The sequence below is a fragment of the Brachyspira intermedia PWS/A genome (genome assembly GCF_000223215.1).
Lineage (GTDB): Bacteria > Spirochaetota > Brachyspiria > Brachyspirales > Brachyspiraceae > Brachyspira > Brachyspira intermedia.
The window spans coordinates 1,038,086-1,095,756 of sequence record NC_017243.1 but is presented as its reverse complement, the minus strand read 5'-3'; the positions used below and the strand labels follow the sequence as shown (position 1 = coordinate 1,095,756).

General features: G+C 26.8%; 54 protein-coding genes (2 of these 54 running past the window's edge). 19 read left to right on the top strand and 35 right to left on the bottom strand.

What is annotated here, in order from left to right; all coding sequences use genetic code 11:
• On the bottom strand, positions 1 to 363 hold the 5' portion of the coding sequence (locus tag BINT_RS04835) for a hypothetical protein (protein ID WP_014487434.1). It extends 846 nt beyond the left edge of the window; 363 of the gene's 1,209 nt are visible here — the first part of the coding sequence; its start codon is at positions 361 to 363; its stop codon lies beyond the left edge, outside the window.
• A 161-nt stretch (positions 364 to 524) separates the two neighbouring features.
• On the opposite strand from BINT_RS04835, the gene BINT_RS04830 reads away from it, so the two are divergent.
• Together BINT_RS04830 and BINT_RS04825 are read left to right on the top strand one after the other, a co-directional pair.
• Entirely contained in the window at positions 525 to 1,577 is a 1,053-nt protein-coding gene (locus BINT_RS04830) for a DegT/DnrJ/EryC1/StrS family aminotransferase (protein WP_014487433.1), read from the top strand.
• Positions 1,578 to 1,612: 35 nt separating this feature from the next.
• Positions 1,613 to 2,428 carry a metal ABC transporter permease gene (locus BINT_RS04825; protein WP_041177264.1) on the top strand — a complete coding sequence of 272 codons (816 nt, stop codon included), beginning with the start codon at positions 1,613 to 1,615 and terminating at the stop codon, positions 2,426 to 2,428.
• A 339-nt stretch (positions 2,429 to 2,767) separates the two neighbouring features.
• Here BINT_RS04825 and BINT_RS04820 read toward each other — a convergent pair whose 3' ends face one another.
• Positions 2,768 to 3,508 carry a metal ABC transporter ATP-binding protein gene (locus BINT_RS04820; protein ID WP_014487431.1) on the bottom strand — a complete coding sequence of 247 codons (741 nt, stop codon included), beginning with the start codon at positions 3,506 to 3,508 and terminating at the stop codon, positions 2,768 to 2,770.
• 9 nt (positions 3,509 to 3,517) lie between these two features.
• Positions 3,518 to 4,378, bottom strand: a complete 861-nt coding sequence (locus BINT_RS04815) for a metal ABC transporter substrate-binding protein (RefSeq protein ID WP_014487430.1) — start codon at positions 4,376 to 4,378, stop codon at positions 3,518 to 3,520.
• A 183-nt stretch (positions 4,379 to 4,561) separates the two neighbouring features.
• Between BINT_RS04815 and BINT_RS04810 the strand changes: the two genes are divergently transcribed.
• The 4 genes from BINT_RS04810 to BINT_RS04795 all read left to right on the top strand — a co-directional run bounded on the left by BINT_RS04810 (position 4,562) and on the right by BINT_RS04795 (position 6,815).
• Positions 4,562 to 4,966, top strand: a complete 405-nt coding sequence (locus tag BINT_RS04810) for an META domain-containing protein (RefSeq protein WP_014487429.1) — start codon at positions 4,562 to 4,564, stop codon at positions 4,964 to 4,966.
• Positions 4,967 to 4,998: 32 nt separating this feature from the next.
• On the top strand, positions 4,999 to 5,310 hold the full coding sequence (locus tag BINT_RS04805; protein WP_234944360.1) for an META domain-containing protein: 312 nt from the start codon (positions 4,999 to 5,001) through the stop codon (positions 5,308 to 5,310).
• A 100-nt stretch (positions 5,311 to 5,410) separates the two neighbouring features.
• Positions 5,411 to 6,139 carry an ABC transporter permease gene (locus BINT_RS04800; protein WP_014487427.1) on the top strand — a complete coding sequence of 243 codons (729 nt, stop codon included), beginning with the start codon at positions 5,411 to 5,413 and terminating at the stop codon, positions 6,137 to 6,139.
• Positions 6,129 to 6,815: an ATP-binding cassette domain-containing protein gene (locus tag BINT_RS04795; protein ID WP_014487426.1), complete on the top strand. Its 687-nt coding sequence runs from the start codon at positions 6,129 to 6,131 to the stop codon at positions 6,813 to 6,815. The genes BINT_RS04800 and BINT_RS04795 overlap by 11 nt, the downstream gene beginning before the upstream one ends.
• Here BINT_RS04795 and BINT_RS04790 read toward each other — a convergent pair whose 3' ends face one another.
• The 9 genes from BINT_RS04790 to BINT_RS04750 form a co-directional block, all read right to left on the bottom strand.
• A complete protein-coding gene (locus BINT_RS04790; protein ID WP_014487425.1) occupies positions 6,816 to 7,823 on the bottom strand; it encodes a calcium/sodium antiporter in 1,008 nt (335 codons plus the stop codon).
• 31 nt (positions 7,824 to 7,854) lie between these two features.
• On the bottom strand, positions 7,855 to 8,475 hold the full coding sequence (locus BINT_RS04785) for a membrane protein (protein WP_041177263.1): 621 nt from the start codon (positions 8,473 to 8,475) through the stop codon (positions 7,855 to 7,857).
• A 146-nt stretch (positions 8,476 to 8,621) separates the two neighbouring features.
• Positions 8,622 to 8,954: a cupin domain-containing protein gene (locus BINT_RS04780; protein ID WP_014487423.1), complete on the bottom strand. Its 333-nt coding sequence runs from the start codon at positions 8,952 to 8,954 to the stop codon at positions 8,622 to 8,624.
• A 118-nt stretch (positions 8,955 to 9,072) separates the two neighbouring features.
• Positions 9,073 to 10,689, bottom strand: a complete 1,617-nt coding sequence (locus BINT_RS04775) for a CTP synthase (RefSeq protein ID WP_014487422.1) — start codon at positions 10,687 to 10,689, stop codon at positions 9,073 to 9,075.
• Between the two features lie 103 nt (positions 10,690 to 10,792).
• Complete coding sequence (locus BINT_RS04770; protein WP_041177262.1) at positions 10,793 to 12,796, bottom strand: alpha/beta hydrolase family protein; 2,004 nt, start codon at positions 12,794 to 12,796, stop codon at positions 10,793 to 10,795.
• Positions 12,797 to 12,823: 27 nt separating this feature from the next.
• Positions 12,824 to 13,750, bottom strand: a complete 927-nt coding sequence (locus BINT_RS04765; protein ID WP_014487420.1) for a pseudouridine-5'-phosphate glycosidase — start codon at positions 13,748 to 13,750, stop codon at positions 12,824 to 12,826.
• A gap of 17 nt (positions 13,751 to 13,767) precedes the next feature.
• Positions 13,768 to 14,715, bottom strand: coding sequence for a carbohydrate kinase family protein (locus BINT_RS04760; protein ID WP_014487419.1), 948 nt, complete (start codon positions 14,713 to 14,715; stop codon positions 13,768 to 13,770).
• Between the two features lie 64 nt (positions 14,716 to 14,779).
• On the bottom strand, positions 14,780 to 15,385 hold the full coding sequence (recR, locus tag BINT_RS04755; RefSeq protein WP_014487418.1) for a recombination mediator RecR: 606 nt from the start codon (positions 15,383 to 15,385) through the stop codon (positions 14,780 to 14,782).
• 5 nt (positions 15,386 to 15,390) lie between these two features.
• On the bottom strand, positions 15,391 to 15,825 hold the full coding sequence (locus BINT_RS04750; RefSeq protein WP_014487417.1) for a YbaB/EbfC family nucleoid-associated protein: 435 nt from the start codon (positions 15,823 to 15,825) through the stop codon (positions 15,391 to 15,393).
• Between the two features lie 151 nt (positions 15,826 to 15,976).
• On the opposite strand from BINT_RS04750, the gene BINT_RS04745 reads away from it, so the two are divergent.
• Together BINT_RS04745 and BINT_RS04740 are read left to right on the top strand one after the other, a co-directional pair.
• On the top strand, positions 15,977 to 17,446 hold the full coding sequence (locus BINT_RS04745; protein WP_014487416.1) for a CsgG/HfaB family protein: 1,470 nt from the start codon (positions 15,977 to 15,979) through the stop codon (positions 17,444 to 17,446).
• Positions 17,446 to 18,048, top strand: coding sequence for a hypothetical protein (locus tag BINT_RS04740; protein ID WP_014487415.1), 603 nt, complete (start codon positions 17,446 to 17,448; stop codon positions 18,046 to 18,048). The genes BINT_RS04745 and BINT_RS04740 overlap by 1 nt, the downstream gene beginning before the upstream one ends.
• 138 nt (positions 18,049 to 18,186) lie before the next feature.
• On the opposite strand, the gene BINT_RS15395 is transcribed toward BINT_RS04740, so the two are convergent.
• The 4 genes from BINT_RS15395 to BINT_RS04725 all read right to left on the bottom strand — a co-directional run bounded on the left by BINT_RS15395 (position 18,187) and on the right by BINT_RS04725 (position 21,210).
• A complete protein-coding gene (locus BINT_RS15395) occupies positions 18,187 to 18,354 on the bottom strand; it encodes a hypothetical protein (protein ID WP_014487414.1) in 168 nt (55 codons plus the stop codon).
• Positions 18,355 to 18,515: 161 nt separating this feature from the next.
• Entirely contained in the window at positions 18,516 to 18,677 is a 162-nt protein-coding gene (locus BINT_RS15390) for a hypothetical protein (protein WP_014487413.1), read from the bottom strand.
• Positions 18,678 to 19,007: 330 nt separating this feature from the next.
• On the bottom strand, positions 19,008 to 19,811 hold the full coding sequence (gene hdhA / locus BINT_RS04730; protein WP_041177580.1) for a 7alpha-hydroxysteroid dehydrogenase: 804 nt from the start codon (positions 19,809 to 19,811) through the stop codon (positions 19,008 to 19,010).
• Positions 19,812 to 19,878: 67 nt separating this feature from the next.
• On the bottom strand, positions 19,879 to 21,210 hold the full coding sequence (locus BINT_RS04725; protein WP_014487411.1) for an MATE family efflux transporter: 1,332 nt from the start codon (positions 21,208 to 21,210) through the stop codon (positions 19,879 to 19,881).
• 287 nt (positions 21,211 to 21,497) lie between these two features.
• Between BINT_RS04725 and BINT_RS04720 the strand changes: the two genes are divergently transcribed.
• The 3 genes from BINT_RS04720 to BINT_RS04710 all read left to right on the top strand — a co-directional run bounded on the left by BINT_RS04720 (position 21,498) and on the right by BINT_RS04710 (position 24,114).
• Positions 21,498 to 22,244 carry a hypothetical protein gene (locus BINT_RS04720; RefSeq protein ID WP_014487410.1) on the top strand — a complete coding sequence of 249 codons (747 nt, stop codon included), beginning with the start codon at positions 21,498 to 21,500 and terminating at the stop codon, positions 22,242 to 22,244.
• A 287-nt stretch (positions 22,245 to 22,531) separates the two neighbouring features.
• Complete coding sequence (locus BINT_RS04715) at positions 22,532 to 23,035, top strand: BatD family protein (protein WP_200859224.1); 504 nt, start codon at positions 22,532 to 22,534, stop codon at positions 23,033 to 23,035.
• Between the two features lie 35 nt (positions 23,036 to 23,070).
• Complete coding sequence (locus BINT_RS04710) at positions 23,071 to 24,114, top strand: AAA family ATPase (protein ID WP_014487408.1); 1,044 nt, start codon at positions 23,071 to 23,073, stop codon at positions 24,112 to 24,114.
• A gap of 393 nt (positions 24,115 to 24,507) precedes the next feature.
• On the opposite strand, the gene BINT_RS04705 is transcribed toward BINT_RS04710, so the two are convergent.
• Positions 24,508 to 24,906, bottom strand: a complete 399-nt coding sequence (locus tag BINT_RS04705) for a Spy/CpxP family protein refolding chaperone (protein WP_014487407.1) — start codon at positions 24,904 to 24,906, stop codon at positions 24,508 to 24,510.
• A gap of 188 nt (positions 24,907 to 25,094) precedes the next feature.
• Between BINT_RS04705 and flgG the strand changes: the two genes are divergently transcribed.
• Positions 25,095 to 25,889, top strand: coding sequence for a flagellar basal-body rod protein FlgG (gene flgG, locus BINT_RS04700; RefSeq protein ID WP_014487406.1), 795 nt, complete (start codon positions 25,095 to 25,097; stop codon positions 25,887 to 25,889).
• 37 nt (positions 25,890 to 25,926) lie between these two features.
• Here flgG and BINT_RS04695 read toward each other — a convergent pair whose 3' ends face one another.
• The 3 genes from BINT_RS04695 to BINT_RS04685 form a co-directional block, all read right to left on the bottom strand.
• Positions 25,927 to 26,484, bottom strand: coding sequence for a lytic transglycosylase domain-containing protein (locus tag BINT_RS04695; RefSeq protein WP_041177261.1), 558 nt, complete (start codon positions 26,482 to 26,484; stop codon positions 25,927 to 25,929).
• Between the two features lie 189 nt (positions 26,485 to 26,673).
• Positions 26,674 to 27,513, bottom strand: a complete 840-nt coding sequence (dapF, locus tag BINT_RS04690; RefSeq protein ID WP_014487404.1) for a diaminopimelate epimerase — start codon at positions 27,511 to 27,513, stop codon at positions 26,674 to 26,676.
• Between the two features lie 240 nt (positions 27,514 to 27,753).
• Positions 27,754 to 29,136: a catalase gene (locus BINT_RS04685; RefSeq protein ID WP_014487403.1), complete on the bottom strand. Its 1,383-nt coding sequence runs from the start codon at positions 29,134 to 29,136 to the stop codon at positions 27,754 to 27,756.
• A 208-nt stretch (positions 29,137 to 29,344) separates the two neighbouring features.
• Between BINT_RS04685 and hemH the strand changes: the two genes are divergently transcribed.
• The 4 genes from hemH (at position 29,345) to BINT_RS04665 (ending at position 38,234) form a co-directional block, all read left to right on the top strand.
• Positions 29,345 to 30,340, top strand: a complete 996-nt coding sequence (gene hemH, locus BINT_RS04680; protein ID WP_014487402.1) for a ferrochelatase — start codon at positions 29,345 to 29,347, stop codon at positions 30,338 to 30,340.
• A gap of 175 nt (positions 30,341 to 30,515) precedes the next feature.
• Complete coding sequence (locus BINT_RS04675; protein ID WP_041177260.1) at positions 30,516 to 36,308, top strand: Ig-like domain-containing alpha-2-macroglobulin family protein; 5,793 nt, start codon at positions 30,516 to 30,518, stop codon at positions 36,306 to 36,308.
• 96 nt (positions 36,309 to 36,404) lie between these two features.
• On the top strand, positions 36,405 to 37,691 hold the full coding sequence (locus tag BINT_RS04670) for a PDDEXK-like family protein (protein WP_014487400.1): 1,287 nt from the start codon (positions 36,405 to 36,407) through the stop codon (positions 37,689 to 37,691).
• Positions 37,692 to 37,703: 12 nt separating this feature from the next.
• Complete coding sequence (locus BINT_RS04665) at positions 37,704 to 38,234, top strand: hypothetical protein (protein ID WP_014487399.1); 531 nt, start codon at positions 37,704 to 37,706, stop codon at positions 38,232 to 38,234.
• Between the two features lie 689 nt (positions 38,235 to 38,923).
• Here the strand turns inward: BINT_RS04665 and BINT_RS04660 are convergent.
• A complete protein-coding gene (locus BINT_RS04660) occupies positions 38,924 to 41,311 on the bottom strand; it encodes a BspA family leucine-rich repeat surface protein (RefSeq protein ID WP_014487398.1) in 2,388 nt (795 codons plus the stop codon).
• 484 nt (positions 41,312 to 41,795) lie between these two features.
• Between BINT_RS04660 and BINT_RS04655 the strand changes: the two genes are divergently transcribed.
• Positions 41,796 to 42,479 (top strand): DUF6198 family protein, encoded by a 684-nt coding sequence (locus BINT_RS04655; protein ID WP_014487396.1) that lies wholly within the window; start codon positions 41,796 to 41,798, stop codon positions 42,477 to 42,479.
• A gap of 3 nt (positions 42,480 to 42,482) precedes the next feature.
• Here BINT_RS04655 and murB read toward each other — a convergent pair whose 3' ends face one another.
• The 4 genes from murB to BINT_RS04635 all read right to left on the bottom strand — a co-directional run bounded on the left by murB (position 42,483) and on the right by BINT_RS04635 (position 47,631).
• Complete coding sequence (gene murB / locus BINT_RS04650; RefSeq protein WP_014487395.1) at positions 42,483 to 43,388, bottom strand: UDP-N-acetylmuramate dehydrogenase; 906 nt, start codon at positions 43,386 to 43,388, stop codon at positions 42,483 to 42,485.
• A gap of 64 nt (positions 43,389 to 43,452) precedes the next feature.
• Positions 43,453 to 43,956 carry a BspA family leucine-rich repeat surface protein gene (locus BINT_RS04645; RefSeq protein ID WP_014487394.1) on the bottom strand — a complete coding sequence of 168 codons (504 nt, stop codon included), beginning with the start codon at positions 43,954 to 43,956 and terminating at the stop codon, positions 43,453 to 43,455.
• A 17-nt stretch (positions 43,957 to 43,973) separates the two neighbouring features.
• On the bottom strand, positions 43,974 to 46,562 hold the full coding sequence (locus BINT_RS04640) for a BspA family leucine-rich repeat surface protein (protein ID WP_014487393.1): 2,589 nt from the start codon (positions 46,560 to 46,562) through the stop codon (positions 43,974 to 43,976).
• 22 nt (positions 46,563 to 46,584) lie between these two features.
• Positions 46,585 to 47,631 (bottom strand): segregation and condensation protein A, encoded by a 1,047-nt coding sequence (locus tag BINT_RS04635; RefSeq protein WP_049783520.1) that lies wholly within the window; start codon positions 47,629 to 47,631, stop codon positions 46,585 to 46,587.
• A gap of 122 nt (positions 47,632 to 47,753) precedes the next feature.
• Between BINT_RS04635 and BINT_RS04630 the strand changes: the two genes are divergently transcribed.
• On the top strand, positions 47,754 to 48,734 hold the full coding sequence (locus tag BINT_RS04630) for a Gfo/Idh/MocA family protein (protein ID WP_014487391.1): 981 nt from the start codon (positions 47,754 to 47,756) through the stop codon (positions 48,732 to 48,734).
• Positions 48,735 to 49,283: 549 nt separating this feature from the next.
• Here the strand turns inward: BINT_RS04630 and BINT_RS04625 are convergent.
• The 5 genes from BINT_RS04625 to BINT_RS04605 all read right to left on the bottom strand — a co-directional run bounded on the left by BINT_RS04625 (position 49,284) and on the right by BINT_RS04605 (position 53,213).
• Positions 49,284 to 49,790, bottom strand: a complete 507-nt coding sequence (locus BINT_RS04625; RefSeq protein ID WP_014487390.1) for a GNAT family N-acetyltransferase — start codon at positions 49,788 to 49,790, stop codon at positions 49,284 to 49,286.
• Between the two features lie 104 nt (positions 49,791 to 49,894).
• The gene (gene ruvA / locus BINT_RS04620; RefSeq protein ID WP_012670468.1) at positions 49,895 to 50,473 is read right to left on the bottom strand and encodes a Holliday junction branch migration protein RuvA; all 579 of its coding nucleotides are present in this window, start codon (positions 50,471 to 50,473) and stop codon (positions 49,895 to 49,897) included.
• The gene (locus BINT_RS04615; protein WP_014487389.1) at positions 50,473 to 50,682 is read right to left on the bottom strand and encodes a heavy-metal-associated domain-containing protein; all 210 of its coding nucleotides are present in this window, start codon (positions 50,680 to 50,682) and stop codon (positions 50,473 to 50,475) included. The genes ruvA and BINT_RS04615 overlap by 1 nt, the downstream gene beginning before the upstream one ends.
• Before the next feature lie 56 nt (positions 50,683 to 50,738).
• A complete protein-coding gene (locus tag BINT_RS04610; protein ID WP_041177257.1) occupies positions 50,739 to 52,514 on the bottom strand; it encodes a sensor histidine kinase in 1,776 nt (591 codons plus the stop codon).
• 12 nt (positions 52,515 to 52,526) lie between these two features.
• A complete protein-coding gene (locus BINT_RS04605; RefSeq protein ID WP_014487387.1) occupies positions 52,527 to 53,213 on the bottom strand; it encodes a response regulator transcription factor in 687 nt (228 codons plus the stop codon).
• A 210-nt stretch (positions 53,214 to 53,423) separates the two neighbouring features.
• On the opposite strand from BINT_RS04605, the gene BINT_RS04600 reads away from it, so the two are divergent.
• Entirely contained in the window at positions 53,424 to 53,840 is a 417-nt protein-coding gene (locus tag BINT_RS04600; protein WP_014487386.1) for a metal-dependent transcriptional regulator, read from the top strand.
• A gap of 126 nt (positions 53,841 to 53,966) precedes the next feature.
• On the opposite strand, the gene lysA is transcribed toward BINT_RS04600, so the two are convergent.
• The 5 genes in view from lysA to BINT_RS04575 are tightly spaced (at most 58 nt apart) and all read right to left on the bottom strand, a layout consistent with a single transcriptional unit that may run on beyond the window.
• Positions 53,967 to 55,205, bottom strand: a complete 1,239-nt coding sequence (gene lysA, locus BINT_RS04595; RefSeq protein ID WP_014487385.1) for a diaminopimelate decarboxylase — start codon at positions 55,203 to 55,205, stop codon at positions 53,967 to 53,969.
• Positions 55,206 to 55,247: 42 nt separating this feature from the next.
• Complete coding sequence (locus BINT_RS04590) at positions 55,248 to 56,156, bottom strand: divergent polysaccharide deacetylase family protein (protein ID WP_014487384.1); 909 nt, start codon at positions 56,154 to 56,156, stop codon at positions 55,248 to 55,250.
• A 58-nt stretch (positions 56,157 to 56,214) separates the two neighbouring features.
• Complete coding sequence (locus BINT_RS04585; RefSeq protein ID WP_014487383.1) at positions 56,215 to 56,499, bottom strand: hypothetical protein; 285 nt, start codon at positions 56,497 to 56,499, stop codon at positions 56,215 to 56,217.
• A gap of 17 nt (positions 56,500 to 56,516) precedes the next feature.
• Positions 56,517 to 57,212, bottom strand: a complete 696-nt coding sequence (locus tag BINT_RS04580) for a metallophosphoesterase (protein ID WP_014487382.1) — start codon at positions 57,210 to 57,212, stop codon at positions 56,517 to 56,519.
• Positions 57,213 to 57,671: the end of an HPr family phosphocarrier protein gene (locus BINT_RS04575; protein ID WP_014487381.1), read on the bottom strand. Its footprint extends 711 nt past the window's final position; 459 of the gene's 1,170 nt are visible here — the last part of the coding sequence; its start codon lies beyond the right edge, outside the window — the gene reads right to left on this strand; it ends in the stop codon at positions 57,213 to 57,215.

The following is a 57,671-nucleotide window of genomic DNA, read 5'->3' as shown; positions in this document are numbered from 1 at the left end:
AAGCCAAAATATAAATATAGATATTAACAAAAGACTAAAAAAATAATTGATAATTTTAGCTATGTATAGATTCTCATTTGATAATTTATAACATAGAGTGTAATATATATAATAAGCTCCGCCTGGAACTCTTGCGGTTTTAAATTCATCTTCATAAGTATCTGACAATTCAAACCTTGTACTAGTTATTGGAATTTCTCCTTTTTTATACCATGTATACATATCATAAAAATGCTGAAAATCATCATAAGTACTTCTTATTGGAATAATATTAAAAGATAATATAATATTAAGTATAAATGAAAAAATAATTAAATATAGAAGTATGATTTTCACATAATTTTTATTGATGAAACTATTCATTCTTATTATCCGTATAATTTAAGATAGCTTATTATACTAATAATATTATAAAATACAATAAACTAAAAAATCATTTTCTATAATTTATAACAAATATTGAAAATAATATATTTTATGATATTATCATTTATAATATTTTAATTTTATATGAGGAATAAAAATTGATTAGACATTCCAGACCTACTATAAGAAAAAAAGATTTAGAATCCGCTTTAAGAGTAATGATTAGCGATAATCTTGCTACAGGCGATGTTATACAGGAATTTGAAAGAAACTTTGCAAGTTATTTTGGAAAAGGTTTTACAGCAATATTTGTCAATAGCGGAACTGCTGCATTAGAGCTTATATTAAGACATTTAAAAGTCGGTGAAGGGGATGAAGTTATAATGTCATCTTTTCTTAATGCCTCCCCTCTTCAAGTAGTTACAAGTTTAAAAGCTACTCCTGTTTTAATAGACATAGACGAAGATAGCTTTCAAATATCTATGGATAATGTCATAGAAGCAATAAATGAAAAAACTAAAGCAATTATAGTTTCTCATATGTTTGGAAATTGTGCATTAATAGATGAGCTTGCTGATATAAAAGTGCCTATTATAGAGGATGCATCTCATAGTTTGGGCGGAAAATATAGAGATACTTTGCTTGGAAGCTTCGGAGATTTTGCATACTTTTCTCTTTCTGCAACTAGAATGATTACTTCAGGTGGTGCAGGTGGAATGATACTTACAAAGAAAAAAGGAATGGATGCTATAAGAGATATTATTCATTATGATAAAAAAGAAAATTTTATTAGAAGATTCAATTATTGTGCAACAGATCTTCAGGCTTCAATAGGAATAGAAGAACTTAAACATCTTGAAAGAATGGTTGAAGTAAGAGGAGATATAGCTTCATTTTATGATAATGCAATACTTGAAAGTAATTTGATGAAATTATCCACTCATGACAGTGAAAGTCCTTCATATTATAGATATGTATGCATGCTAAATGGAAGCATGAATATATATGATGCTATAAAAATGTTTGAAAGACATAATGTAGAAGCGGCAAGACCTATATTCAAGCCTTTGCATCAGTATCTCAATTTACCTAATGAAAATTATCCTAATACTGAGAATGCATATTTGAAAAGTATATCATTGCCTATATATCCTACTTTGCAAAAAAATGAGGCTGAACTTATTTGTAAACTTATAAAGCAGATAAGATAATAATATACTTTTTAGTGATTATATGGGAAAATCCTATGGAAATATTTGAATATGATTTTATGCGTAAAGCTTTCCTAGTAGGTATTATGCTTGCCGTAATAATACCTTGCATAGGAGTGGTCGTTGTATTAAAAAGGCTTTCTATGATAGGAGATGCTATATCACATACTTCACTTGCTGGGGTTACATTCGGATTAGTTTTTAATATAAATCCAATAGTAGCTTCAATCATATTCTGCATACTCTCTGCATTATCAATAGAGTTTATAAGAAAGAAAATAGCTAAATACGGTGAGATGTCTATATCTATAATAATGTCTTTGTCTATAGGAGTGGCAGGGCTTCTTTCCGGATTTGTAGCTAACAATTCAAACTTTAACAGTTTCTTATTTGGAAGTATTGTTGCTATAAGTGATTTTGAATTGAAATTAGTAATATTAATAAGCTCTATATCAATACTAATTTTCATTTTCTTATACAAAGAAATTTTTTATATAACTTTCAATGAGAGATTGGCAAAACTTTCAGGAGTACCTGTAAATAGGATTAATTTTATTTTCACAATATTAACTGCTGTTACTGTATCAATATCAGCAAGGGCTGTAGGAGCTTTAATAGTGTCATCAATGATGGTAGTACCTGTTGCATGTTCTATGCAGGTTGCTAACAGTTATAAAAAAACTATCATTTTTGCTGTGATATTCAATCTATTTTTTACAATATTAGGAATATTTATTTCTTATTATCAAGGTCTTAAACCCGGAGCTACTATAGTTTTAATAAGTATTATTACTTTTATAATTATAATATTATTAAAATCCGTATTATCATCAAGGCATAATGCTGCATAAAATTTTATTACATATGCCCACCCTCTAAATTTATAATCTAATTTTATACTATAACATTATATTTCTTTTTTGCTTTTTCTGTAATTATAACACCCACCCTAAATTTTATTTAAATTTTTAACCGTCTCAACGCACGCAAAATGAAATTTAAAACATAGATTGATTAAAAATAGAATTTAAATTATATCAAAAAACCCATACACCGTGCGTTGAATAAAATTCTAAATTTAATCAAAACTTGGGCGGGGGCTAAAAATTCTAATTGGGCAGCAAATATCATGAAGATTAAAAATCACAAAATAAAGCAATAAAGAATAAAGGGCGGGGTATATAAATAAATCAACAAGAACAAACACTATCGCTGTTAGGATGCTTATGCTTATGTGAAAGCTCATCATATATTTGTTTCTTTTCAAGCTCTACTAAAGAACCTTCTTCAAAACAAAATACCCTGTTAGATATATTAGACATCTTCTCTACATCATGCGTAACCATTATTATAGTTACTTTCTTTTCTTTATTTAAATCCTGTAATATTTTGTATATTAAATCAATAGTTTCTCTGTCCACACCATTTGTAGGCTCATCAAGTACAAGCAAATCAGGTTCAGATATCAATGTCCTTGCTAAAAAAACTCTTTGAATCTGTCCGCCTGAAAGTTTGGATATCATTCTGTTTTTATACTTTTCCATACCCAAAAGCTCTAATGCATTTATAACTTTCATACGATGAGTCTTATTCGGAAATTTAAATAAACCTATATCGGCAAAGTTATTAGACATAACTATTTCATATACAGTAGCAGGAAAATTCATAATTTTGGAATAAGCATTCTGCTCCAAATACCCTATTCTTTTCCAATCTTTGAATTTATTTATATCCTCTTCATATAGTTTTATACTTCCTCTAAATTGGCTAATCTCTCCTAAAATAAGTTTCAATATAGTACTCTTTCCTGCACCATTAGAACCTATTATAGATACGAAATCTCCTTTATTCACATCAAAACTTATACATTTAAGTATATCTTCTGAAGTATAACCAAAATGTACATTTTTAAACTCTATAATCTTACTCATAATATTATCTTAATTAAGCCCATTAGTTAAAGAAACAAGATTATCTTCCATAACAGAAAAATAATCTTCTCCTGCATTAATATATTCCTCGCTTAAAGATTCTATAGGATTTAATGTAAGTATTCTTACTCCTGTTTCTTTAGCTATAGAATCAACTAGCTTAGAACTAGAAAAATCTTCATAAAATATAGCCTTTACATCATTATCCTTAATAAAAGCTATAGTATCTGACATAGCCTTTGGATCTGCCTCATCTCTTGCAATAGCAACTTGATTTAAAGAATATTCTTCACAAAAATGTCCGAAAGCCGGATGAGTTACTACTAGATTAGTATTTTTTATATTTGATAAAACATCTTTAAAATGATTATCTAATTCATCTAATCTGTCAGCATAGTAATTATAATTAGAATTATAATAATCAGCATTAACAGCATCTATCTCTGACAATGTATTTTTTATATTCTCCATTTGTTTTTTAGCCTTTATAGGAGAAAGCCAAAAATGCGGATCTAATCCTTTATCATCAATATTGGAAGAAGTTTCTACATATTTCAATTCTTTTATACTATCTTTAACCGTATCAACCCAATGCTCCATTCCGCCGCCATTATAAATAAATAAATTAGCCTTTGTTAAATTAGCCATATCTTTTGAAGTTATTTCAAAATCATGAGGTTCTGATCCTGCAGAAGTCATATTATATACATCTGCTTTATCTCCGCATATCTTTTTAGCAAAATCATACATTGGATAAATACTAGCATAAACTTTTAGCTTATTATTTGAAACATCTTTATTATCTTTTGATACATTACTGCATCCTATTAATATTGATAATATAAAAATGATTGTTAAAATATTTTTCATTAGTTATCATATCCTTATTTCTAAATTATTATATATAATATTTTTATTATATATAATAATTATCAAATTTCAATATGTTTTATCATACTAACATTATAAAATATTATATAAAATTACATTATTAAATATAAGAAGTTTTTACCGAAAATATTTATAATATTATATATTAAATTTAGGATAATTATGAAATATATTGTACATGTTTTAATAGCAGCATTATTTATATTTTCATGCTCAACAGCAAAAGTTGCTCATATAGAAGAACCAAAAAATAACTCTCTTTTTGGAAGAAGGTTCAAATTGGTAAGTTTATATCCTGATATGAATATTACCATAGAGTTTACACCAGATACAATACATGGTTTTTCTGCTGTTAATAATTATTCATCTTCATATACTGTTGATGGGGATATATTTAACATACTATCTATTTCAATGACAAAAAAATCAGGAGCAAGTGATAAAATTGCCGCTGAAATAGAATATCTTAATATGCTGCAAAATGCTACTTCCTATACAATTAATGGAAAGCAGTTAATAATATATACTTTATTATCCAATGAGAATTTAGTCTTTGAAGAATTTTAAGTAATATGTTACAATGCATATAGGATATTTTAATGATAAGAAATTTTATTTTAATACTAAGTTTTACTATTATAATGTTTATAAGCTCCTGTGCTACAACTTCGCAGTCAATAAATGTATCTACAAGTACTTTAAATGGAAAAACTTTTCAGCTTACAAATATGTTTGAAGGACGCGGGATTACAATATCATTCTATAACGAAGAATTTTACGGATATAGCGGATTCAATACATATTTAGGAAAATATGAAATGCGCAGAGGTAATATGATTATATTTACAGATATGGTTGTTACTAAAATGGGCGGTGCATCAGAAGCAGTAGAAGAAGAAAAAAATATATAGAATTATTAAGTAAAGCATCTTCAATAGAACTTACAAGTAATAATCTTACAATTACTACTTTGGATAATGAAGTACTTATATTCAAAAGAATAAAATAATAATGAAAAATAAAAAACTTATATGTTTAATATTAGGTATTATTATATTCATTAGTTTATGGTATTTTACAGCTTTGAAAATAAATTCTGAAATAGTATTTCCAAATATACCAAATATATTAAAAAAATTTGCAGAAATATTATCTGAAAAATCATTCTATAAGGATTTATCATCAAGTTTAATTAGAGTATTAATAACATTCGCACTATCTTTTCTATTAGCATTTATAATAGGTATATCAGCAGGAATATTTACTCCTATTAGATATATATTAATACCAATAATAAATTTTATAAGGACAATACCTACTATACCATTAATATTAGTTGCCATAATATGGTTCGATAATAATACAGTGCCAATATTCGTTTCTATGCTTATTATTTTCCCAATAATGTATGATTCTATAACAAACGGCATAATAAACGTAGATGAAAAACTAATAGAAATGTCAATATCATATAATGTATCTTTAAAGACTCAGATAATTAATCTTTATATACCATATATTAAAGCATATATATTTACTGGAATATCTCAATCCATGGGAATAACTTGGAAAAGCATATTAGCAGCTGAAATATTAGCTTTGCCATCTTCTGGAATAGGTACTAAACTTTATGAATCTCATCTATATTTAGATAGTGTAAGTTTATTTGCATACTGTCTTATTGCAATAATATTTAATGGTATATTTGAAATCATTATAAGGATTAATCATGACAGATAAAATAAATGATTATATATTCAGATTAGAAAATATAAATCTTTCTTATAATGATTTGATAATATTCAAAAATTTTAATATAGATTTTCATTTGGATAGAATAAATATAATATTAGGTGCTTCAGGTTCAGGAAAAACCTCCCTATTAAATATAATATCATCAAAAATAAATAAAGATGATAAAGCATTCGTATATCAAGAGCCTAGACTTTTAGATTTTTTAACTTCATACAAAAATATAGAATATGTATTAAAAGACAAAATAAAAAATAAAAATGAAATGGATAAAAAAATAAAGAATGCATTAGAAATTACAGGACTAATAAATAATATAAACTCAAAACCTAATGAACTAAGCGGAGGAATGAGGCAGAGATTATCTTTAGCAAGGGCTTTGGCTTATGATTCAAACTTTATATTTATGGACGAGCCTTTACAAGGACAAGATATAAAAAGAAAAAAAGAACTTATTGATATAATAAAAAATATAAAATCAAAAACAAATAAAACTATTTTTTATGTTACCCATGATGTATATGAAGCAGTTATGCTTGGGGACTATGTATATATATTATCAAATAAAAATAATTTCACTCAATTAATATTTCAAACATATATTGATAATAACGATATAGAAAATCACCAAGCAAAACTTACTGATATATTAATAAATAATTAATTATGATACAGATGTAGTTTTAAGAAGATAAACAACATAAGCAATATATATAATCAAAAAGAAGCAGCCTTTTACTTTGCCTAAACTTTTTCCTTTTACAGTAAAAGCTAATAATAATAAGCCTACAAATACCATAATAGAAAAGTCCATCAAATAATCTTGTGCTTCGCTTAAAACAATACCGCCGAATTTAAATGAAGCCATAGATGATATACCTAAAACTCCTCCAACATTGAATATATTACTTCCTACTATGTTTCCTATAGATATATCAGCCTCTTTTTTAATGGCAGCTATTACACTTGTAACAAGTTCAGGTATGCTTGTACCTACAGCAACAACTATAAAACCTATTATATGTTCGCTTAAGAAATTTCTGAATATTCCTGTAACACCTTTAATAAATATGTCAGAACCAAATGCCAATGCCAACACAGCAACTATTATTTTGAATATTGCTCTTGCTATAGAATTAGTTTTAGTAGATGATGAAACTTCCTTCTCAAATACAGCTAATTCATCTTTATCTTTGGATATTACACTATATAAATAATAAACATATATACATAATAAAACTATAAGTATTACACCTTCAATTATAGATATTTTATCTCCGCTTAATCTTTTTGTACTAAAATTAAGAAGCATAATACCTAAAGCGGCATACATTATAAACATAGATATCATAGAAACATAATATGACTTTTTGCCGGCAGACATAGTCATAAATAAAGCAGATACGCCAAGAACAAATACAACATTAAATATATTACTTCCTATAACATTACCTACAGCAATGGCACTCTCTCCTCTCAAAGCTCCGAATAAACTTACAAAAAGCTCCGGCATAGATGTACCCATAGCAACAACAGTAAGCCCTATAACTATAGATGGTATTTTAAGCCTGTTAGCTACCATAACACTTCCATCTACAATATATGTTCCGCCCAAATATAATAGCAATATTCCTGCTACCGTAAAAACTACATTCAACAACATATTTTCCATTAAATTATCTTCCTTTATTTTTATTATTTAATTATTCTGTTTTATCTGTTTTATCTGTATTATTTGTATTTTCTATTTTTTCTATATTCTCTGTTTTTTCTGATGAAGATTGTTCAGTACTATTGTCTTCTTCTTTTGTTTTATCTTTTTTATTTAATGTTGATGCTATAAATACTATTATAAATATTAATAATATAACAAGCACTAATGCAGTGGAAAGCCATAAAGGAGAAAGAACCCATACCCAACTCCAAGCAACAGCTTTGAATAATTTCAATATAACAAATATTATTCCCAAAAATGCAAAAAATATAACGGCTATATTCAATACTGAAAATTTATTAGCAGCTATTACTTCAGATGTACTGGAATTTTCTTGTTTAATATCATCTGATGAACTGCTTGAAGCATTATCAGAAGCTTTTTTATTTTTGAAAAACATAGAATCAAAAGCCAATGCAAATATTACAAGTATAACTTCTATTAATAACATTACTAGAACAAAATACCAGCTTAAATCAATCAATACTTTTGATATTTTTAGTAAAGATACTATAATTATAAATACTGGCAGTAATCTTGAAGAAAAATTTAGTAAATTCTTAATAAGATATAAAGTTGCCATAGTAAAAACATTTTTCACTTTTCCCATAATATAAATCCTATAAAAAATATATATCTAATAATATATATTATTTTCATTAAATTTTAAATAAGTATTTATAATATTTTTACATTATATAAAGATGGTATGGGACAAGAAATAATCCCATACCATAATTATGAATTTATTTAGGGTTACTCGGATTTCACTTGTATAACTAATATCTTGAATGCTTCTATAGCCTTCAATGAATGAGGAACATTAGCAGGAATTAATATAGATTCTCCAGATGACGTTTCATATGAAGTTCCATCAACTATTATTTCCGCCTTTCCTTCAATTACTGTAACTAAAACATCTCCTGTGCTTGTATGTGTAGAAATTTCTTTGCTTTTATCAGCTGATATTATATTCATAGCTAAACTTTTTCTATCAACTAATGAAAGCATAGATATATCTTTAATTGTTACTAAATCTTTTAAAGCAACTACTTTTTTATAATCTATATTATTAATATAATTCCCCATATATAAAACCTTGATTGTTTTGTTACTATTATCTAACTTATATATATAAAAATCTGTTGCTGCAGCAACAAAAAAGATTTTTTTGTAAAAATATTCGATATTAAGCAACAATAAATAATCATGCTTTTAATTTTTTAGCAGCCTCTACAAATCCTACAAATAAAGGATGAGGATTAGTGATTCTTGATTTTAATTCTGGGTGGAATTGAACTCCTATCATAAAAGGATGATCTTTCAATTCTACAATCTCAACCAAATCCGCATTTTTCATGCGTCCTGTTACAACAAATCCAGCTTTCTCCATTACATCTATATATTCATTATTAAATTCATATCTATGTCTATGTCTTTCACTAATTTCAGTTTTACCATATAATTTGTTAGCTAAACTTCCATCTTTTATATCGCAGGCAAAAGCACCTAATCTCATAGTACCGCCTTTTAATATACTTTTTTTCTGTTCTTCCATAAGTGTGATTATAGGATTCTTAGCGTTTTCTTTAACTTCTATAGTATTAGCATCTTCCAATTTAAGTACATTTCTAGCAAATTCTACGCTCATAAGCTGCATACCCAAACATATTCCTAAATAAGGTATATTGTTTTCTCTAGCATATTTTATAGCCTGTATTTTGCCTTCTACTCCTCTCTCTCCGAATCCTCCTGGTATTATAAGACCTTGAATATCTTTGAAATATTCTGATATATTATCTTTATTTTCTAATTCTTCAGCTGAAATCCATTCTATATCAACATTAATATCATTGTATATGCCGCCATGATTTAATGCCTCTATTAAAGATATATAAGCATCTTTCATAGAAATATACTTGCCCACTATAGCTATTCTTACTCTTTCATTTGTTATAGAAATATTTTTCTGCCTGATTATTAATTCTGTCCATTCTGTTAAATCTATTTTTGCAGTCTGCAACTTAAAATGTTTGCATACAACATCTGAAAGTCCCTGTGATTCAAGCATTATAGGTACATTATAAATATTAGGCTCATCAAAGTTTTCAAATACATTTTCTTTTGGAAGATTGCAGAATAATGCTATTTTTGATTTATGAGAGTCCTGTAAATGCTTACTAGTTCTGCATACCAAAATATCTGGTATAATACCGCTTTGCATAAGCTCTTTTACACTATGCTGAGTAGGTTTTGTCTTTATTTCTTCAGATGAACTTATAAAAGGAATCAATGTTACATGTATATATAAAACATTATCCTGACCTAATTCTGTTTTTATCTGTCTTATAGCTTCAATATAAGGCAAAGATTCTATATCACCTATAGTTCCGCCTATCTCTGTTATAACTATATCAGTTCTTTTTGTATCATTTTCTCTGTATATTCTTCTTTTTATTTCATTGGTAATATGAGGTATAACCTGAACAGTTTCACCTAAATATTTACCTTCACGCTCCATATTTATAACATGCTGATAAATTTTTCCTGTTGTAACATTACTAAATTTATTTAAGTTTTCATCTATAAATCTTTCATAATGCCCAATATCCAAATCCGTTTCTGCACCATCATCAGTAACAAAAACCTCACCATGCTGAAATGGACTCATAGTACCGGGATCTAGATTGATATAAGGATCAAATTTCTGTATAGTTACGCTTAATCCTCTAGCCTTTAAAAGTCTTCCTAATGAAGACGCTGTTATCCCTTTTCCTAAACCAGATACAACTCCGCCTGTTACAAATATGTATTTAGTATTCATATAATCCTCAATTAATTTTTTTATTTTTATTTATTATTATCAAACCTATTAACATTATCATAAATTAGTATTAAATCAAGTAATTATTAATTTTTAATTCAATCTATTTTAAATATTTTTCAAACCAATCTGTAATTTCTTTTAGCCTTCTAAGTCTGTGCTTAGGTTTTCCGCTTCTTGAAAGTTCATGATTCTCGCCCTTAAATAAACATATCCTAGATTCAACACCATAATATTTTAAAGCAGTAAACATTTGAAAAGCCTGACTCTGATAGCATCTGTAATCTTCTTCGCTATGTATGAATAATGTTGGAGTCTTTGCATTATTAGCATATTTTAACGGTGACTGTTCCCATAATTTATCAAAACCGCTGCATACATCTCCGCCTAATTCATCAGGATTAAAATAATAACCTATATCAGTAGTTCCGAAATCATCTATCCAATTTGATATAGAACGCTGAGAAGCTGCACATTTGAATCTGTCAGTATGTCCTATTATCCAGTTAACCATAAATCCGCCGTAAGAACCGCCTGTTACTCCTACTCTGCTTTTATCTATATTAGTGTATTTTGCAAGAACAATATCTGTAAACTTCATTATATCTTCATAATCTATAGTTCCGTATATTCCTCTTATATCAGCAAATGCATTTCCTTTTCCTTCGCTTCCTCTGGGATTGCAGAAAAATACAAAATAACCCATATTAGCCCAAACCTGCATTTCATTAAAAAATATTTCTCCGTAAGCAGTTTTCGGCCCTCCATGTATATCAAGTATTGCAGGATATTTTTTATTTTCATCATAATTTATTGGCTTTAATACCCAGCCGTCTATTTCAAAATTATTAGGAGTCTTGAATAAAACTTTCTCTGGTATTGATAAACTTTTTTCTTTTAATATATCTTCATTAAAATGAGTTAATTGTTTTTCTATTTCTTTATTAATACAATATATCTCTTCTAGCTTCAAATCTCTGAAAGCTATAAAATATATATAATCATCATTAGAAACATCAAAATAATTAACTGCTCCTTGTTTATTAGTGATATTTTTTATATTTCCTTTTAAATCTAAGCATTTAATATGGGCATTTTCATTTTCTGTGCCTACAAAATATATTTGATTTTTATAAACTCTTATATCCTTGCCGCCTCCAAAAGAACAATCAGTTCCTATCATATTTCCAAGTCCATTATCATAATGATATACAAGATTAATATTATTACTTTCATCTATTAAATAGAAACTGCTATTTTCATTGAGTCCGTATTTTTTCATGTCAGTCATAACAGATATGATTTTTTCTTTATTATCATCATCAATTATAAAATCAGCAAAGTATATTGCATATTTATTAGAATCTATAATAATTTTTTCTTTTATATTATTAATATCATTTATATCATACAAACGAAGTTCTGAAGTGGTAGGAGCTTTGTCTTTGAAAGAGTTTATAATACATAATACTTTACCGTCTTTATATTTAAAAGAATTAACATTACTGTATTCATCTGTAATGGCAGTCAATTTATTTTCTTTTTTATTATAATGATAGAGTCTATCCCTTTTCTTATTTGTTACACCAACATTATTAATCCAAAAAGGAATTTCATCAAATACTTCATAATCGATTTCTTCTTTAGCCCATTCTAAATAATTATCTTCTTTTCTTTTTTTATCTCTGTTAATATCGTAAACTGCTTTTATTAAAAAATTATTTTCATCTATAGAATATAAATCTATTACTTCAAGTTCAATATTAAATAAACTCTCAGCCTCTCCTCCGTTTATATTGATAGAATAAAGCAAAGAATAATCAATAAACTCCTCATATTTTTTGATTTTCAATTCTTCATCTCTTAATGATGATTTAAATATTACAGTATCATTATCAAGCCAAGAAACTAGAGAAGCATCTTTTACAGAAGTGAGCTTATAAATTTTATTTTTTTCAATATTATAAATAAAAGCATCTGAAACATAATTATTATTCTCATAATCCTGATTGCTTTTAACAAACAGTAAATTTTTATTATCTTTTGAAAGCTCTATATTTGATAAAAAATTGAATTTTAAAAAGTCTTTTATGTTTAAATTTTCCATACATAAATCCATTATTAAATAATTATGTTACCTAATCAAATTTGAATAATCATAAGCAATGTTAGCAGCAACACGGCAATTATTATAAACTAGTTCTTTATTAGCTTTAAGACTCTTATTTTCTGTTACGCTATGAAGCTTAGCCAATATATAAGGAGTGACATCTTTTCCTGATATGTTTTTATCTCTAGCCTCTTTTACTGTTTCGTCTATTATTTTATTGATGTAATTTTTATCCATTTCATATTCTTCCGGTATAGGATTACAAACCAAAACTCCGCCGTTTAAACCTAATTTCCATTTTGTATTAAGTATATTAGCTATATCTTTTGTAGTATCTATTTTATAATCAACTTTGTATCCGCTCTCTCTTGTATAGAATGCAGGGAAATTTTCTGTTTTATAACCAAGAACAGGTATACCGAAAGTTTCAAGATATTCTATAGTAAGTCCTATATCAAGTATTGATTTTGCCCCTGCACATACAACGGCAACATTTGTTTTGCTTAATTCCTGCAAATCGGCTGATATATCAAAAGTTTCCTGAGCATATCTGTGAACTCCTCCGATTCCTCCTGTAGCAAATACTTTTATTCCTGCTAAAGAAGCACCTATCATAGTAGTTGTTACTGTAGTAGCACCATCTTTTTTTAATGCCAGCATAACAGGTAAATCTCTTCTGCTTGATTTTGCTATATTTTTATTAGAGCCCATATATTCAAGTTCTTCTCTATTTAAACCTACTTTTATTCTCCCTTTTATTATTGCAATAGTTGCTGGTACTGCATTATTTTCACGTATATTTTTTTCAGAGTTTAAAGCACTTTCAACATTTTCAGGATAAGGCATACCATGTGATATTATTGTACTTTCTAATGCCACAACAGCTTTCTTCTCATGTAAAGCCTCTTTAACTTCTTCGCTTATATCTAAAAATTCTTCTAAATTATTCATATTTATTCTCCAATAATTTAATTAATTTTTATTCCAAAAATATCTTCTATTCTTTTTGTTACTTTATCAAAATTAGTATTATCATTAACTGTTTCCTCACTCTCCAAAGCAAACATAGCCATAACAGCCGCAAATTTCACTTTATAATCTAAATCATAATCGTGAAATATAGAATATACAATGCCAGCCATAAAAGCATCGCCTGCCCCTGTAGCATTTACAATATTAACCTTTGGAGCTTTAAGATAATATGCTTCATTGATATCATTATAAGTACCATAACATATACCTAAAGCCCCAAATGTTATATAGATTTCTTTGACGCCTTTTTCTAAAAATATTTTTACAGCCTCTTTTCCTTCTTCTATAGTATTTATATCTCTGTCAAGAAGAAAAGATGCTTCATTAGAATTAAGCTTCAAAGCATAAATATGTTTTTCTAATCCTTTTATATGTTCTGATTTTTTTATTGAAACGGCATCGGTAAGAAGTTTTTTATTTGGAAAGTTTTTTATAATGTATTCAAATATATATCTATTCATAACGGCATCCATAGTTATGAACTCAGCATTTTCTATAATATCTCTTATACTATCTAAATATTCGATATTTATATTCTCATCTAAAGTATCCATATCAGACATAGCTATTTCCATATCTCTGTCATTATTCATAATAGCTATATATGAAGTGCTGCTTCCATTCCTTACTATATAAGAAACATCAACACCTAATGATTTTATATTATTGAAAAGTATATCACCGAAAATATCATTTCCTATAGAAGTAATAAATTTTATATTTTTTAATCCTATATTCGATAAGTTATTAATGATATTTCTTTCTACTCCGCCTGTACATACTTTTATTTTTCCCGGATTGGATTCTTTTAAAAGTATTCTGCTTTTTGAAAATCCTTGTATATCTATATTTGAGCCGCCGATAGATACTATATAATTTTTCATTTAATGCCTTTTATATAATAATTATAATAACTATAAACAAAAAAACTAAAAAAAAATTAAAAAATTAATTCATTTCGACTCTGTCTAAAATACTTCTTGCTAAAGATCTGGAATCTGCATTTTCTATATCGCTTGCTAAAGATATTCCGTAAGTGATGCGTGTTACTCTGCCGTTAAAATTATTTTCTTTTAACGTTTTATAAATATATGATGCAGTTGTATCAGCTTCTAAAGATGCACTGAATGCTATCATTATTTCTTCTATATTATTTTTATTAACTCTTTCTATAAGTTCTCTTATTCTTATGTCGCTTATACCAATGCCTCTAAGAGGAGATATAAGCCCTCCCAATATATGATAAACTCCATTATACTCTTCTGTTTTTTCTATAGCAAGCATATCCGGATATGATTCTACAATACATATTTTATTATGCTCTCTTTTATCATTACTGCATATATCGCAAATATCATTATCACTCAAACTATAGCATATATTGCATAACTTAATATTTTCATGCAAAGAAGATAAAACCTCTGAAAATTCTTTTAAATATTCATCATCACAGTCAAATAAATACAAGGCAAGCCTCATAGCTGTCCTTGTACCTATTCCAGGAAGTCTTGATATAATCTGTGTAAGTTTATCCAAAGATTGTATATTATTCAAAATGATTATTCCTTTTTATTATCATCATCATTTTTATTATTCATATTATTCATCATATCATTCATCTTTGATATCATATCTGGAGTTATGGAATCCAAAGAAATATTTATTTTGCCATCTTTATACTCTACAGAAGTCATTTTACTTATATCATTAAACATTTGATTCATATCTTTGAAATTCATATTAAATAAATTAGGCTGCGGTTTAGCTTGTTCTCTTTCATTGTCAGAATCTTCTTCTTCTAATTTTTTTCTTAATTCATTTACTTTTGAAACAGCTTCATTGATACTTGAGCTTATCATTTCCTCCAATAATTCTTTCTGATCCTTTGCTAAAAGGCTCTCATCTATATTAAAACTAGTTATATTATATGATTTGTTCATAGTTAAAGATACTAAATTACCTGCTGAACTGTATTTTATACTATTTTCACTCATAATTTTATACTCCTTTTTATTAATATGATATAATATATATTCTTTTTAATAATTTATCAACAATAATAAAACAATATAAATTTGACTTTTTTATTCTAAGAATATAACATATACTAGGATAATTAAAATTGAAATAAAACTATATATAAGAATGTTTATAAGAAAAATTGTATTTTTAATATTGATATTTCCATCTATATTGCTATCTCAGCAAATAAAAAAAGAAATAGGTGAAACATACGAAAAGGAAAATATAGCTGTATTCGAAATACAAGGTACTTCATCTGGATATGGTGAAGATGTAGGTACTAAAATGACAGCATTAATAGAAAATTCATTAACAAGAATGAATAGATTTAATATAGTAGATAGGAAAAATTTAGATAAATATTTAAAAGAAATGGAACTTCAATTAACTGGTATTACAGAAAAACAAGTAATTGAAGTTGGTAAAATATATGGATATTCAAAAGCAGTAACAGGTAAAATAGTATCTGCTAATGTTGCAGTAGAACATAATGATGACGGCAGTTTCAGTTTATATTCTACAGTTGATATGGTACTTCAAATAGTTGATGTGGAAACTACTAAAATACTTTACTCTTCAAAATTACAAGGTTCTGCTTATTACAGCACTAGTACCTATCCTTCTTATTCTTTAAGAGAAAACCTTATAGATAATGCCTGTAATAATTTAGCATACAAAGTAGAAAATAAAATGAAAAGCATATTTAAAATAACATTAACTATAGCTGATGTGGATGGCGGAAATGTTATATTACTTGCTGGTAAAAATCATGGGGTTAGTTCAAAAACTAGATTTAAAGTTTATTCAAAGAAAGAAGACATTATACTTCCTTCTGGAAACGTAATAAGTGGGGGATATAATTATAAAGGTACTTTAAGAGTAAAAGAACTTAATAATGAATATTTAATAGCAAAAATCTCAAGAGGAAATAACATATTACCAGGTGATATTGCAAGAGAAACAGTTATAGGAGATTTTGGATTAGGTATATTTTTAAATTATGCTTCTTATAATATACAGGCTACAGAAAAAATATATCAAAGCAGTTATAACCCAAATGCCGGAAAAATAAAAATATCATTAAATAAAAACGAATATGCTTTGGGACTGCATTTAAAAATGGGGTATAATGGGGTATTATTTTCACCAAATTTAAGTATAGGTATACTATTCGGCGACTTTTTAAAATCAAGTTATGCTGTAGATACTAGATTTAATTTTGATATTAATATAAATTTATATCAGGAAGTTTTAAGATTTGTAATTTCACCTTATATAGGTATGGGAATATCCTTTACAACTATAGGAGAAGTAATAGGAGGAAATTACTATACTGATAATTACAGCTATTTAAAAAGTGGATCTAAAATAGATTCAAGAGATATTATGTTTGGTATAGGAGCTATAGCTTCTTTACAATATAATGTTACAGATACTATAGGATTAAATTTAGGAGTTGGATATAGATTTTACACTAATCCTATTAATTTAGGCGTTTTCAGTGATGGTCATGAGGTTTCTTTACCAGAAAAGATTAAAACTGTTAATCTCACAGGATTAGAATTCACATTTGGAGCGTTTTTTATACTATAATGAGTACAAAAATTATATTAATACTATTTATCATATCAAACACATTTTTTGGTGCCTTTTATTTTTCAGATATAGCTAAGGAATACGGAACTAATGAAAATAATAATGCAGTGAAAAAAACTGTAACTGAAACAAATGAACAATTAAAAACTGAATATAATATTGATACTAATAGTGTAGGCTCATTCTTTAGTATGGAAGGTACAAATATTATAAATCAAAATGGAGTTGTAAGTTCTCCTGTTATATTAGAAGATACTTATAAAAGCAATCCTTTTAGATATACAGAAGTAACATTTATTTTAACTGCATTTTTCTCATACACTTATGCTACTTATATAACATTTGGATTATCCTCTATAGAAAATGCCAATGTTGTTGCTTCAACTACAGGAAGAAGTAGATATAAAAGTTTATGGATATCATCTTTGCTATTTGAAATAACAGCCGGATTATTTTGCGGAGCTGCTGTAGCTTATGACAGTTATCAAAGAGTTTATGGCAATAAGAAAAATGATGGATTCAGCTTTAGATTTATGCCATTTTATGAACCTGTAAATCAAGATGCTGGATTTGTATTTTCTTTGAATCACCCTCTTTAATAGATAAAATAAAATATTAATTATAATACCTAATTATAAATCAATTAATAGTAAATTAGTATTATAATTAATTTTAATAAAAAATTATGATGTAAAATACATAAATATTTATATATTAGATTTTATATTATAATAAATTTAACCTCTGGAAGTAATTATTTTTTTCTTTTTCAATTTTGGAAGTAAATTTTTATTTATAAGAAGTAAATATGTTATAAAGCATATAGCTATCATTGAAGCCAATATTAAAGCACCTCTGATATTAATATAATTATCATTTTCTTTTATATTTGAAGATGCTAACACCTCTTCATTATTTTTTGTTTCATCTTCATTTTTGATAATCTTTATAATCTTTTCGTTTTTAGTATCATCTAAATAACCGAATGTTTTAGCATAAGATAATATATATTCTTTATCAGTCTTTAACCTTTCTATATTATTTGAAATCTGAATTTTTCTTCTATTTAATTCTTCAACTTTCTTTTTTTAGTTTCTATAATAACTTTTTTAGCATCTAATGTAAGAAATCCTTTAGGACTGAATACGAATACATATACCATAAAAGCTATTCCAACTAATATGATACCATAGAATATTTTAGAGCTGATTCTCACATTGAAATACATAAAATTATTAACCTTATTAAATATACAACTTATTATCGGAAGTAATTCATTAAAGTTAATACTATTACATATAAATATTAGAACCATATATATTTTTATATAGTGTTTTTTATATTTAAAACACTGTAATTATTTACTATTTTTATATTACATAGAGTATTTACTACATTTTTGTTTGAATTTCTATTAACTTACTATTATCAAATCACAATTAAAAGAAAGCAAATACCATTTCAAAAGCACAATAATTATAAGAAATGTAAATAAAAAAGACATGCCCAAAAGCATGCCTTTTAAATTTTAAAATAAGAAATAATTATTGAAAATTAATTAACCTTTTTTTCCGCCCATATCCATATACTGACTGTACATAGGTGAAGGAAGTCCAAAACCTCCAGCCACAGGCATAGTTTCACCTGTTATAAATGAAGAATTATCGCTTGCAAAGAATAATACTGCATTAGCTATATCTTCAACATCTGCCGGTCTATTTAACGGTACATTCTTCAAAAATGATTTTAAAAATTCTTCTGACATACTCTCCATTGCCCCATCTGTTGCTACAAATCCAGGTAACACAGCATTACATCTTATATTATTTCTAGCATACTGAACTGCTATATTTTTTGTAAGGAAATTTATTGCTGATTTTGATATGCCATAAGCTAGTCTTGACATATCAGGAAAAATTCCGCCTACAGATGATATATTTATTATGCTTCCGCCTCCTGTTTTAATCATTTGTTTAACAGCAGCCTTTGAGGGAAGATAAACACTCTTTAAATTTTCATTAACTATTTTAAAAAAGGCTTCAGTGTCCCCATTAACTAAATCAAAATCTTTACTAGTATCAGTGGTACCGAAATTATTTACAAGTATGTCTATTCTATTTTCTTTTTTTATAACATCTTCGATCATAGAAGTAAATGTTTCTTCTTTAGTTGCATCAAAATATACAACATCAGCATCGCCTCCGTTTTTTATTATCTCATTTGCTACTTCTTTTCCTGCATCAAGTCTTCTCACAGCTAAATAAACTTTCGCACCATTTTCTGCAAGCTTCTTTGAGCATGCTAAGCCTATCCCCCTTGTAGATGATGTTACTAATGCTATTTTTTTATCTAAAAGTTTCATAACCATATATCTCCTTTATATTTTATGATTACATTAAATTTAATAAATATTTTTATAATTAAAATAACTATTTTGAATATATAGTTCTGTATTTAATAAAAAATACCATAGCAATGATAAAAGTTATAACTTCTGTAATAGGCATAACATACCAAATGCTATCTTTAACAAATATTAAAGGCATTATAAATATTAAAATACCGCTTATTATAAGTCCTCTTAATACAGCAATTATAAAAGAAGATGAAGGCTTCATTATTGCCTGAAAATAATAAGTTGCATATACATTGAAAGGCAATATTAAAAATGATATAAAATAGGTTCTCATAATATTTTTTGATATGGACAAAGCTTCTTCTGAAGGCTTCATAAATGCTTTCATTAAAAAATCTGTATTAAAGTATGTGAATAAAGTATATACTATACTAAGAACCAAAGCTGAAAATATACTACATTTTACTGCTGATTTTATTCTATCCATTTTGCCAGCACCTAGATTAGTTGATATTATAGGCTGAGCTGCCTGCCCTATTGTATAGGCCGATGACTGAACTAATATATTAATATTTATTATTACAGAATAAACTGCCAATGCTGATGTTCCGAAATATTTCATTATCTGCCTATTAAACATTAAAGCTAGTATTCCCATCGCTATATCTATAAAGAATGTAGAAAAACCAATAGAAGCAATATTTTTTGATAATGAAAATAATTTATTAACCTTTTGAAATTTCAAAGTATTTTTTTTAGTAAATAAATGCGATATCAATATAGAAGCAGTAATAATTTGACCTATAGCTGTTGCAAGTCCAGCACCAAATATACCCATATCGCATATAAACACAAAAAAATAATCGCCGAATACATTGAAAATACCTCCTGCCATAACTCCTAAAGTGGCTTTCATAGGTGCATTATCGTTTCTAAGAAATGCTGCAAAAAATTGACTGAAAGCAAATAAAGGAAGAATAATTTTTATAGGAAGAAAATATCTTTTAGCTAAATTGAGCAGTACTTCATCAGCACCGAAAAAATAAAGTATATTATCTTCAAATATTAATGATAATATCCAAACTATGAATATGACTGCAGATAAAGCTATAAATGAGGCGGTAAAGAAATTATTTTGTTTATCATATTCTCCTGAGCCTTTCGCCTTACTGAAAAGTACAGAACCTCCTATACCAAAAAGAAGCCCTATACCATATATTACATTCCATATAGGAGCAAATACAGCCAAAGCAGCAGCCCCATTATCACCCTCATATTGTCCAACCATAGCAACATCAACTATAGAATAAATTGCCGCTATCAATGCACTTCCAAAACTAGCAGATAAATATTTAAAAAATATTTTTTTACATCTGTTTTTAGCATATCCATAAATAAACTCCAATATTAAAGTTTAAAAACAAAAAAGGCTGAATAAGAAATCTAATAATTAGACATCTTATCCAACCTTTGGTATTTTTTCTCTCCAATAAGTCCTCCGATGAACTTGGCATACATTATATCATATATCATTTATAAGTCAAATTTTGGACTAATATTTTTTCGCAAATACTAAATTTTATTTCAGTACTTATCATATTTATTTATTGATATTTTTTACATAATATATTATATTAGTATAGTATAAAGTGTATTATTATAGAAAAAATATAAATTAAGAAGATTAAATTTATGAAAAAGTTTTTATTTACATCTATTTTAATGTTAATACTATCTGCATTAGCTTACTCTTTCCCATACAAAATGTATACAGGTATGACTGGAGCATTACGTCTTGGGGGAACTCTTTATCTTAATAATGATAGAATAGGTACATCAAAATATACTTTATCAAGTCCTTTAATGATAAATTTCGGAATATTAAGAAATTTTGATATATTTGCAAGAGTAGTTCCTATAACTTATGTACCTGAAATAGGCGTAGGTGTAGCAGGACAGCCTCAATTTTCTATAATGCCTAGATTCCAATTTTTTAATGGATTCATAGGAGCCGTTGAAGTATTATTTCCCGGATCAGATAAACAGAAATTTGGACTTAACCCTCAACTTCATTATTTAATAGGTTTGGGAGACTTTTTTACAGCTTTCTTCAATTTTGAACTTCCTATGTATTTTGATGACCCGAGAGGAGTTGTTGAATCTATAAGATTAAAAACAGCTTTCGGAGTTTATCCTGGAGCATTATTCGGCTTCTCTTTAGCTGGTATATATTTAGAATATCATTTCGCTTATGACTTTTATAATAGTGCAGTATTATATCTTAATCACTTAGGAGTAGGTCTTTATTTAGTATTAAACAGTGATGCTAGCCTATCTCTAAACTTTACTCCGTATTTAGAGCAATTAGCCTCAGGATTCTATTTTGGAATAGGTGCTTCTATATCATATACATTTGATTTCAGCCAATTCCTTAGATAATAGATAATTGAATTAACTAATACAGTTATAAAAACTATACTATTATTTTTTAGTATAATGTAAGTTTGAAAGTTTTTAGGATTTTCTTTTGATTAATAGACTATTGAAAATAATAAGATAAAAATCAATAAGTCTATAAATGATAAAATGTTTTTACTTTTTACAAAATAACTGCTTTTATAAAATATATTCAGAATACTAATCTATTAATAATTTTATATATTGACTTTTTTTATGTTTTTATATAATCTACTTCAATGATTAAATACTATATTTTTTTAATAATAATGATAACAGTAAATGCACTATACCCCATAGTGATAGTAGAGGAAAAAGTAAGTAAAAAGAGTTTATATCTATGGCAGAATTTAGAGTATACCCTAACATATACAGGAGATGCAGATAAATTCAAACCTGAAGGTATAAACACGAATGCCATAAGCGATTTTGAAGTGCTTAATGAAAGAGTAGAAATAGAAACTATACATAAAGATAATGAAATTCCAACTATGAATTATAAAATAATATATACTATGAAGCCTCTAAGAAACGGTAAATTAAAAATACCTGAGTTAGAAGCAAGATATTATAATGTAGAAAGGGGAAATAGTTTAGTACCTAAAGAACAGATGATAAATGAACATAATATAAGAGTATTTAGTTCATGGTTCTTATTAATAATGATAGGACAGTGGATTGTAATAATACTTATAGCACTTTTAATTTATAAGTTCATAAAAGATCAACATAAATTAAATAAAAAGAACTTTGCAAATAAACAAACATCATAATTTTAATATATATAAAGAACTATGAGGAATAACATATGACAGATAATATCAATAACAGCGAAAATACAAATGAAATCAGCAGTGAAATAGCTAATGCCAGTAAGGATTTACAAGCTATATCAGAGGCTTCAAAAATGGCTCTTGATGTTGTAAATGCTATAAAAAATGAAATAAAAAAAGTAATTATCGGACAGGAAAACATGCTCGATAAGCTACTATTAGGAATTATATGTGATGGGCATGTATTGTTAGAAGGAGTACCTGGACTTGCAAAAACATTAACTGTAAAATCATTGGCAAGTACAATAGATGCAAGCTACAAAAGAATACAGTTTACACCGGATTTGCTTCCTGCAGATATAGTTGGTACTGAAATTTACGATATAAAAAATTCAGTATTTCTTCCTAAACAAGGACCTATATTTTCTAATATAATATTAGCCGATGAGATAAACCGTTCGCCTGCTAAAGTACAGTCAGCACTTTTGGAGGCTATGGGAGAACATCAGGTTACTATAGGAGATAAAACATATAGACTTCCTGATGTATTTTTAGTATTAGCAACTCAAAACCCTATAGAACAGGAAGGAACCTACCCTCTTCCAGAAGCTCAGGTTGACAGATTTATGCTTAAAGTTATAGTAAAATACCCTACTAAAAGCGAAGAAAAAACTATAATAAAAAATATGTCATCTTCAAAACCAGCTTCTTTAAAACCTATAACCACAATAGAAACAATAGAAAAATTAAGAAAATTGGCTAATCAAATACATATAGAAGAAAGATTGATTGATTATATAGTAAACATTATAGATGCCACAAGAAATCCAAAAGATTATAAACTTCAAAGCGAATACATAGAATACGGAGCTTCTCCAAGAGCAGGAATATATTTAACTAAAGCAGCAAAAGCAAATGCTATGATGCAGGGCCGAGGATTCGTAATGCCTGAAGATATAAGAGCTGTTGCTTATGAGGTATTAAGGCACAGAATAAGCGTAAGCTATGAAGCACAAGCCGAAAACATAAATAGTGATATGATAATAGAAAGTTTACTAGCAAATATAAATGTACCTTAATAGTTAATGAAAAATATGATTGATTATAAAGCCTGATTATTAAATAATCGGGCTTTTTTTAAAGTGATAAACGATCAGCTAATAACTGACGAAGGAAGTTGCAAGCTATTTTTATGAGAATTTATCACTAGCAATAATATTATAATTGTAGTAGTAAAAATTGTGAGCGTATGCTAAGTTTACTTGGCATACTTTTTTAGCGAACAATTTTTATTAGCAATAATATAAAATCTTTTAGAGAATATCAATGTGCTTTAATAATATTGATTTATAAAAAAATGATTAATTATCAAAGCCTGATTAACTTAGTTAATCAGGCTTTTTATTGATTTATGAGCAACTATTATAAAAATTATGAGTATATGCTAAATACTATGTTATTATGAATATTAATTAATTTGTTTTATATACTTTATCCATTTCTAAAAAACATTGAATTCTTATCTTTTGCAATTCAGATGCTGATTTAGTTTTATTATCTATTGCCTTATCAATAATACTAATATCAGGGGTTTCCTTTGACATTTCTAACCTTATAATTTGTATTTGATTATAAATATCCTTTCTAAAATTTTCTATTTGAGTATAATATTTATTTTCTATAGATTGTATTTGTGACATTTGTTCAGATGTAAGCTGTATATTAGGAAGTTTTCTTCCATAAAATCCATTCCTCCTATTAAAATTAAAATCATCTGACTCATAACCTCTTGCAAATACAGACATAGACAATAAAATCATTGCTGAAACTGTAAATATAAATTTTTTGTTGAATAATAATATTTTAAACATAATTAAAACCTCCTTAAATACATTATATTTTATATATCATGTACTTTGTTAGACGAATAAAACTTTAAAAAGTTCCCATTTTTTATTTTTTACTTAACATAATATTTTTTATATAAATTCTATAAAGCAATTTTTATAATTACCGAAGATATAATATAATAAATTTATAAGATAATGGAGTGTATTATATGGTACGTTCTTTATGGACAGCTGCAAGCGGTATGAATGGTATGCAGTTCAAAACTGATACTATAGCCAATAACCTTGCAAATGTTAATACTATAGGATATAAAAAAGTTAGAGCTGATTTTGAAGATTTAATATATCAAAACTTAAAAATACAAGGAACTCCTGCTACAGAAGATACTGTAACACCTGTAGGACTTCAAACAGGACTAGGTGTAAAAAGTGCATCTACTCAAAAAATGTTTGATCAAGGTTCTTTACAGGCTACAGGAAATAAACTTGATTTAGCATTAGAGGGAGAAGGATTCTTCCAAGTATTAATGCCTGACGGAAGTGTTTCTTATACTAGAGACGGTTCTTTCAAAATTGATGCTAATGGACAATTGGTTACTTCTAATGGATATAGACTAGTTCCTGAAATAGTATTCCCTGAAAATTTCTTGGTAGAGCAGATAAGCATATCAAGAGAAGGTGTTGTTTCTGTGAAGATAGGTGATGAAAATGATCCTGTAGAAATAGGACAAATTACACTTCATAGATTCATCAATCAGCCTGGACTTCTTTCTATAGGCGACAACTTATACAAAGAAACTATAGCAAGCGGACCAGCTTTTGAAGGCGAACCGGGTGCTAATGGATTCCCTAGAATTCATCAAGGTTTCGTTGAAATGTCAAACGTTAAAGTTGTTGACGAAATGGTTGATATGATAGTTGCACAAAGAGCCTATGAGATGAACTCAAAAGCAGTACAAACTAGTGATAACTTACTTGCTACTGTTGTAAACTTGAAAAGATAATTAAAAATAATACATAACTAGTGATAGATAAGGGGCTTTAAAAGGCCTCTTTTCTATATATAGCACCATATGAACTATCGTCTTTAACATAAAGACTAACCATAGTATTATATTCATATTTTATCTTTTCGGCATAGGACTCACCATATACGTTATAAGCATTTCCTGCATTATAATATCTAAGAGATTTTACAATATCGCCATCGAATTTATCCAAAATTTTATCTATGAATCTTACACCAAGCACAATATTATCTCTAGGATCATATCTGTTCAATTTTGGATCAACATCTTTATTGGCAATAGGTGTTATTTGACAGTATCCATAAGCATTTTTTCTTGAAAGTGCTGTAGGTATGAAACTACTTTCCACCTTGATTAAAGCCACCATTAAAAGAGGATCAACATCATAATTACTGCAAACATCGAAAACATCTTTAATAAACCAAAAATCCTGACTATAATGATTAGATACATCTTTAATCAATGTTACCCAATCATTAGAAGGAAAGGAATAATCACTGATATTGAAATTATGCGTCTCCAAATTGAGATTACAAAGAAATAAAACTAATATTATAACTATTCTTTTCATAAACTTCCTGTTAAATTTTAATATCCTATTAATTATAAATTAGCTAATATCAAAAAACATAAACTATATTTTAAATATTAACATTTTTTTGAAAAAAGTCAGTTAAAAAATATATTTTTTTTACATTGCATTAAATAAATATTAATAATCATTAAATAATTGTTATTAATATTTAATATATATAAAATTCTATAGTAAAACTTTACCTTCAAAAGAATATCTAGCTTCCCCTTTCATAAAAACGCTGTTATTTTCATATCTCAACACTAAATCACCGCCTAAAAGATGATTAAGTATAATATTATCAGTTCTTTTGCTTATAAATCCGGCAACACATACAGCTGAAGCACCTGTACCGCAGGCTAAAGTTTCACCGCTTCCTCTCTCCCAAGTTCTTTGTTTTACCTCTCCCCTATTTATTATCTCTACAAATTCTACATTAGTTCTGTTTGGAAATATACTGTTATTTTCTATATAACTTCCTATAGAATTTATATCTAAATCATCAATATTATCCATAAATATTACAGCATGAGGATTACCCATAGATACAGCAGTGAAATAATATGTTTTGCCGTTAAATGTTATAGGCTCATCAATAATAGGATTTTTATCTATAGTAGTAGGTATTTTAAGCCCTTCAAGTATAGGAGAACTCATATTTATTTCAACTTTATCAACTTCATCATTCTCTATAAATAGATTAGCTTCTAAAATACCTCTTAAAGTTTCTATTTTTAGAGGATTATTTTTACTTATCCCTTTATCATAAACATATTTAGCCACGCATCTTATACCATTACCGCACATTTCAGATTCGCTTCCGTCAGCATTAAACATTCTCATTTTAGCATCAGCTTTATCACTCGGCATTATAAGTATTATACCATCAGCTCCTATAGAATAATTTCTATTGCTCAATATAGGAGAATATTTTGAAGCATCTTCAGGAGTAAATTTTTCTTTAAAACAATTCACATAAATATAGTCATTTCCTATTCCATGCATTTTAGTAAAAGATAAAGTCATAATAAACCCTTAAAATATTTTTTATGTTATATAATTTATATATTCTATAATATAATATGAATTAAGTAAATATTTTATAAAAAAACAGCTAATACCTTTAATGATAAAGATATTAGCCGCAGAGATTAAAATTTGATAATTTATTTAATATTTATTCGTATATATTCTATTATTATTTTATATCTTTCTCATCAAAGCCCAATGCTTTAGCAACTCCAAGTCCATAAGCTTTATCAACATTCATACAATTTTTATATGTCTTAATTGTACTTCTTTAGTAACGCCATTCATATCTCTTGCAGTATTTTCAAATAATACTTGTTTTTGTGCATCTGTCATAAGATTGAATAAAGCTCTTGCATCTGTGTAATAATCATCATCATCTTCTCTATGATCATATCTGTAAGCATCGCCGTAAATTTTTAGAGGTGGTTCAGCATATTCTTTCTGCTCTTTCCATTCACCTTGAGAGTTTGGTTCATATTCTACTTTAGAACCATTAGACTCTACTCTCATATATCCGTCTCTATGATAAGTATTAGGTTTAAATTTTGGAGCATTTACAGGTATGCTTGAATAGTTAACACCTAATCTATATCTTTGTGTATCAGTGTATGAGAATAATCTTCCCTGAAGCATTCTGTCTGGTGAGAATCCTATACCTGGAACTATTGTAGAAGGGCTGAATGCTGATTGTTCTACTTCTGCGAAATAGTTTTCAGGATTTCTATTTAATTCTAAAACTCCAACATCAATTAGAGGATATTCTTTTTGAGACCAAGTTTTTGTTAAGTCAAATGGATTTCTTTTGCTTGCATTAGCTTGTTCTTCAGTCATTATTTGAATTTTCATATTCCATCTAGGGAAATCACCTCTTTCAATAGCTTCAAATAAGTCTTTTTGAGAACTTTCTCTATCTTTTGCTATGATTGCTTCAGCTTCTTGATCTGTTAAATTTTTAATGCCCTGCTGAGTTTTGAAATGGAATTTTACCCAATATCTTTTGCCTTCTTTATTTATGAAACTATAAGCATGACTGCTGAAACCATGCATATGCCTATAACTATAAGGTATACCTCTATCGCTCATATCTATAGTTATTTGGTGAATAGCTTCTGGTAAAGAAGTAAGGAAGTCCCATTTATTTTGAGCACTTCTCATATTAGTTTTTGGATCTCTTTTTACGGCATGATTCAAATCTGGAAATTTTAAAGGATCTCTGAAATAAAATACAGGAGTATTATTACCAACTAAATCCCAGTTTCCTTCTTCAGTATAGAATTTAATAGCAAAACCTCTTATATCTCTTTCAGCATCTGCCGCACCTCTCTCACCTGCCACTGTAGAAAATCTTACAAATAAATCAGTTTTCTTTCCAACTTCAGAGAATATTTTTGCTTTAGTATATTGTGTAATATCATGAGTTACAGTGAATGTACCATAAGCACCTGAACCTTTAGCATGCATTCTTCTTTCTGGTATAACTTCTCTATCAAAATGTGCCATCTTTTCCATAAACCATACATCTTGTAAAAGCATAGGTCCTCTAGCACCTGCTGTCATAGAATGCTGATTATTTTCAACCGGAGCACCGAATTCAGTTGTTAATTTTTTATCTGACATATTAAAACTCCTTAATAGTATTTATTATCAATAAATATATTATACTAAATAAATATTTTATTTCAAGCCTATTGATAAAAATTATTATAAAATATTAAAAAATTATTAATAAAAAATATTAAATAATAAAAAAATATAATAAGTATTGACTAATAACTAAAAAAATTATATACTTAATAATAAATATTACTAATAAGGATTATATATTATGAGTAAAAAAAAAGATACAACTATACTTCTAAATATGGGAGGACCTAGAAATTTTGATGAAATAAATACTTTTTTAGTAAATATGTTTAATGATTATTACATACTCAATATAAAAAATAGTTTTATAAGAGGTATGATAGCCAAAAAGATAGTAAACAAAATAAGACCTGATGTAATAAAGCATTATGAAGCTATAGGAGGAAAATCACCAATAAATGAATATACTGAAAAACTCATAAATAAATTAAATGAATTGGACAGCTCAAGAGACTATAAATACATAATGAATTATACTCCGCCCTACTCTTACGATGTATTAAAAGAGTTAAAAGAAAAGAATATAGATCATATTACATTATTTAGTATGTATCCTCAATATTCAGAAGTTACAGTAAAATCATCTTTAGAAAGCGTTTATAAAGCTATGAAAAAATTAAAATATAATCCTAAAGTCAATATAATAGACAGATACTATGACAATGAATATTATAATGATTCTATAGTACAATTAATAAAAAATACTATTGCTGATAAAAATGCAGAAGAATACATATTAATATTTTCTGCTCATTCTATACCAAAAATGTATGCTGACAAAGGCGATCCTTATGAGCATGAATGCAATTATAATATTCAGATATTAAAAGAAAAACTTCATAATGCAGGCTTAAATTTCAAAGACATTGTTCTTTCCTATCAGTCAAAAATAGGAAAAATTGAATGGCTTGAACCATCAACTATAGATACAATAAAAAAATACAATAGCGAAAAATTAATAATATATCCTTTGGCATTCACAATAGATAATTCAGAAACTATTTATGAAATAGACATTGAATATAGAGAAGAAGCCATAAATAAATACAATATTAAAGATTTCATATTATGCCCTTGCTTGAATGATAATATAAATTTTGCTCAAAGTATAATAGAAATACAAAATGATGCTCAAAAACAGAATTTAAATATGCATTATAATAGAAAAATAGTTTAAAAAATATATATAACCTTTTTATATTACTTAAGTTTTATAATAAGTATATAATTTTAAAAGTAAATAATATTGTCATAAAGTATTTTATAATTAAAATATTTTTACTTTCATTATTTACTTTAAAATTATTTATGATATAACATTACAAGATAAAAATATCGTTTCTGGAGCTTTTATGAGAAAACTTATTGTAAAACTAAAAACTATTTATTGTATTATGATAATGTCATTAATCTTAACAATGATAACAGGAGTTAGTATGTTTGCAGCAGTGGCTATTGATAGGACTACTCCAATAGGGGAAAATACAAGCAGAGCAAATTATGAAGCAATAACAGTTACATTCAATCAGCAAATGGTAGCTTTACAGGCTATTAAAGAAGTAACTAATCAATATTTCAATTTTAATATAGATGTTAAAGGTACATACAAATGGCTTTCTATTAATACTTTAGCATTCTATCCTAGCGAGCCTTTACCAGATAACACAAAAATAGAAGTTACACTTAAAAAAGGAATAAAAAGCGAGCTTACAGGCGATGTATTAGAAAATGATTATACTTGGACTTTTAATACTTTAAGACCTATAATGCAGAAAAGTTCTCCTTATGACAGACAATCAGAACTTCCTACAGATGTTAATATAGTTGTTTATTACAATATGCCTATATATCTTCAAAGTGCAAAAGAAAAAATACAATTAATCGCAAGCAATAATAATACTGCTATAGATTTTGATGTAAGATATGCAAAAATAGAAGATTTAAGAGAATGGGAAACTAATGAATACAAATTAGAACAAGTATTAGTTATAAAACCTAAAAAAGCTTTAGCTAAAAATGATGAGATAACAGTACATATAGGAGAAGGACTTGCTGCTGTTAATGGCGATTTAGGCACAGCAAATGCTAAAAGCTTTAATTTTTCTACACATGATGAATTCTATTTCAAAGGAAACAGCGAGCAAACTGTAACAGCATCATATTCTCCTGAAGCTCCTAAATTAGAGTTTAGTACAAGAGTTGAATGGGCTGACTTAATAAGAAATATGGAAATAACTCCGGCAATTCAACTTCCTACAGAAGAAGAAATTCAGCAAAACTCTTGGTCATCTAAAAGTTTTTCACTTTATCAATTGAGATTCAATCCTAATGTTACATATAATATAAAAATTAATGGAAGTTTAAAAGACGCTTACGGACAAACTTTGGCTCAGGAACAAAATATCACTTTAAATGTTACAGACTATAACCCAAGCGTTTCTATACCTTCAGGAATGGGAGTTGTTGAATCCTATGAAGGAATAAAACTTCCTGTACAGGTAATGAACCCTAATACTATTAATATACAAAGCAGATATGTTGATAAAGAAAATATCATACCTTTCCTATTTGTAAATAAACAAGTATATAGATATGATGAAACTCCTGAATTTAGAAGATATACAAATCAATATAAAAATTTATTTGGTTACAATAATACTACAGAATATACTCCAAATGTTGAAAGAAACAGATATATTACAACAGCATTATATTTAACTAATTATATGAATAATAAGCAGTACGGACTTTTATCTATAGAGTTTAAAACTAAAACAGGATATCAAAGTCAGTACGATTATTCAACAGCTTCACAGATACAAATAACATCTATGGGATTAACAGGTAAATTCTCAGGCGATTCAAATACTATATTTGTAACTGATTTAAAAACAGGAATGCCTGTTGAAGGAGCTGAAGTAGAAATAAGAGATGACTTCAACAGAGTTTTAGCAAGAGCTACTACAGATGAAAACGGAATAGCAACTACTAAAGGATTTAGAGAATTAGGAATAAAAAGAGCAAGCAGATGGGATACACCAAGACAATGGGCTATAGTTACAAAAGGTGATGATGTATCTTTCATAAATAGTGATTGGGGCACAGGCGTTTCACCTTGGAGAATGGATATAAGTTATGATTATTCACCTGCTGACAGAGATTATAATGGTTCTATGTTCACAGAAAGAGGACTTTATAAACCTGGTGAAGAAGTGCATATAAAAGGTGTTATAAGAGAAAATATATTAGGAAATTGGAAAATAGCTAGAGATTTCAAAACAGGATTATACACTGTTAATAATTCAAGAGGCGAAGAAATACATAAAGGAACAGTTACTTTAAATGAATACGGTTCTTATTTAATTGACTTCACTCTTCCTGCTGATGCTCCTACTGGATATTACAGTGTAAATGTTGAATTCAAAAGCGATTCAAATAAACAAAGCGATGAAGAAAAACAAGAAGGTGTAAAAGATCAAACATATAGTTTATCTCAAAGCTTCAGAGTAGAAGAATTCAAACCTTTAGAATATGAAAGCAGACTTTGGGTTGAAGATAAAAATTATTATTTAGGCGACACTATGCCTATTAAGATGTCAGGCTGGTATTTATTTGGAGAGCCTATGATATCTAATCAAGTAGATTATAATATATCTATGAATGAAACTTTCTTCACTCCTCCTAATAATGCAGGATTCAGATTCACAAAATTAAGCTGGTTTGAAGATGAGTATTATAATAATTATTATTCTATGATAGCAAACGGTACAGGTGCATTAGATGAAAATGGTGAATATGCTTATGCTCCTACTATAGATGCAAGCCGCTCAATACATGCTGCTTATGTTACTATAGAATCAACTGTATCAGGTGAAGATTCTCAAAGAGTAAGCACAACTAAAAGCGTATTAGTTCATGGAAGCGATTATTATATAGGTATAAAAAGACAAGGCTATTTCTTAGAAACAGATAAGCCGGCACAATTAGAATTTATTGCTGTTGATCCTGAAGGAAACAGACTTGAAGGCAAGAAAATAGAAGTTCAGGTTATAAGAAGACATTGGGAATCAGTAAGAAAAGCTATAACAGGCGGAAGATTTGAATGGGAATCAAAACAGATAGATGATGTTGTTGAAACTACTACAGTTACAACAAAAAAAGATCCTGTTGCATATAGCTTTACTCCTACAAATTCAGGACTTTACATAATATTAGCAAGAGCAAAAGACTCTAAAAACAGAGAAGTTGCTTCTGATGAATATATGTATGTTATAGGTAAAGATTATGCTCCTTGGGCTATGTTTGATGATGATTTGTTAGAGCTTATCACAGAAAAAGAAGAATATCAGCCGGGCGAAACAGCTAAGATAATGATAAAATCTCCTTATGAATCTGCTACTGCTTTAGTAACAGTTGAAAGGGAATATGTAATAGATTCTTATGTTACAAATATTGAAGGTTCTACTGCTTTAATAGAAGTACCTATAAAACCGGAATATTTACCTAATATTTATGTAGGTGTTTCACTTGTTAAAGGAAGAGTTGAAAATGAAGCATATACTAATTATGCTACTGACGAAGGAAAACCTTCATTTAAAATAGGTTATGCCGGACTTTCAGTATCACCTCGTGAAAAAGAACTTAATGTAAAAATAACAAAATCTGCTGATACTTTAGAGCCTCGCGATGAAATGACAGTAGATTTATATGTAGAAACTAAAGAAAGTCAGCCTATGGAAACAGAAATTATGTTAAGCGTAGTTGATGTTGGAGTATTAAATTTAATAGGTTATAAAACTCCTAACTGGTTCAATACTTTCTATGGACAAAGACCTTTGAGTGTAGCAAGTGCCGACACAAGAATACACTTAATAGGACAGAGAAACTATGGAGAGAAAGGAGATACTCCTGGCGGCGATGGTATGAGAGCTGCTAATGATATGATGGCTAAAGCTGAAGCTATGGGTATGGACGTATTCAGTATAAGAAAAAATTTCTTGACAACTGCATTCTATCAAGGAAGAGTAAAAACTGATGCTAATGGTAAAGCTACTGTTACATTCAGCTTGCCTGACAATATTACATCATTTAGAATAATGGCTTCTGCTATAAATAAAGACGGTTATTTCGGTGCTTCTGATGATGTTGTAGTAGTTAAGAAAAATATTATGCTTATGCCTACCCTACCTGAATTTGCCTATGTTGAAGATAAATTCAAAGCCGGAAGTATAGTATACAATTATTCTGATCAGGATTTAGAAATAGAAGTTCAAGCTGTTGCTTCTAATGCTGTAATAGAAAATGCATCTCAGAAAATAAAAGTTCCTAAAGGCGGTAATGCTGATGTAAGATTTGATATTATAGCTACAAACAGAGGAGAAGCTAAAGTTACAATACTCGCTAAAGGCGGAGAATATACTGATGCTGTAGAAAAAGCATTTAAAGTTAATGTTCCTATGACTACAGAATCTGTTGCTTTATTCTCAAGCACTACAAATAACAATACTGATTTAATGCTTAAAATTCCTAATATATCAGAAGCGTATAAAGGTGCCGGAGATTTAGAAGTTTATATGTCTCCTAGTGCATTCAGCGAACTTACAGGCGGTATAAATTATCTTATAAATTATCCTTACCTTTGTTTAGAGCAGCAGTTATCAAGAGTTTATCCTATAATAACAAGTAAGAGATTATTAGTTGATATGAAGCTTACTGATATATCTGAAGAAAATTTAGATAAAACAGTTCAGGATTTCTTAAAAATGATGCCTACATATCAAAGTCCTGACGGAGGATTCTCTTACTGGCCTAGCAAAACTTGGATATCTCCATGGCTTACTGCTTATGCTGCTGATGCTATGATTAAGGCTAAAAAAGAAGGATACACAGTTGATGAAAACTCTTTAAAACTAGCATTAGAATACATTAATAATTATGCTAAGAGCGGAAATGCTGAAAAACCTAGCTTCTGGCAGGATGAATATATAAATCTTTCATCTATAGCTTATATTGCTGCAGTTCTTTCTGAAGGCGGATACAATGCTAATGATGTAAAAGCTATAATAGACAGAATATACCCTCAAGTTAATAATATACCTTTCTATGGACAGGTTCAATTAATGAGAGCTATGTACTATAACAAATACAATAATAAAGCATTAACTGAAGTTAGACAGTATATACTTAACACTATTAAAGAAGATCCTAACACAGCACATTATGAGCTTGAAGCATATTATTCTAATCTTTATTGGATACACTCTTCTTCAGTAAGAGATACATCTGTTGCTTTATATGCTTTAATAGAAACAGGTTATGACAATGCTATCAATGAAAAAGTTGTTCGCTGGTTAGTTCAGTCAAGAAAAAACGGCAGATATTTAAATACTCAGGACAATGTTTCAGTATTTGCTGCTATGAATATGTATTATAAAAAATATGAAAATGTTAAGCCTAATTTCAAAGCAGAGTTTATATATCAAGGAAAAACTTTACTTGAAGAAACATTTACTGCAAGAACTCAGCCTAGCCTAACTAAAAAATATACTTTAGATGAGTTTATGAATGAAAGATTAAGTAATTCAAATACTAGATCTGCTTTAGCTAACATCAAACGTAATGGAGACGGAAGACTTTATTATGGTGTTAGACTTACTTATGCACCTCGTGAGTTAGCTGTTAATAGAGATATGGGTATAAAAGTAGAAAGAAGATACGAAACTAAAGATGGCAGAGTATTAGACTTAACTAAAGATAAATTCAAGCAAGGCGAGGAATATGTTGTAGTAGTGAAAGTTACAGCTCCTTTTGAAAGACATTTCGTTGTAGTTGATACACCTATTGCGGCAGGTATGAGAATATTGAATGCTAGCTTTGCTACAGAAAGCAGCGAAGTTAAAAATTTAACTGGAAACGCTGGAAAACCTACTTGGTGGTGGGGAGGATTTAATCACACTGAAAACTACAATGACAAAATATTATTGTTTGCTGATATGCTTAGCGATGGTGAACATGAATATAGATATGTAGTTCGTGCTGTTACTCCTGGTGAATATTTACTTCCTGCTACTAAAGCTGAAGAGATGTACAATCCTGAAGTATTTGGTTATGACGGACAACATAAAGTTGTTATAGAAGCTAAATAATTCTAAACAATAATTTTATAAAATTAAAGGCGGTATCTTTTTAAGGTATCGCCTTTTTTATTTGATATAAAATTTATTTATATTTATAATACTTATATGAAAAAAATGCATTTAGATATAATAAATTTTTTATTTGATAAAAATAGAGAATTAATTAATAATAAAGAAACCATTTTAAATCTTTTATTAGAAAATTATGAAAATCTTATTAATTCTTTAAAAGAATATAAATTAAGTAAACCTCCAAGAATTAATATATTTAAACTAATTGATATAGAAGAATTAGAACGTAAAAATTCTACAATATTATATGAATTACTGAAAATAAACATTAATAATTCAAATGTACAATTTAATTTTATAAACTCTTTTTTAAAATATATTTTTAAAGAAAATATTATAAATAACACTAATGAATCATTTGAAATAGAAAAAGAGTATAGTCCAAAAGGAACTCAAAAATCTATAGATTTGTATATTCATAATAGAAATTTTTCTGTTATTATTGAAAATAAAATTAACAGCGGAGATAATGGAGATAATCAGCTATTAAATTATATCAAGTATGTAAAAGATGAAATAAGTCATAATAATATTTATGTTATATATTTAACTAGAGACGGTTATTTACCTTCAGAAAATAGTTTACCAACAAAAGAAAGAATAAAATTAAAAAATAAATTTATTAATATATCACATAGAAATATTGCTGAGTGGCTTAAATATATTATTTATGAAGATGAAAATTGTAATTTTATACATATGAAAGAATATGATAATTTTAAATCTGCAATAGTTCAAATTATAGAAGAAGAGGAATATTTAAGTTCAAGCAGCGAAGAGGATACTTTTATGCAAGATAAATTAAAAGAATTATTACAAAGCAATGAGGCATATAATAATATTAGTACTCCTGAAGAAGCACAGGAATATATTGATTTGATTGAAAGTACAATAGAAATATTAAGACACAAAAAAACTGATAATATGCAAGATTATATAGATTATATTAAAAAAGTATCTGATATTTTGAGAGAAGATAAAAAATATAAATTTGAAATAGAAGATTCTGATACTATAAAAGATAATTTATTTAATAAAAATTTCTCTCACACAATATATAAAGGATCTGATCAAATAGAAGGTTTGTATATTATTTTAGTACTTAAATATAATCATATAAGTGTAGGATTTGATACAGGAGGAATTAAAAAAAGAGAATTAGGAAATATAATAGAAAAAATAAAAAACTATAAAATAAAATGGCTTAATAGAAATGATAATGAAGGTATATGGTATGATATAGATATAAATAATGAAAGTACTGAAGATACAGCTTCTAAAATGAAAGAATTATATGAAGCATTGAAAAATATAAAATAATTAGGTATTAAAATGAATGATAAATTATTGAAGCAAATATTAGAAAACAATAAAAATTATGAACAAATATCATCTATAGAAGATATAGATAATTTTATTGATATATTAGAAAATACAAAAGAAGTTCTTATTGAAAAAAGACGGGAATTAGTAAGAAAAGATGTACAAGATAATATTAAGTTTTCTGAAGATGTTGATAAATTGATAAAACCTAAAAATTTTAATTTTAAAAAAGAAAATACTTTGTTAGATGAAATTTATTATGATAAGGAAGGGGGTATAATATATTGTGATGTAAATGATTTTACTATTGATATACGTATCGGTCATGAAAAAGGAGAAGAATATATATATATTCGTATTTACTCTAAAAATACAAAACTAATAAATAAATTAAAAAGTATAATATATTTAGATGAAGAATTGTCTTTCCTTGATGGAAATGACGATCATAATATATGGGGACCTGTTGCTCAAAATGATGCAGAAGAAACAGCAAATAGAATGCTTACTATATTTAATGTAGTAAAGAAAATTAAATAGTTATTATAATTAATTTAATATATTTTTTATCGCTTTTTTCTAACTTTATGGCACTGTATTTGAGTTTATAAAAGAATATTATATTTTTTAAAGTGTAAGTTAAATATGGTGTTAAATAATACTAATTATTTTTTATAGATAATATAATTTATTAAATTTTCTTAATTTAATAATGCAGTTCTTTTGTTTTTTATAACAATACTATACCTACACTTACAGTGGACTTCGTCAGGTACTCCTTTCAGTCGCAGTACTTCCTTCGGTCGTAAAAGAACTTGTATTCTGGAAAAATCCATGCAAATATTAAAATTAAAAAGCTTAGTATAATTTGTTATTTTTAATATATTTACATTTGCCCCCTATATATTTAAAACTTATATATATTATGTTTATTTTATACTTCTTTAAAATTAATACTGCAATTATAAAACCCACCCAAAACTTTATTTAGCTATATGATCTCCTCACCGCACGTAGAATAAAGCTATAAGTATATGTCTATTTTGAATTCTAATATTTACTATATTTGAAATTTCGCTCACCGTGCGTAGAGTAAAGTTTTAAACTTAAAAAAATCTTGGGTGGGTGCTAAAATTCCTGATAAAGCCATAAATATAATAACACTGCAATTACAGAAAAAACTATAAAGGATAAAGGGGGGGACTTCAAAATAATTTTTTAGCATTAAATTAAAAAAACATATCAGTAAGCCTAAAATCCCAAATCATTAAAATAAGTAACGTATAAATAAATCTATCCTGAACTTCTTTATTATTTTCATTATAAAAATGAATATTTATTTTCACTTTATCTTTGTAATCAATTTCATTATTGGCATCTATTTTTATTTCAAAACAATCTCCATTTTTTAAATTATAACTTTCAACTATACCATAATCTAAATAATTAGGAGTCATTAAATATCTAGCACCAAAAGCTTTAAAAGTACCATAAGATATTTCAATGTTTTGTAATTTATTTATTTCGCTTTCTAAATTATTTTTATCTAATTTTATTATACTTAATTGATTTATTGTTTGAGTAAGTTCATAATCTTCTAATTGATGCTTCCATTTATTTATAGTTTCATAGTCCATTTCTATAGGGCTTGCTAAACTTATAAAGCTATCATCATTAATTTCAACTTCTTCATCATCACAATTTGAATAGCTTCCATCACCTGCATATCTGAATGTAGTTAAAAACAAATTATCTTTATCATACAAATTCCATATAAGAGAAGAGGAAAATTTATTCATTATAGAATTATCAATAAATACTTCTTTGAAAAAGCTATAATTATATTTCTTTTCATGCATCAATGATTTAGTTAATTTTAGAGAAAGTTTTTTTATTATATTAGGTATTTCTTTTTTTATATATTTAATTTCTTCTTTTATACTTTCTTCTAAATTTTTAGGAGTAGTTTTTAATTCTTTATTATTTTTTACATCAAATACATTTACAGAATAATTAGCATTCAAAATCAATTTATAATTATCATTAATAATTTTTTCGCCTCTTGAATCGAACCCAAAATTTGAACTAAACTTCAATTCTAAATCATCAATATCAAGTCCTATTTCTTTTGAGATCTTATTTATTAAATTAAAAGCATTTTCTCTCAATTCTGATTTTTTAGTTTTTGAATAGATATCATATAATAATTTAATACTGTATTCAGTTGTTTTTACTGATGATAAAATTATTAAAAATAAGTTAGAGTCTTTTTCTTTTTTGTATATTTCTTTTAAAGCTTCATCTCCGCCATACAAACTATAAACAACAGCAGAAGCTTCTTTATGTTTTTCTATATAAATATTTTTAGCAAAAGTCAAAAAACTTTCTCTGTCAAGTAAACCAATTATAGAATTAATTTCAAGCAAATAATAAATATCTCTTTTTAACTCTAAATATTTTAAGTATATATATTTCATCACTTTTATATCAACTATTCTTGATTTATCTTTTATTAACACATTACAATTTTCTATATAAGAAACTTTCTTCTCATCTTTTTTATTTAATTTAATAGTTTCTTCATATTTTTCAATACTGTCAAATATTTCATAATCAACAACTTCTTTCAAATCATCATAATAAATATTTTCTAATTTTCTTTTAGCGAATTGAACTTTTTTATTTTTTATTTCTGAAGCTATTTTATGAATCTCTTTTATATTCTCCTCTATTTTATTAATTATAATTTTATTCTCATTATCAAAAACATATAAATATAAAATCCATTTCAGAGTTAATTTATCTATATTCTTATAAATGATATCAGCCCAATCATATAAATACTCAAGAGATTCAATATTCCAATCATCTAAAGAATCATAATACTGAAAACCGCTTTTTGAAAACATTTCACTCATATCTACAACTTTATTAACTTTCCAATTATTCAAAGTCTGATTAAAATTTTTGGCATCATAAAACATACCATGCATATTCTCAACATTAGAAGTGTTCCAACTATTTAAATCTTGATTAAAATTTATGCATCCATTAAACATTAACTGCATAGTTTTTACATTTGAAGTATCCCATTTATCAAGAGGCTGATTAAAATTCTTTGCTTGCGAAAACATACCATTCATATTTTCAACATTAGAAGTATCCCAATTATTTAAATCCTGATTGAAATTTAAAGCCATATTAAACATTGCTCTCATATCAAAAACATTACAAGTATTCCATTTATTAAGAGGCATATTAAAACTTTCAGCTCCAGCAAACATAGCACCCATATCCTTTACATTGGAAACATTCCAATCATTAAGAGGCTGATTAAAATAAAGGCATCTTAAAAACATAGCTCCCATATTTTCAACTTTAGAAACATTCCACTTTTCTATATTATGATTAAAATATACAGCATCAGTAAACATATTATGCATATCTTTAACATTTGAAGTATCCCATTTCTCAATACCTTTAAAATCTTTCCTCAAACTTTCATGAAAAAGATTGCTCATATCAGTAATTAAACTTGTATCAATATCGCCCAAATAAATACTTTCATCTTCTACCAATTTTTTTAATTCTTCTTTAGTTTGAGGTTTATATTTCATTATTATGTTCCTTATTCTTTTTTATTATTCTATATTCTTTTTTATATTTTGCAATTTTATTAAAAAATCCCACCCTCTATATTTACAACTTTTATCTGTGATTTTTACTTTATACTTCTTAAAAACTAATACTGCAATTATAACCCCCATCCAAAACTTTATTTAGCTATATGATCTCCTCACCGCACGGAGAATAAAACTATAAAACATATATTAATTTGAATTCTGATATTTACTATATTTGAAATTTCGTTCACCGTGCGTAGAGTAAATTTTTAAATTTAAAAAATCTTGGGCGGGTGTTAAAATTTCTGATAAAGCTATAAATATAATAACTCTGCAATGACAGAAAAAACTATAAAGAATAAAGGGCGGGAATTGTAAATAAATCAAAAATATAAGTCATAAAAATTTCTTGATTAATATATAATTATCTATATAATATTTGCAATCAAATTTAAAAAATATTACTAAGGTTACAAAAATGACATCAGAAAATAAGCATATAATAATAAGCGGAGAATTAGCATTAGTTTTAGTTGTGGTTATGAATAGTTTTGGTGTAGTATTAATGCTTTATTCAGGTTCTGGAATATCAGCTATATCAAGCGTGCCTTATGCTTTTTCTGAAGTTATAAAAAATATATCTCTTGGAACTTTTACCTATATTTTTCAAACCTTACTTGTATTAGTACTTATGATACTAAGAAAAAAATTCGTATGGGAATATTTATTTAGCTTCGTTGTAGGATTTTGTTTTGGTAAGTTCGTGGATATACATGCTGCTTGGATAAATCATTTGCCATTAACAATAACAAACAGGATAATATATTTCATAATAAGTTATTTTATATTGGCATTCGGAATAGCTTTATCAAATAGATGCGGACTTCCTATAATACCAACAGATTTATTCCCAAGAGAGTTATCAGATATAATAAAAATACCTTATGCCAAAATAAAAATAACATTTGATGTAACTTGCCTTTTAACAACAGCAATACTTACATTTGTATTTTTAGGACATATAAAAGGACTTGGAATAGGAACTGTACTTGCCGCTTTTACAATGGGTAAATCTATATCCTTTATAGGTAAACTTCTAGATAAAAAAATAGAATTTATACCATATATAAAAAAATTATTACATAAAGAAAATAATGCATAAACTCTAAAATTTTTCATTTTCATCATTGGAGATGATTCTAACTTCAGCATTTAAAGTGATGCCTTTTTGATTATAAACTTCCTCTCTCACCTTTCTCATAAGATTTAAAATATCTCTTCCTGTAGCATTATTATAATTTACTATAAAATTAGCATGATAAGGTGAAACCATAGCACCACCTAACCTAGTTCCTCTCATATTGATAGAATCTATAACCTTACCTGCTATCATATTAGTTTCATAATCATTTAAAAAAGTACTTCCGGCAGAAGGATATTTAAATTGATTTTTGTTCTTTCTGTCTTTATAAAACTTTTTCATTTCAGGCTTAATCAATTTTTTTGAGCCTTTATTTAGTTTAAATCTCACATCTACAATTATATATTTCTTATCCTGAAAAATACTTCTTTTATAAGCGTAACTACAATCTTCAACATTTATATGCATATATTCAATATTATCATCTATTATACCAACTTTATCTATAAACTCAGATACTGAATGTTCATAGCATCTTGCATTCATATAAGCAGCACCTCCTATAGTACCAGGAAGCCCTGATAAAAACTCTAAACCTGTAAAGGCATTTTTATAAGCATATTTAACAACATCAGAAACTTTTGCCCCTGAATATGCTAAAATATTATGAGATGTATGCTCTATGCGTGAGAAAAATCCCATATAAATAATTGGAAATTCTATTACCTTATCCAAAAATAATATATTGCTTCCCCCTCCTAAAATCATATACCTTTTATTATTATCATTAAGATATTTAATCAAATCTATAAAACCATTAATAGTTTCAGGCATATAAAATTCCAAAGCCTTAGCATTAACCCTGAAAGTATTAAATTTTTTTAAAGAAACATTCTCTTTACTTAAAACACCATTAAAAGATTTAATCATTAAAATAACCTCTAATATAATTTTATTCTAAATAATATATTAATAAAACTGTAAAAAATAATTTTTATAAAATATACCAAACAGGTTTTGAATCAATTTTCGTATTAAAAAACATATCCTTAATATCAGCCTCTTTATTTATATTCCAAGCATTCAAATCCTGATTAAAACTGCAAGCATTTTTAAACATACAAGTCATAGATTTTACATTAGATACATTCCATTTATTCAAAGGCTGATTAAAATTCTCCGCTCCGCAAAACATATAAGACATATCAATAACTTTGGAAACATCCCAATCATTTATATTTATATTGAAATTTTTTATATTATGAAACATAGACCTCATATTAACAACATTGGAAGTATCCCATTTCTCTATACCAGAAAAATCTATTCTCACATTGTAATTCTCATATTCATTGTAAGAACCTTCAAAACATGAAAAATTAGGCTTATCAAAAAGCATAGACATATCGGTTATTAATGAAGTATCAATGTCTCCTAAATAAATATTATTGTTTTCTATTAAACTTCTTAATTCTATTTTATTCTTTGGCGTATACACAATTAAAATCCTAATATTTAATAAAAAAGTTTTTCTTTTTTTAAATCTGTTATCATCAAAACAAGCCAATAATATATGAATCTATTTTCAACTGTTTTATTTTCACTATTAGTAAATGATATATTAATTTTTACAATATCTCCATTATTAACATATTCTTGAAACTCTATTTTAATAATAAATTGATCTTTTTTAAAATCTTCAAAATAAAATATACTCTCTGAAAATTTATAAATAACATTCATAGAATATCTGCTTGCAAATGCTTTCAAACTTGAATAAACTATTTCTATGTTTTTCAGCTTTTCTATTACTTTGTTAAAATCTGAAGTATCTATATTAATAATCGGAAACTGATTTATAGGCTGAAATATCTCATAATCATTTAAATGCATTTTCCATTTTGCAATATCTTCTTTAGTTAAGTCAAATACACTAGATAAATTAATATAACAATTTTCATCCATAACAACATTATTATCATCATAGTCAGTATAACTGCCGTCGCCTAAATATCTAAAAGAAGTTTTTAAATTCATATTTTCATCATATAAATTCCAAATTAAACTATATGCATATTTATTCATTATAGGATTATCAATAAAAATTTCTTTCCAAAATTTATAATTATATTTCTTACCGCTTATTAAAATTTTTATTAAATTATAATTCTGACTTTTCAATATATTAGGAATCTCTTTTCTAATATGCTTTATTTCTTCTTTTATATTTTCAGGAAAGTATTTAGGTATTGATTTTAATTCTTTTTTATTGTTAATATCAAACAATTCTACTGCATTATTATTTTTAAGAGAGATTTTATATTTATTATCATTTACTTCTATAATTTTCTCTCCTCTTTTATCTAATCCAAAATCATATACTACTTTAAAACCTAATTCATATAACTCTAAATTCATTTTTTCAGCAATAAAATTTAATAAACTAATAGCCTCTTTTTTAATAGAAGCCTTTTTATTCCTAGCAAAAACATTATATAATAAACTTAAAGCGAATTTACTGTCTGTATGCAATGCTAAAATCTTCATAAATAATAATGAACTATTTTCTCTATTGTACATTTCAATTAACATATTATCATCAGCATATACACCGCAAACTAAAACAGAAACATCTTTTTGAGAATTAATATATATTTCTCTTATACAATTTTTAAAACTCTCTTCATCAAGAAAATTAATTATATTATCAAGTGTTTGTATTTTATAAATATATTTTTTTAAATTATAATACTCTAAATAAATATACTTTATTATTTTTATGCCTATAATTTTTGATTTATCTTTAGTTAAAACTTTTATTTCTTTTTCTTTTATTATATCATCAATAAAATTTAATTTTTGATTATTCTTTTTATCATAATTTATAGAATTCTCTATATCTTCTATACTGATAAAATTTAATACTTCATTATTATTCGTTTTTAATTCTGATAATTCTCTATAAAATTCATTTTCAAGCATTATTCTAAAATCAGTATATATTTTATTATTATAATTAATAATACTTTTATATGCTTCTTTTACATTATTTTTTATTATTTCAAACTGTTCAATCTTTGATGATTTATTCTTTGCTGTTACATATTCAGCAATTATAAATTGTATAGGAATTTTATTATTCTTTTTTAATGGAGTTTCTTCAAATGCAAAAGCTAAATCTGATACATTATCCAAATTCCAATTTGATAAATCCTGATTAAACATTATAGCATTATAAAACATACTATACATATTTTCTAATTTTGCAGTATTCCATTTATTTAAAGGCTTATTAAAACTTCCTGCTCCATTAAACATAGAAAGCATATATTTTACATTTGAAATATCCCAATCATTTAAAGATTTATTAAAATTATAAGCACCAGCAAACATACAAATCATATTTTCAACATTAGAAACATTCCATTTATCTAAAGGCTGATTAAAATTATAACAATTAAAAAACATCTCTTTCATATTTCTAACATTAGATACATTCCAGCTGTTAATATTCTGATTAAATTCCTTACAAGCTAAAAACATTCCCCCCATATCATTTACTTTTGAAATATCCCATTTGTCTAAAGGCTGATTAAATTTACTGCAGCCTGAAAATATTCTTTTCATATTTTCAACTTTAGAAACATTCCATTTATCCAAAGGCTGATTAAACTTTTCACATAAACAAAACATATTACTCATATCTGTAACATTAGATACATTCCAACTATTAATATCCTGATTAAATTCCTTACAAGCTAAAAACATTCCCCCCATATCATTTACTTTTGAAGTATCCCATTTGTCTAAAGGCTGATTAAATTTACTGCAGCCTGAAAACATTTTTTTCATATTTTCAACTTTAGAAACATTCCAATTATTAATATCGCTGTTAAAATTTTTTAATATCATAAATACAGCTTCCATATTAATAACATTTTCTGTATTCCAATTTTCTATGCCTGAATAGTCTTTTCTATTAGTTTTTGAAAATAAATTCGACATATCTGTTATTAATGAAGTATCAATATCTCCTAAATATATATTATTATCTTCTACTAATCTTTTTAATTCTTCTTTATCTTTGGGTTTATATTTACACATAGTTTAAATATTAAAAGTGTTATTAATTCTGATTATCTGAATTATTAGAAATATTTTCAGAATTTTCATTATTGCTATTATTTTGATTATTTTTTTCTGAAAAATTGTTTTCAGTATTTCCATTATTTTCAGCTATAGCCTCTTCATTATTAGGAGCTTCTTTTGAATTATTATTACTTTCTTCTGCTGACTCTTCGTAATCATCTGATTTATCTTCTTCTGCTTTAGGCATAAACTTTTCATCTCTTTTAAATACATAAATCTCTCTAAACTTCATCTCTTGTTTAAGAAGAATTTCTTTCTCTTTAACAAGTTCAAGCATAGCCAAAAAGAATGTAACAAGCTGTCTTTTAGTAACTCCGTCTTTAAATAAAGTAATAAAAGGAAAGAAGGCTGTTTCAGATAATTTGATTCTTATCATATCAATAGCATTATCTATATGGAAATTAGACATACCTGAAAGAACTGCCAAATCTGTTTCCGGAACAAACTGCACCTTTGTGAATGCATAAACTAAATCATAAAGCGTAATATCCTTCCAAGCTACTTCATTATCATCTGTATTTACAGTTTTGAAGAATTTTACCCTTTCAGTATCCTTTCTTTCAAATATAGTGTCTGATGTATCCTGAAGTTTATCAAGCTCTTCAGAAACCATTTTATATCTTTGGAATTCAAGCATCTGCTCAACTATTTCAAATTTAAGCTTATCTGTAAATTTATCATCGTCCATATCATGAGGAAGAAGCATTTTAGATTTATAAAGGTGGAACTCGGAAGCAACAACCAAAAAGTCCCCGGTAGAATCCAAATTTAAAGCAGCCTGAGCTTTCAAATATTCTACAAACTGATCTATAATTTCAAGTATAGAAACCTCATATATACTTTTCTCACTTCTTTTAAGCATATCAAAAAGTATAGACAATGGCCCTTCATAATCTATACTGGATAATGAAACTGTAAACTCTTTATAATCCGGCTTACTGTTTTCTGTTTCTTCTTTGGCTGAAGCATCTGTATTTATAGTATTATTATTTTCTTGCTGTGTTTCGTTTATATTCTCTTCCATAATGGAATATAATATATTATAAAAATATAAAAATTCAAGTATATAATTTTCCATTAATAATATTGACAATAAATTAAATTCTAATATTATTTACATAATAAAATATTTATAAGAGGTAATATATGAAAAAAATAAATATAGGTTTTATAGGGGCAGGAAAAATAGCAGAAAAAATGGCACAAACTATTTCAAAAATTAAAGAAGCACAATCTTATGCAGTAAGTGCAAGAGATATAAAAAGAAGTAAGGCTTTCGCTAAAAAATATGGATTCAAAAAATTTTACGGCTCTTATGAAGAAATGCTAAAAGATGAAAATGTTGATTTGGTATATATAGCCACTCCTCATTCACATCACTATGAACATATAAAATTATGTTTAGAAAATAATAAGCATGTTATATGTGAAAAGGCTTTTACCGTTAATGTTAAACAAGCTAGAGAAGTTTTAATACTCGCCAAAAAGAAAAAACTTTTACTTGCTGAAGCTATTTGGACTAGATATATGCCTAGCAGACAAATAATCAATGATACTATAAAAAGCGGAATAATAGGAAAAGTTACATCATTAACTGCTAATTTAGGTTATGTTATAAATAAAGTACCTAGATTAATAGAACCGGAACTTGCTGGAGGAGCATTACTTGATGTTGGTGTTTATACTATAAATTTCGCTTTAATGGTATTCGGTAATAAAATAAAAAAAATAGATTCTTCATGTGTAAAAACTAGCAAAGGTGTAGATGAACAGAACTCTATCACATTAACTTTTGAAGATGGTAAAATGGCTATATTAAACTCTACAATGTCAGCATTAACTAACAGAGAAGGCGTTATAAATGGCGACAAAGGTTATATGGTTGTAAAAAATATAAATAATCCTGAAAGCATAACAGTTTATTCATTAGACAGAAAAGTTATAAAAACAATAAAAGTACCTAAACAAATAAGCGGTTATGAATATCAAATAATTTCATGTATCAATGCTATTAATAACGGAAAATTAGAATGCGAAGAAATGCCTCATGAAGATATTTTGAGAGTAATGAATATAATGGATACTTTGAGAAGAAGCTGGAAAATAAAATATCCTTTTGAAAAATAATGTTATTTAGTATATACCTAAACAACTACATCTTGTCAATTTTGAATTATTTATGAATGTAATTTTTATTTATTAATAGCATAAAATATTATTAAGTTTTCTTGAAAATATAATATAAAAACTATATTTTGACTAAAAATGCAGTTGTTTTGGTTCTTTTATACCAATAAAAGAACTGGGGGTGTGGGGGCTAGTCCCCACAAATAACCTAAATTTACAATTGTATTTTTGACAAACTATAAAATTTTTGGTATATATACTGAAATTTTTTAAGTTTGTCAATTTTTTTATTGTTCTTTTTCCCGCTGCAAAAAGAACCAAAAAGTGCAAGTATAGAATTAATACTAAATAATACTAAAATTGTCTTATATGTAAGATAATTTGTTACATTAAAGCCCAAATATAGCCTTTTTGATTATCGCCTGCCGAAGGCACGCACAGCGAGTCAAAAAACATAATTTTATTTTTGACAAAATATAGTTGTTCAAGTATATATAAAAAAGCCGCTAATATTTATATATTAACGGCTTTTTATTTATACATACTTTTTTAATTAATATCATAAACATATACGCTTTCTGCTATATCTTCATCATCTATCTTCAAAGTATTTTTTGTACCGGAATCTTTAAATCCATTTTTCTCATAAAACTTTTTTGCTTCTTCATTTTTCTCAAAAACGCAAAGACATATATTAGTATAACCAGACTCTTTCATATATTTTACAGCCTGCTCTAATAATAACTTACCTATTCCGGAACCCTGATATATAGGATGAACATATAATGATATTATCTCACCGTATCCTTCCATATTGCATCTGCTTTTTCCATGAGATATAACAGCTATAGGTTTTCCATCAATATAGGCTAAATGTGCCTCTCTTGTCTTATTATTAATACCGTCCTCAAACTCATCACACCAATCATCTAAATATATTCTTTTAAGATATGAGTCAGGTATAATATTTTTATAAGCATCTTTCCAGCATATAGCATGAAGTTTGCTTATATCAAAAACATCTTCCAATCCTGCTTTTTTTATAGTTATATCCATTTAATTATACCTCTGCATTTTAATAATAATCATTACTATTAAATAAATTATATATCTATAATAAGTTATTTTCAATTATTTATTTTCTATTTTTAATAAAAAAATTATAAAGTGCTGAGATTTCTTAAAGCATTACTTATCAAATCTTCTGTAGTCATATTATCTTTATTTTCTATTGCAGACAAAGCCTTAACAGCTTCATTATTTGAAAAACCTAATGATATCAAAGCTTTTATAACATCGCTTTCATTATCATTACTAATAACAGACGGTGAAATATTTATATCTATCTTTTCTATCTTGTCCCTAAGCTCAAATAAAAGTTTTTCAGCCTTTTTTACTCCCATACCTGATACTTTTTTAAGCAAATTTATATCCTTATTAAAAAGTATATGCATCAAATCATTTATGGAATAAGTAGAAAGAACTTCCATAGCTAATTTAGGCCCTACTCCAGAAGCAGACATCAGAGTAGTAAACATATTTTTTTCTTCTCTAGTTAAAAAACCATAAAGTATCATAGCATCTTCTCTGTGTATAAGTTTGGTATAAAGCCTTATATTATCATCATTTTTCACATCTAATTTTTTTGATACTATAATCTCATAGCCAACACCATTACAAAGAAGAGCAATGACACCTTCTGATATTATTTGAACTTTACCTTCTATAAAAGCAAACATTATAAACTAGGCTCGTATTCTAATTCTTTTATAGTGTCAAGCATTTTATCAGTACTTACTTTAGACTCATCGTATTCTACTTCAGCACAAGCATTTTCTAAACTTACATTCACTTTGCTTACACCGTCTAAAGCACTTAATTCTTCTGTAACTGCTTTAACACAATTTTGACAGCCCATACCTTTTATTTTTATAGTAACATTTTTCATTTTATATCTCCTTTGTTATAATTATCTAACAATTATATACTATACAAGGGTATTTTTCAATTATTTTTTTCTATTTTTTCAATATTTTTAGATTCTTCTTTTTTATACAAATTAAATACAACAGTCATTTCTGTACCAACATTCTCTTCACTTTTAATATGTATGTCAGCATTGTAGTAATTACATATATTTTTTACTATTGTAAGTCCTAAACCTGTACCATGAACCTTCAAATATTTATTGTTTTTAACTCTGAAAAATCTTTCAAAAACCCTATTCAAATATTGAGGAGCTATTCCGCAACCTGTATCTTTCACTGAAAATATAGCTTTATCAGCGTTCTTCTTTAAATATATCTTTACTTTACCGTCATCATCAGTATATTTTATAGCATTATCAACCAAATTATTAACAACTTCAGTAATTTTTTCTTTATTAGCCATTATAACAGCAGATTCTATATCTAATTGCACATCAATATTTCTCTGTTCGGCTTTTATTCTATTGCTTTCAAATACATCAAGAACAATATCTTTAATATCTATTTCCTCATCAACTGTTTCCTTCCAATTAGCCTCTATTCTGCTCAATGTAAGCATATCAATAACAAGGTCTTTCATTCTCAAAGCCTCATTATTAATTCTCTTTATAAAATCCGCCTGATTCTTTCCACCTCCTGTAGCAATAAGAAGCTCAGAATATCCTATTATAGAAGTGAGAGGAGTTTTTAATTCATGAGAAGCGTTTATAAAGAAGTCCTGCTTTTCTATCTCAACCTTTCTTATATCTGTAACATCTTCAAACTTTATTAATGCCGATATATTCTCATTGTTTCTTATAGGTATGATGCTTATTTCTATATCCATAGTATGTTCTTTAACATCAAATTTTGAAAATCTGCTAAACTCTATGGCATTATCTATTTTTTCTATAACATCATTATCTTTTATGATTTCATTAAGTTTTCTTACATTACTGTCAGAAATTTCAAGCAAATCCAAAGCATATTGATTAATGAAAAATATTTCTTTATTTTTATTAACAGCAATAATACCCTGTGCTATATTCTCAAGTACATAATTGAGTTTTTCTCTTTCAGTTTGATAGCCTGTGATATTTTCATTCAAACTCACAGCCAATTCATTTATATCATAGAGGATAGTATTAATATCATTATATCCCGTCAAATTCTTAGGCGTGGGCGATTTATTATTATATATATTATCCAAAGTTTCTTTTATCATATAGAAAGGAATCATAATATTACGGCTCATCAAAGGAAGAACCAAAGCCATAATTACTATAACTATTCCTATAACCATAACGGCTGTAAATAAGAAACTTATCAAATATTTATTGACTGACTCTATAGGAATTGATACCCTAAGTATATAATCTCTATCATCATCAGCCTTAATTTTTTTGGATACATACATATAAGGAGTTTTCTGACTAATAGAAGTATTTATAGAAAAAGCCGGCTTATTTTCTATACTATGCAATGCAGCTATAACATCGCTTCTATTGGTATGATTTCCCATAGGATTTTTAGAAGTATCTGTCATAGTATCAGCTATTACAATACCATTTGTAGATATTATGCTGATTCTTAATTCTTCTTTATCTGACTGAAGTACAAATTTTCTAAAAGCATCTTCTGTTTGAACATCATATAAATCAATCTCTTTTTCAAGCATCTCAATAATATTTACTATCATAACCTGGCTGTATACAATATTATTGTACTGCACAGTAAACAGTATTCCTATAAACATTAAAGCACTTGACAATATCAAAATGAGTAATGATTTATAAAATATGTTCTTAATCATCTTTTATTAAAATTATTGTACATCTGTTAATTTATATCCCATACCTCTAACGGTTATAATGTTTTCTTTAGTTAAATCAAGTTTTTGTCTTATTGATTTTATATGCATATCAATAGTTCTTGTTTCCATAGTATGGTCAACACCCCATACCTCTTCAAGCATAGTTTCTCTATCAACTACATTATTAGCATTTTCCATTAAGAGCTTAAGCAAATCGAATTCTTTCTGAGTTAAAACAACCTGCCTTTCTCCTACAAATACATTTCTCTTTTTAACAATAAGTTTTATTTCTCCAAAAGTAAGCTCTTCTGCATCCAATCTTACATCTTTCTTTCTTAAATTTGCTTTGATTCTTGCAAGAAGCTCTAGTACAGAAAAAGGTTTAGGCATATAATCATCTGCACCTAAATTAAGCCCTGTAACAATGTTTATCTCGCTAGTTTTAGCTGTAAGCATTATTACTTTAATAGGAAGATGGGCATAATCTGTTCTAATAATTTTTAATATTTCTGTACCTTCTATGTCTGGAAGCATTATATCAAGCAATACCAAATTAGGAGTTTGTTTTTTTAATGCCTCAAGCATATCATTACCATTTGAGAAACATTCTATAGTATATCCTGCCTCTTCAACGGTATATTTGATAAGATCCCTAATATTATCATCATCTTCTACTGAGTAAATAAGTTCTTTATTCATAAAATACTACCAAAATTAAAATTATTTTATTGTCAAATTAAATACTTTTTATATCATAAATATAATAAAAAATACATTTTGTCAAAATATTTTATTCAGACTAAAATAACTAATTTATTATTTAATATAATAACTTCTATATTTTACATTATGTAAAAAAATAGACATTTAAATATTGACTTATAATATTTTTATATTAAAATCATTTATATGAAACAAGAAATAACACCTATATTAGAAAATTATTTAGAAACTATCTACAATCTTGAAGTAGAGAAAAATTTTAAGGAAGCTATTAGAATAACAGATATAGCAGATTTAGTAGGACGCTCTAAAGCCAGTGTTAATACAGCAATTAAAACATTATCAAAATTAGGACATATAAAACATGAGCATTACGGCGATATAGAGCTTACTGAAAGCGGCAGAGCTATAGGAAAAGATATTGCCGAAAGACATGCTATATTCTACTATTTTCTTACAAAAGTACTAAATGTTGATGAAAAAATAGCTGATGAAGAAGCATGCTTAATAGAACATGCTATGAGCAAAGACACTGTACATAAATTCAAAGAGTTTCTTTGCGGATACTGCAAAAAAGAAAATATTTTTAATAAAGACAATTAAATTAGCAGTTAATAATCAGTCTCTTATAATTTAAAAGAAATTTATATTTTGCATAAAAATATTTTTTATAAAAAGACTAAATTAGATATTTTTATCAATTTAGTCTTTCTTATTTACTATCTTTAATTATACTATTTCATCTTTTATCATATCATCGAAAGTCTGTCTTTTTCTTATGATATAATGTTTATTATCATCAATCATAACCTGAGGTACAAGAAGTCTTGAATTATAATTACTTGACATACTGAATCCATAAGCACCAGCATCAAGTAAAGCCACATAATCACCCTGCTCTAATACACTGCATTCTCTACTATATGCAAAAAAGTCTGAACTTTCGCATATAGGACCTACAAAGTCATAATTTGAAACATTGTCTTTTTTAACTAAAGGATATATTTCATTATAAGCATCATACATAGCAACCCTAATATAATCATTCATACCGCCATTTAATATAACATATTTTCTTCCAAGCTCTTCTTTAATATATTCAACTTTCATTATCAAAGCACCAGATTCCGCCACAAAATATCTTCCGGGTTCTGTAGTGACTCTTAAATTCATTTCTTTTAATAGATTAATACTTTCAGCTTTGAATTTATCAAAATCAAATCCCGAATGATCTCTGTTATATCTTACTCCGTACCCTCCGCCTATATCTATATCAGTAATATTGAATCCCATACTATTAATTTCAGCAATCAAATCTTTCATTACTAAAATAGCTTTATAGAAAGGCTCGGCATCTGTCATTTGAGAACCTATATGCATTGATAATGATTCTATTTCTATATTAGATAATGATTTTAATAAATCAGAATTATCTTTTATAGTTTTTATGCCTATACCAAATTTATTTCCAGTAATGCCTGTAGTAATCTTCTCATGAGTATGAGCATCAACATTAGGATTGACTCTTATTGAACATTTTACTTTCTTTTTAAGTTCTTTAGCTATATTATTTATTCTTACAGCCTCTGGAATAGATTCTATATTGAAACGTTTTATATTAAGATCTATTGATTTTCTTATCTCTTCCTCTGTTTTAGCAACACCAGAAAATACTATGTTTTCAGCTTTTCCGCCTGCCTTAATATATTTCAAAGTTTCTCCTATAGATACAACATCAGCACCTATACCTTCTTCAGCCATCATTTTTAATATAGATAAATTATTTTCTGCTTTAACAGCATAAACTATTAATGTATTATTTAAAGGTAAAAATACTTCCTTCAAAAATCTTATCTTAGTTAAGATATCATTCTTTGAATAAATATAAAAAGGTGTGCCGTACACTTCAGCAATTTCTCTAATATCAATATTTTCGCACATCAATATATTATTTTTATAAGCAATCATTATTAATTTTCTCCTAATTATTATTGTTTAATTATTTAATTTTTAATTTAATATTTCTGTTATACTTACAGATGCTATTCCTTCATCTATTAAAAGTGGTAAATTATCTTCCAAAATTTTTAATGTTTCTTCGCTTTGATAATGCCCTATTCCAACAGCTACCCCATACTCTTTAGATAATTTTATTAACTCTCTCCATTGCTTCATTATAGAAGAATAATCTCTCTCATTATCTAAAAATACTGATCTCCTAGCCGTTTTCACTCCATATTCCAAAGCCATATTATATATCAAACTGTCAGAAACAGTATAAGAATCAACAAAATATTTATCATTACTCTTAGCATAATCAAGCATATGAGAAACTATACTCTCATCACTGCTTGCCACAGAGCCTGTATGATTATTCATTCCTTTAGCATAAGGTACTTTTGAAAATGAATAATCTAATAATCTAAACACTTCATCTTCATTCATTCCCTTTCTTATTAGAGTCTGCTCTCCGAAATAATCACTGCCTTCCATAGGTATATGCAAAATAACATTAACATTATTGCTATATGCAGCATAAGAAAAATCTATGCTATGATAAGAATCAGGAAGTACAGCAAAAGTTATATTATATTTATTAGCTAAAGAAAAATATCTTTCAGCATTATTTAAAGTATTACCGCTATCATCTATTATAATGCTTATACAATTACTATGTTCATTTATTTTATTTAAAATAGGTTCTGCTGTATTAGGTGAGTTTATATCTGCTAAATGAAACATATCATCTGAAGGCTTTTCTTCTATATTTTTTTGAAGAATTGTATTATCATTTGATTGTTTAGAAATATTATCTGCATATTCAAAACTAATATTATAATACTCTTGAACCTTTATAAAAGTAAAGGCAAATATACAAAGCATAATAACTGATAGTATAAATACAAATATATTTTTCATAAAACATTAATGTAAAAAATAATGCATTAATGATATCTTAAATAGTAATAAAAGTCAATTACTTATGAACCATATAGTCAACACTTACAACAGCATGTTCATTGCATTTAGGACATTTAGGAGATAGTTTTTTAAAAATTTTATCTATAAAAGATTCTTTTTTAGATTCTGAATCAATTTTAAATATTTTCTCTACGTTTTCATCTTTTTCATTTTCCTCTGCATCTTTAAAATCAAGCGATACAAAAGAAAGTTCTGAATGAGCATTCAATTTTTTATCAGTGGTGAAAAAATATCCGCAATTTCTGCATTTATAATGAAAAGGAGCTTTATCTGGAAACATAGTTAATTCCTCTGTTTTTAAATATCTAATACCGATAATTTATCTTGTTCTGTATCGAAATGATCTGCCATATAAATAGCATAACTATCTTTTTTTATAACACTTCCAGGCTTTACTCTGTTATGTCCTACAACCTGATTATATCCTGTCCATGCATCTTCTGACAAATCTTCCTTATCTGCCCATAATATACCAGCAAATTTACTTCTGCCTCCTCTTCTAAAAGAAGCTATATTGCAATCATCTTTATCATTTTTATAAATAATATTCACAACATCATAAATATTATCAATATTAATATCTTTTATATCATATCTCTGTTTTATATATTCAATCCAGCCATTAGTAATGCCGGCATGAGTGAATATATAATTATTTTCTATATGTATAGTTTTAAAAATATCAGTATTATCATTAAATATTTCATGCATTTCTTTAGAATAACTTTTTCTGTATCTGCTTGCTGTAGGATATCCAACTATATATTGAAAATCATGATTACCTATAAGCAGAATAACTTTGTCATCATGATTTTTTTTGAACTCTATTACATCTTTTAAATTATTAACTATCTCTTCATCAGTAAAAGTAACCCAGCTGTCATCACTGTAATCTCCCATAAAAACTATTTTATCAAACTTATCAAACCTTCCTTCAATAAGTTTTTTCCAACAGCTTTTCCCATGTAAATCACCTATAACAGCAATCTTCATTTAAAGCCTCCTTACCATTAAATTTATATGCTGATAGTCAATAGCAGAATCTTCAGAGTCATTTTCAAGAACTTTATTTATATAAATAGCTTCGAATTTTTCCTGCAAATATTCTTTAAACTCTCTTATGGCATCAAAATACTCTTCATTATTATGAGAAGTGTTAATCTTGTTTTTGTATTCGAAATTTTCTTTTATTTTGTATGCAATATTATCAATGATACTTTCTTCTATCTCATAAATTTTACCAATATTCTGAACTATATTTATTGTTCTGTAAAGATCCATACTCAAATTTGAAGAATTTGAAATCATATATATATTTACAGAATAATCAGAAGATTTTCTCTTATCATCTAATATAAACTCCAAAGTCTTAATAGATTCATCTACAAAAGTTTTATTAGTTTCCAAACTATATTCAACTTTTAAATTTTCTATACCTATCATTTTTTTGAT

Bases quoted from the DNA above. Each gene is read 5' to 3' on its own strand.
- ruvA (WP_012670468.1), bottom strand. From the start codon at position 50,473: ATGTTTGCTTTTATAGAAGGTAAAGTTCAAATAATATCAGAAGGTGTC.
- BINT_RS04585 (WP_014487383.1), bottom strand. From the start codon at position 56,499: ATGTTTCCAGATAAAGCTCCTTTTCATTATAAATGCAGAAATTGCGGA.
- BINT_RS04635 (WP_049783520.1), bottom strand. From the start codon at position 47,631: ATGGAAGAGAATATAAACGAAACACAGCAAGAAAATAATAATACTATA.
- BINT_RS04780 (WP_014487423.1), bottom strand. From the start codon at position 8,954: ATGGGGAATTATATTAATAATATAGATTATAAAAAAGTAGTTGCTTTA.
- BINT_RS04825 (WP_041177264.1), top strand. From the start codon at position 1,613: ATGGAAATATTTGAATATGATTTTATGCGTAAAGCTTTCCTAGTAGGT.
- BINT_RS04740 (WP_014487415.1), top strand. From the start codon at position 17,446: ATGAGTACAAAAATTATATTAATACTATTTATCATATCAAACACATTT.
- BINT_RS04820 (WP_014487431.1), bottom strand. From the start codon at position 3,508: ATGAGTAAGATTATAGAGTTTAAAAATGTACATTTTGGTTATACTTCA.
- BINT_RS04580 (WP_014487382.1), bottom strand. From the start codon at position 57,212: ATGAAGATTGCTGTTATAGGTGATTTACATGGGAAAAGCTGTTGGAAA.
- dapF (WP_014487404.1), bottom strand. From the start codon at position 27,513: ATGACTTTATCTTTTACTAAAATGCATGGAATAGGAAATGACTATATT.
- BINT_RS04670 (WP_014487400.1), top strand. From the start codon at position 36,405: ATGAAAAAAATGCATTTAGATATAATAAATTTTTTATTTGATAAAAAT.
- BINT_RS04810 (WP_014487429.1), top strand. From the start codon at position 4,562: ATGAAATATATTGTACATGTTTTAATAGCAGCATTATTTATATTTTCA.
- BINT_RS04815 (WP_014487430.1), bottom strand. From the start codon at position 4,378: ATGAAAAATATTTTAACAATCATTTTTATATTATCAATATTAATAGGA.
- BINT_RS04685 (WP_014487403.1), bottom strand. From the start codon at position 29,136: ATGTCAGATAAAAAATTAACAACTGAATTCGGTGCTCCGGTTGAAAAT.
- BINT_RS04750 (WP_014487417.1), bottom strand. From the start codon at position 15,825: ATGAGTGAAAATAGTATAAAATACAGTTCAGCAGGTAATTTAGTATCT.
- BINT_RS04800 (WP_014487427.1), top strand. From the start codon at position 5,411: ATGAAAAATAAAAAACTTATATGTTTAATATTAGGTATTATTATATTC.
- BINT_RS04665 (WP_014487399.1), top strand. From the start codon at position 37,704: ATGAATGATAAATTATTGAAGCAAATATTAGAAAACAATAAAAATTAT.
- hdhA (WP_041177580.1), bottom strand. From the start codon at position 19,811: ATGAAACTTTTAGATAAAAAAATAGCATTAGTAACATCATCTACAAGG.
- BINT_RS04775 (WP_014487422.1), bottom strand. From the start codon at position 10,689: ATGAATACTAAATACATATTTGTAACAGGCGGAGTTGTATCTGGTTTA.
- BINT_RS04785 (WP_041177263.1), bottom strand. From the start codon at position 8,475: ATGGGAAAAGTGAAAAATGTTTTTACTATGGCAACTTTATATCTTATT.
- lysA (WP_014487385.1), bottom strand. From the start codon at position 55,205: ATGATTGCTTATAAAAATAATATATTGATGTGCGAAAATATTGATATT.
- BINT_RS04660 (WP_014487398.1), bottom strand. From the start codon at position 41,311: ATGAAATATAAACCTCAAACTAAAGAAGAATTAAAAAAATTGGTAGAA.
- BINT_RS04675 (WP_041177260.1), top strand. From the start codon at position 30,516: ATGAGAAAACTTATTGTAAAACTAAAAACTATTTATTGTATTATGATA.
- BINT_RS04655 (WP_014487396.1), top strand. From the start codon at position 41,796: ATGACATCAGAAAATAAGCATATAATAATAAGCGGAGAATTAGCATTA.
- BINT_RS04805 (WP_234944360.1), top strand. From the start codon at position 4,999: ATGATAAGAAATTTTATTTTAATACTAAGTTTTACTATTATAATGTTT.
- BINT_RS04760 (WP_014487419.1), bottom strand. From the start codon at position 14,715: ATGAAAAATTATATAGTATCTATCGGCGGCTCAAATATAGATATACAA.
- BINT_RS04605 (WP_014487387.1), bottom strand. From the start codon at position 53,213: ATGAATAAAGAACTTATTTACTCAGTAGAAGATGATGATAATATTAGG.
- flgG (WP_014487406.1), top strand. From the start codon at position 25,095: ATGGTACGTTCTTTATGGACAGCTGCAAGCGGTATGAATGGTATGCAG.
- BINT_RS04615 (WP_014487389.1), bottom strand. From the start codon at position 50,682: ATGAAAAATGTTACTATAAAAATAAAAGGTATGGGCTGTCAAAATTGT.
- BINT_RS04625 (WP_014487390.1), bottom strand. From the start codon at position 49,790: ATGGATATAACTATAAAAAAAGCAGGATTGGAAGATGTTTTTGATATA.
- BINT_RS04745 (WP_014487416.1), top strand. From the start codon at position 15,977: ATGTTTATAAGAAAAATTGTATTTTTAATATTGATATTTCCATCTATA.
- murB (WP_014487395.1), bottom strand. From the start codon at position 43,388: ATGATTAAATCTTTTAATGGTGTTTTAAGTAAAGAGAATGTTTCTTTA.
- BINT_RS04720 (WP_014487410.1), top strand. From the start codon at position 21,498: ATGAAAAAGTTTTTATTTACATCTATTTTAATGTTAATACTATCTGCA.
- BINT_RS15390 (WP_014487413.1), bottom strand. From the start codon at position 18,677: ATGTATTTCAATGTGAGAATCAGCTCTAAAATATTCTATGGTATCATA.
- BINT_RS04770 (WP_041177262.1), bottom strand. From the start codon at position 12,796: ATGGAAAATTTAAACATAAAAGACTTTTTAAAATTCAATTTTTTATCA.
- BINT_RS04790 (WP_014487425.1), bottom strand. From the start codon at position 7,823: ATGGAAAATATGTTGTTGAATGTAGTTTTTACGGTAGCAGGAATATTG.
- BINT_RS04715 (WP_200859224.1), top strand. From the start codon at position 22,532: ATGATAACAGTAAATGCACTATACCCCATAGTGATAGTAGAGGAAAAA.
- BINT_RS04705 (WP_014487407.1), bottom strand. From the start codon at position 24,906: ATGTTTAAAATATTATTATTCAACAAAAAATTTATATTTACAGTTTCA.
- BINT_RS04610 (WP_041177257.1), bottom strand. From the start codon at position 52,514: ATGATTAAGAACATATTTTATAAATCATTACTCATTTTGATATTGTCA.
- BINT_RS04630 (WP_014487391.1), top strand. From the start codon at position 47,754: ATGAAAAAAATAAATATAGGTTTTATAGGGGCAGGAAAAATAGCAGAA.
- BINT_RS04795 (WP_014487426.1), top strand. From the start codon at position 6,129: ATGACAGATAAAATAAATGATTATATATTCAGATTAGAAAATATAAAT.
- BINT_RS04600 (WP_014487386.1), top strand. From the start codon at position 53,424: ATGAAACAAGAAATAACACCTATATTAGAAAATTATTTAGAAACTATC.
- BINT_RS04765 (WP_014487420.1), bottom strand. From the start codon at position 13,750: ATGAATAATTTAGAAGAATTTTTAGATATAAGCGAAGAAGTTAAAGAG.
- BINT_RS04710 (WP_014487408.1), top strand. From the start codon at position 23,071: ATGACAGATAATATCAATAACAGCGAAAATACAAATGAAATCAGCAGT.
- BINT_RS04695 (WP_041177261.1), bottom strand. From the start codon at position 26,484: ATGAAAAGAATAGTTATAATATTAGTTTTATTTCTTTGTAATCTCAAT.
- BINT_RS04590 (WP_014487384.1), bottom strand. From the start codon at position 56,156: ATGAAAAATATATTTGTATTTATACTATCAGTTATTATGCTTTGTATA.
- hemH (WP_014487402.1), top strand. From the start codon at position 29,345: ATGAGTAAAAAAAAAGATACAACTATACTTCTAAATATGGGAGGACCT.
- BINT_RS04640 (WP_014487393.1), bottom strand. From the start codon at position 46,562: ATGTGTAAATATAAACCCAAAGATAAAGAAGAATTAAAAAGATTAGTA.